Below are 56376 nucleotides of genomic sequence, written 5' to 3'. Positions count from 1 at the left end.
GCCGCCTGGAGGACGAACTTCGGCACGAACGTCACCATCGCCACTCCCCCGTTGGCGGGCAGCCGCTCCAGGACGTCGTCCGGGATGTTGCGCGGGTGGTCGCAGACCGCGCGCGAGGAGGAGTGCGAGAAGATCACCGGGGCCGCGGAGGTGTCCAGCGCGTCCCGCATGGTCGTCGCCGCGACGTGCGAGAGGTCGACCAGCATGCCCTCGCGGTTCATCTCGCGGACGACCTCGCGGCCGAAGGCCGACAGCCCGCCGACCGCGGGGACGTCCGTCGCGGAGTCCGCCCAGGCGATGTTGTCGTTGTGGGTGAGCGTCATGTAGCGCACGCCCAGCGCGTACAACGCCCGCAGCGCGCCGAGGGAGTTGTCGATGGAGTGCCCGCCCTCCGCGCCCATGAGCGAGGCGATACGGCCCTCCGACCGCGCGGCCGTCATGTCCGCCGCGGTCAGCGCGGCGCGCAGGTCGGCCGGGTGACGGTCGATCAGCTGCCGTACGCAGTCGATCTGTTCGAGGGTCATGGTGAGCGCGTCGGGCAGGTCCGAGCGGACGTACACCGACCAGTACTGCGCGCCGACCCCGCCCGCGCGCAGCCGCGCCAGGTCGGTGTGCAGGTGGGCGCTCTGGTCGGCGGCGATGTCCCGGGCGCCGAGGTCGTAGCGGACCTGCTCGCGCAGGGCCCAGGGGAGGTCGTTGTGCCCGTCGACCACGGGGAACTCCCGCAGCAGGTCCCGGGCTTCGTCGAAGGATGCCATCCGCGTCACTTCCCGAAGCCGAAGCCGCCGGACGCGCCCTCGACCTTGGCCCGCAGCCGCTTGCCCTTCTCGGTGGCCTGGTCGTTCAGCTCCTGCTGGAAGTCCCGCATGCGGGTGAGGAGTTCCGCGTCGTGGGCGGCGAGGATGCGGGCCGCGAGCAGGCCCGCGTTGCGCGCGCCGCCGACGGAGACGGTCGCGACGGGGACGCCCGCCGGCATCTGCACGATCGACATCAGCGAGTCCATGCCGTCCAGGTACTTCAGCGGGACCGGTACGCCGATGACGGGCAGCGGGGTGACCGAGGCGAGCATGCCGGGCAGATGGGCGGCGCCACCCGCCCCCGCGATGATCGTCTTGAGTCCGCGCCCCGCGGCCTGCTCGCCGTAGGCGATCATCTCGCGCGGCATGCGGTGCGCGGAGACGACGTCGACCTCGTAGGGGATCTCGAACTCGTCGAGGGCCTGCGCGGCGCCCTCCATGACGGGCCAGTCGGAGTCCGACCCCATGACGATGCCTACAACTGGGCTCATTCTGTGATCGTGCCTCTCAGGTAACCGGCTGCGTGGCGGGCGCGCTCGAGGACGTCGTCCAGGTCGTCGCCGTAGGTGTTGACGTGGCCGACCTTGCGGCCGGGCTTCACGTCCTTGCCGTACATGTGGATCTTCAGCTGGGGGTCGCGCGCCATGCAGTGCAGGTACGCGGAGTACATGTCCGGGTAGTCGCCGCCGAGGACGTTGACCATGACCGTCCACCGGGCGCGCGGGCGCGGGTCGCCCAGGGGCAGGTCGAGGACCGCGCGGACGTGGTTGGCGAACTGGGAGGTGATCGCGCCGTCCTGGCTCCAGTGGCCGGAGTTGTGCGGGCGCATGGCCAGTTCGTTGACGAGGATGCCGGGCGTCCCGTCGGGTTCGCGGATCTCGAACAGCTCGACGGCCAGATGGCCGACGACGCCGAGTTCCTTCGCGATGCGCAGGGCGAGCTCCTCGGCCCTGAGGGCCAGCTCCTCCGAGATCCCGGGCGCGGGGGCGATCACCGTGTCGCAGACGCCGCCGACCTGCTGGGACTCGACGACCGGGTAGGCGACCGCCTGGCCGTGCGGCGAGCGGACGACGTTCGCCGCCAGCTCCCGTACGAAGTCGACCTTCTCCTCCGCCAGCACGGGGACGCCGGCGCGGAAGGGTTCGGCCGCCTCCTCCGGGGAGCGGACGAACCAGACCCCCTTGCCGTCGTAGCCGCCGCGGACGGTCTTGAGGATCACCGGGAAACCGTCGCCCTCGGCGCCGGGCGCGAGCCCCTCGGCCGCGAACGCGACGACGTCGGCGACATCGCTCACGATCCGGTGCCGCGGGCACGGCACACCGATCGCGTCGAGCCTGGCGCGCATCACCCCCTTGTCCTGGGCGTGCACGAGCGCGTCGGGCCCGGGGCGGACCGGGATGCCCTCCGCCTCCAGGGCGCGCAGATGCTCGCCGGGTACGTGTTCGTGATCGAAGGTGATCACGTCGCAGCCCCGCGCGAAGTCACGCAGCGTGTCGAGGTCGCGATAGTCGCCGATGACGACATCGCCCACCACTTGCGCCGCGGAGTCCTGAGGGGTGTCACTGAGGAGCTTGAACCTGATGCCGAGCGGGATGCCCGCCTCGTGTGTCATACGAGCGAGCTGCCCCCCGCCGACCATGCCGACTACCGGGAACGTCACCCTCCAAGAGTATCGGCCGCGCGACGGGGAACGGATGCCGCTCTCCGCGGCCCCCGCGCACGCCCGGCGCGCGGGCCGCCCGGTCCGCTGCCGCGCGCCCCTCGGCCGCCTCCGGCCGCCATCCTGGGTGGCCCGTCTTTTCCGTGCCCGTGAGCATGCCCACAGGCAGGGGCGGGAGCCGCTGGTTAGCATGGGCCGGGTTGGGACAACCGAACGACGACCGACCGACAACCCATCGACGGGGGCTGGCGACACCATGGGCAGTGCTTCATCGGGGCTTCGTACGAGGCCCCGCGGCGCGGTTCGCCGCCGGTTCGAACAGCTCCTGCGCGAAGTGGCCAAGTTCGGCGCGGTCGGCGGAGCGGGTCTGCTCGTCAACCTGCTGACCTTCAACCTGGTCCGGCACGCGACCGGACTGCAGGTCGTACGGGCCAGCGTCATCGCCACCGTCGTCGCCATCGTCTTCAACTACGTCGGGTTCCGCTACTTCACGTACCGGGACCGCGACCGCGGCGGCCGCACCCGGGAGATGACCCTCTTCGTGCTGTTCAGCGCGGTCGGACTGGTCATCGAGAACGGCGTGCTGTACGTGGCGACGTACGGTTTCGGCTGGGACAGCCAGCTGCAGAGCAACGTCTTCAAGTTCGTCGGCATCGGCGTCGCGACCCTGTTCCGCTTCTGGTCGTACCGCACCTGGGTGTTCCGCACGCTGCCGGCCGAGGAGCCCGCGGCCGAGCGGCCCGAGCCCGGGGCGGTACGGCCGGCCCGTGCCGTCGCCGACCCGGCCGTGGGGCAGGCCGGTCACGACCGGGCCCCGGCCAGGGCCCGGGCCAACTGACCGGCCGGCACCCCCGGCGCGCCGCCCACGGACTTTCGGGGCGCGCTGTCGCACCCGGGCCCCGCGCTACCGGACCGTCGGCTCCTCGTCGTCCACCAGCGGGGGCCGCTTCAGCGGTGTACGGGACAGGAACAGGCCGAACACCGGCGGCTGCGCCTGCAGCATCTCCAGACGGCCGCCGTCGGCCTCCGCGAGGTCGCGGGCGACCGCGAGGCCGATGCCGGTGGAGTTGCGGCCGCTGATCGTGCGCTCGAAGATGCGGGCGCCCAGGTCGGTGGGGACCCCGGGCCCCTCGTCGGTGACCTCGACGACGGCCTGGTTGCCGGTGACCCGGGTCCGCAGGGCGACGGTGCCGCCGCCGTGCATGAGCGAGTTCTCGATCAGCGCGGCGAGCACCTGCGCGACCGCGCCCGGGGTGCCGACCGCCCGCAGGTGCCGCTTGCCGGAGCTGACGATGGCCCGGCCGGCGCTGCGGTAGGCCGGGCGCCACTCCTCCAGCTGCTGCTTGATGACCTCGTCGAGGTCGAAGGAGACGGCGGAGCCCGTACGGGGGTCGCGGGCGTTGGTCAGCAGCCGCTCGACGACGTCCGTGAGCCGCTCCACCTGGGTGAGCGCGATCGTCGCCTCCTCCTTCACGATGTCCGGGTCGTCCGTGAGGGTGATTTCCTCCAGCCGCATCGACAGGGCGGTGAGGGGCGTACGGAGCTGGTGGGAGGCGTCGGCGGCGAGGCGGCGCTCGGCGGTCAGCATCCGCGCGATGCGCTCCGCGCTGCCGTCCAGGACGTCCGCGACCCGGTCGAGCTCCGGGACGCCGTAGCGCTTGTGGCGGGGACGGGGGTCGCCGGAGCCGAGCCGCTCCGCGGTCTCCGCGAGGTCGGTGAGCGGGGACGCCAGCCGGTTGGCCTGGCGGACGGCGAGCAGCACGGCCGCGATGATCGCGAGCAGGGCGACCGCCGCGATGATCAGGAGCGTGCGGCCGACCTCGCGGGTCACGGCCGAGCGGGGCTCCTGGACGACGACCGTCTCGCCCTCCTCGCCCTTGGCCGTGGAGTGGATGACGTCGCCGCTGGGCTGGACGCCGACCTCGATGGGGGTCCGGCCGGGGACCCGGATCACCGCGTAACGGTCCTCCGCGACCTGGTTCCTGAGGATCTCCGCGTCGATGTGCTCCTCGCCGAGGATGCGGCTGTCCACGATGCTCGCGAGGCGCAGGGCCTCGGAGTCCACGCGTTCCTGGGCGCTGTTGCTGATGGTGCGGGTCTCGACGATCACGAGGGAGACGCCGAAGACGGCGATCACCACGAGGACGACGGCGAGGGTGGACTGGATGAGGCGGCGACGCACGGGGCCCTCCGGGCGGGTGGCTGTACGGGGACCAGTGTGCACTGTCGTGGTGGCGGACGGGGTTTCCCGCCCCCGCCGCCCTTACCCGTCCCGTCCCCGGGGCTCCACCCCGGACCCCCGCCAGGGGCGCTGCGCCCCCTGGACCCCAGCCGTCGCCCGAAGGGCTCGTCCTCAAACGCCGGACGGGCTGGAGATGCGCGCCCGCGCCGGCCACCAGCTCATCAGCGCCGGCCTGCACGAACAGCCCGTCCCGGCGTTCGAGGACGAGGCCGTCCAGGCCGAACGGGGGTCTGGGGGCGGAGCCCCCAGGGCCGGGGACGCGGCGCGCGTCAGCTCTTCTCGAAGCGGAAACCCACACCCCGTACCGTCGCGATGTACCGCGGATTCGCCGCGTCGTCACCGAGCTTCTTGCGGAGCCAGGAGATGTGCATGTCGAGGGTCTTGGTGGACGACCACCACGTGGTGTCCCAGACCTCGCGCATGAGCTGGTCCCGGGTGACGACCCGTCCCGCGTCCCGGACCAGCACCCGCAGCAGGTCGAACTCCTTGGCCGTGAGCTGGAGTTCCTCGTCGCCCATCCAGGCCCGGTGGGACTCGACGTCGATCCGCACCCCGTGCGTGGCGGGCGGCTGCTGCGGCTCCGCGGCACCGCGCCGGAGCAGCGCCCGGACGCGGGCGAGCAGTTCGGCGAGGCGGAACGGCTTGGTCACGTAGTCGTCGGCGCCCGCGTCGAGACCGACGACGGTGTCCACCTCGTCGGCGCGCGCGGTCAGGATGAGGATGGGGACGGTATGGCCTTCGGCACGGAGTCGGCGGGCCACTTCGAGGCCGTCCATTCCGGGCAGCCCGAGGTCCAGGACGACCAGATCGACGCCGCCCTGCATCCCGGCGTCGAGCGCGGTGGGTCCGTCCTCGCGCACTTCGACCTCGTAACCCTCCCGGCGCAGGGCACGGGCCAGCGGCTCCGAGATGGACGCGTCGTCCTCGGCGAGCAGTACACGGGTCATGGGGTGATGGTAGTCCGCCTCGGTCAGCGCCTGTGGTGTGATCGGCAACCGGAATTCTTACCTGGGAGCCGTCGAGGAGCCGCCTTCGGCTGTGGGAAGCGATCTTGGGTGAAACCTTCGAATGCACTTCCGTGGTTCCATTATTACCTGTGATCCATCTCTCAAGTCCTTTCATATGCCGCATTGACATGTCGTATGGTGACCAGACGCCTGTAGCACCGCACGGGGACCTTTGGCGCGTTACGTGACGCTGAGGGTCCTTTTGTGTGCGGGCCGGTATCTTCGCCGGCCCCGAAAGGAATGACCTGTGGCCGGGCCCGAGCGCATCGACGCGTGACGGGCGTGGATCCCGGTGGTCGCCGTCCGCCGCTTCGCCATCCGGAGCGGAATCCCCGTGGGCGTGGGGTCGGACGGGTCGGACCTCGCCGGTGCCGGCCGCCCCCCACCGGGCGCGCGACGCTCCAGCAGCGCGTCCCGACCAGCAAGGAACGACCATGGCGTCCAGCCTGACGAAGGACTCGGTCACTCCGGGCACCCCCGGTTCCGAGAAGACCTTCTTCGGCCACCCCCGCGGACTGGCCACTCTCTTCATGACCGAGATGTGGGAGCGTTTCTCCTACTACGGCATGAAGGCTCTGCTCCCGCTGTACCTGGTGGCACCGGGCGGCCTGCACATGAGCGCGGCCACAGCGACCGCGATCTACTCCGTGTACCTGTCCCTGGTGTACCTGCTCGCCCTGCCGGGCGGCTGGTTCGCCGACCGCGTGCTCGGTCCCCGCAAGACGGTCGCCGTCGCGGGCCTGATCATCATGCTGGGCCACCTCACGCTGGCCCTGCCCACCTCCGGCACCTTCTTCGCGGGCCTCGGCCTGGTGGCCGTGGGATCCGGTCTGCTCAAGGCCAACATCTCCACGATGGTCGGCCACCTCTACGACGGCCCGGACGACGCGCGCCGTGACGGCGGCTTCACGCTCTTCTACATCGGCATCAACCTGGGCGCCTTCATCGCGCCGCTGGTGATCGGCACCGTCGGTGAGAACGTGAACTGGCACCTGGGCTTCGCGATCGCCGCACTCGGCATGGCCCTGGGTCTGGCCCAGTACCTGCTGGGCGGCCGTCACCTGAGCCCGCGCTCACAGGAGGTCCCCACGCCCCTGTCGGCCGAGGAGAAAGCCGCGACGCTGCGCAAGTCGGCGTTCTGGGCGGCCGTCGCCGTCGTCTTCTACGCGATCGTCGGTTTCTCGGGCCACTACACGCTGAACTGGCTGCTGGTCCCGATCACCGTCGCCGGTCTGGTCATCCCGGTCATGGTCATCGGCCGTATCAAGCGGGACAAGTCCCTGAACCGCGCCGAGCAGTCGAAGATGTCCGCGTACATCTGGTTCTTCGTCGCCGCGGCCGTCTTCTGGATGATCTACGACCAGGGCGGCTCGACCATGTCGATCTTCGCCGAATCGTCCGCCAAGAACACCATCTTCGGCTGGGACTTCCCGGTCTCCTGGTACCAGTCGGTCAACCCGGTCATGATCATGGCGCTGGCCCCGGTCTTCGCCTGGGCCTGGCTGGCGCTGAACAAGCGCGGCAAGGAGCCGAGCACCGCCACGAAGTTCGCCTCCGGCCTGATCCTGGTCGGCGCGTCGTTCTTCCTCTTCCTGGCCCCGCTGACGATCGCCGAGGGCGGTCACAAGGCGGCCGCGATGTGGCTGGTGGCGATCTACTTCGTGCAGACCGTCGGTGAGCTGACGCTCTCCCCGGTGGGTCTGTCGGTCACCACGAAGATGGCGCCCGCGAAGTACGCCTCCCAGATGATGGGTGTCTGGTTCCTGGCGGTCACCGCCGGTGACGCCACGACCGGTCTGCTGTCCATCGCCGAGGTCGACCTCAACAAGACGGGCATCGTCGCCCTGGAGGCCACGCTCGCCGTGGTCGCCGGTGTCGCGGTCTGGATGTACCGCAAGCGGGTCAAGGAACTGATGGGCGACGTCAACTGACGCACGCTCGCCGGGGTTTCCCCGGGGCCGACGCCTTGCTCCCGGAGGGCCACCGCACCACGAACGGCGCGGTGGCCCTCCGGCGTTCCCCGGCCCGGGCGGGGGGACCGTCAGCGCGGGTGACGGCGGGGCAGGAACGTGAAGACCGCTCCGCCGAGCAGGATCACCGTTCCGGCGACCAGCCCCAGTGCCTCGAGCGCGCCGCCGCTGTCGGAGCCCGTCTCCGCGAGGCCGCCGGACGTCGACGCGGACCCGGACGACGTACCGCCGGAGGCGGCGGACCCGCCACCGCCCGACGCCCCGCCCTCCTGCCGTGTGGTGTCCAGGGTCAGGGAGACCTCCGACGTCGCCGGGGTGCAGGTCGTGGTCGTGCCGAGCGCCGCCACCGTCAGCACTCCGGGCGCCAGGGTGGAGCGACCGCTCGCGCCGGGCTTGTACGTACCCGTGAGGTCGGGGATCTCGATCGGGTCGCCGGACTTGATCGGCTGGGCGTTGGCCGGCCCCTCGACATGGACCGTGCCCTTGTCCGCTCCGCCCAGGACCACCTCCATCGACGGTTTGACCGAGTCCGCCGGGATGTCGGCCGGACTGTCCATCACGGACTTCTTGAACCGGACCGTGAGATCGAATCCGCCGCCGTTCCGCCGTGCGTCGATCTGCACGGGAGAGGTGGCGTTCTTGTCCCCGATCGGCGTCTTGCACGCGTAGGCGACGGGGACCTCCTTGCCGGTGAAGTCCGTCTGTCCTCCGCTGTCGCCGGGGCTCGCCGACGCCGATCCGGTGGGCTGCGCCGTCCCCGTGCCGGAGGGAGTGCCCGAAGGGGTCGGGGTGGGGGTCGGCGTGGGGGTCGGTGCCGGCGTCGACGAGGACGCGGTCACCTCGATCGTCGCCGCCGCCCGCACCGTCTCCGTCGGCGCGCACTTCGTGTCCGTCGAGAAGGCGTTGATGCTGTACGCGTCCGGGGTCAGCGTGACCGTGCCGGGCGCCGTCAGCTTCAGGGTGCCCTTCATGTCGGAGAGCACCATGGCCCCGCCCTTGGGTATGGCCGGATTCTCACGGGGGCCCCGCATCGCGAGGTCCGCGGTCTGGGCACCGGCCGCCTTGAGCGTGCCGCTCGGCTGGACCGAGTCGGCCGGGAGGTCGATGAGGTCGGGGTTCTTGGAGGCGGCCCGGGTGAACTTCCAGACCACTTCGACCTCGTCGCCCACGCTCGCCGCCGCGGGCGCGGTGATCTGCACCTCGGTGGTGCCCTCGACGGGGTCCAGGCCGGAGGCCGCGGGCGGCACGCACCGGGTCGCGTACGACACCCCGGCCGCCTGCGCGGGGGCCGCCGCGACACCCACCAGAAGGCCCGCGCCGGCCAGCATCAGCGCGAACCCGGCCGCGCCCGCCCGCCGGCCGGGCCGGGAGACCGTCCTCCGTCCGCCCGAGGGGGCGCCTCTCCGCCCTCCCGCGGACGCAACTCTCCATCGCGTACTCACGTGTTCCCCTTCGTCGTCGGGCTGTTCCCTTGCGGTGCGGAGAGCCGGCCGTCCGCCGTACCGCCGGGACCGTCGTCCGGCGTGAACCACGGCAGGGTCGGGGTCGTCGCGTTCCTCGGCGCGTGGCTCCCGGCCCCGGCGGGCTCCGTCGCCTCCGGCGCGGAACCCGGTGGCGCGGACGGCGTGGTGCGGGACCCGCGCGGTCCCGGCAGCCGGAGCGTGAGGCCGGGCAGTCGCAGGCCCCGGTGCCGGCGGGCCCGGCGCGCCGGACGCCGCGGCCGGACCCGGTCCACCACGGCCATTCCGATCCGGAAGACCGCCGCCGGGACGACCACGGCGAGCAGGATCCAGAAGAGCGTCACCCCCCAGGGCCTGCCCACGCCCCACGGCTGCTCGGCGAGCACCTTCCCCCCGTACCGCAGCGAGACCGTGTAGTCGCCGTGCGCCCCGGCCGCGAGTTCGACCGGGAGGGTGATCCGTGCCTTTCCGCCGGGCGCGACCGTGCCGCGCCACTGCTGGTCCTCCCACTGCGGCGCGAACACCCCGTGCGAGGTGCCGATCTGGAAGACGGGGTCCTTGACGGAGGCGGTACCGAGGTTGCCGACGGTGAAGACGAGGTGCCGGGCGGGCGGCGCGCCGAACCAGGTCAGCACTCCGCCGGAGCCGTCCAGCCGGGTGTCGGTGAGGACCGCCAGACGTCCGGCGCCGGACTCCTTCGGCAGCGGTTCGAGGGGGTGACCCGCGACCGTGAGGACGGCGTCGGCCGCCGCCTGTGCCCCCGTGACGGCGGCGACGTGCACGACGCACGGGCACGGCGCGGGCGGCTCGGTGACGGGGAGTCTCTTCTCGAAGTCCCCCTTCGCGTCGGTGGTGACGGCCCGGCCGTCCGCGTTGGCGCAGGAGTTGGTGCCGCCGATCACCCCGCGGGACGGTACGGCCCGCCCGCAGACCAGCAGCGTGAGCAGCGTCCCCGGCCGCCATCCGCTGCCGGTCACGGTGACCGAACCACCCGCCCCGGCCTCGGAGGTGGAGAGTCTCACCGCCGGGCCCCCGGCCGCGGACCCGAGGGACACGGCGGCCGTCCCCGTCACGGGGACCAGGAGCAGCGCGACCGCCACCGCCCGCACCGCCGCGCGTGCCCCGCCACCGACGAACCTCACGACACCGCCCCCGTCCGCGCCTCTTCCGTCCGCGCCTCTTCCGTACGCGCCGCCTCGAAACGCGCCGCTTGCGTACGCGCCGCCTCGGAACGCGCCGCCTCGGAACGCGCTTCCGGACGCGCCGGCGCGCACGTCCCGTCGTCCGTCGCGCGATGCCCGCGCCGCCGTGCGACGAGCAGCGCGGCCACCGCCGCGAGGCCGCATCCGGCACCCGTCACCGCGCTCCAGGGCACGAACCTCACCCGCGTCGAGGCGGTGGCCCGCACCCCTCCCGCCGCCGTCACCGTGAGCCGGACGTCGACCGCGTCCAGCACCGGAGGGTCGGGCCACGGTTCGGTGAGCGTCGTCCGGCGGCCCGGCGGGAGCTCGACGGGCAGGGTCCGCGGCGGACGGTCGAGAACCCTGCCGAGGACCCCGTCGGCCCGTACCGCGAGCCTCGGGGTGAGCACGGTGTTGCCGCGGTTGACCAGCTCGTACGAGACGCGTCCGCCCCCGAACGTGACGTGCTCGACGGTGAGCGCCGGCAGTGCCGGTCCGCCGACCCGGAGCCGTATCCGCACCACCGAGGAGCGGCCCCCGGCGCTCGCGACGATCGCCCCCGGACGGTCGCCCGGGGACGCGCCCGGTGGAACGCTCACGCTGAACGGCACGTCGGCGCGGGTGTGCGCCGGCACCCGTACGGACACCGTGCCGGCCGCCGCCCGGTGTCCCCGCCGCTCCTCGGCGAAGGCGATCCAGGCGCCGGTGCCGGCTCCCCCGCCGGTGGTGCGGACGGTGGGACCGCCGCGCCCGGTGGTCGCGGCGTCCGCGCCGCGCAGCCGGACCGTCAGCGGCCGCGCGCCCGGGTTGAGCACGGAGACGGTGTCCTGGAGAACCGTGCCGGGTGTGCCCTCCGCGTACACGTACGGCCGCCCGGTGCCCGTGCCCGCGGACGGCACGACGGACCAGCCGGCCTCCCCCGCGACGGCCGGCGGCACCGTCAGCGACAGCAGCAGGCCGACGGCACAGCACAGAACACGGGCGTGGGACATCGGCGGCTCCTGGTCGTCGGGCGGGGCGACGCGTCAGCGGCGTGCCGCCTGGTGCCTGCGCGTCAGCCACAGCGTGCCCGCGGCGCCCGCGAGCAGGACCGTGCCGCCGAGCGTGCCGAGGGCCGTCGCCGAATCGGCGGGGCCGGTCTGCGGGAGTTGCCCGCCGGAGTCGGAACCCGTCCCGCCCGACCCTCCGGACCCGCCCGATCCACCGGACCCTCCGGACCCGCCCGATCCGCCCGTCCCGGAGCCGCCGACCGCGGCCGTGACGTCGAGGGTCAGCGAGGGACCCGGGTTGTTGGTGGGCGTGCAGGTGGTCGTCGTACCGAGTGCCTTGATGGTCAGCACGCCCGCCGTGAAGGTGACCTTGCCGCTCTTGGACGGGGTGTACGTCCCGCTCAGATCGCTGATCTTGATGGGGGTGTTCGCCGGGATCGCGGCCGCGTTGGCCGGGCCGCTCACCGCGACCGTGCCGCTGTCCGCGCCGCCCACCTTGATGACCGCGCTCGGGCTCATCGCGCCCTTGCCCAGTTCGACCGGGCTGGAGGAGACGCCCTTCTGCCAGGACATGGTGAGCTTGTAGGCGCTGCCGCTGCGGACGCTCCTGATGTCGATGGGCGAGACGGCGCTCTTGTCGCCGATCGGCGTCTTGCACTGGTAGTCGACGTTCACCACGGCGGCCAGGGCGCCCGGGGCGGCCATCAGCACCGCCGAGCCGGCCAGGGCCGCGGCGAGCGCGAACGCGGCGGTTCGTTTCGGGTACGTCCGGTTCGGCACGGCCTGCCCCTCACTCCCGACAGATTTCTGACGGAACATCAGATCGGCCGTCAAGGTACGCCCGGGGCCTTGTGGAGGGAAGACAAAGCGCGCGCCGGATCTGTGGAGATCCGGCGCGCGTGCGGCAGCGTACGGGGACGTCTTATGACCGCGGGTAACTCCTGGTGGAGGTCAGGCGGGTGCCCCGAGTTCCGCCCATACGGTCTTGCCGGCGACACCCGGGGCGCGGACGACTCCCCAGTCCAGGCACAGCCGCTGCACGATGAACATGCCGTGACCGCCGGGCCGTCCGGCGCGGTGCGGGGTGCGCGGGGCCGGCTGGCCGGTGCCCCGGTCGGAGACCTCGACCCGCAGCACCTTGTTGTCGCAGCTGATCCGGAGCTCGTCCGGACCCTCGGCGTGCAGACAGGCGTTGGTGACCAGCTCCGAGACGACCAGCAGGACGTCCTCGGCGGCTGCCCGCCGGTCGGCGCCCGCGGCGGGCAGCCAGCCCCACGCGTGCAGCGCCTGACGGGCGAAGTCGCGGGCGAGCGGCACGACGCCGCTCTCGCCCTCGAAGCTCAGCCTGCGGGCCGACCGGCCGACGGACCGGACGCCCGCGTCACCCGCGGACACCGTCACGGACACACCGTCGGCGGTCGGGGCCACCGGGCCGGACACGCTCACGCCGTCTCCCGACAGCCCGGAAGCGCCGCCGTCGCCCGACTCGGGGCCGCGGTCGCCCGGCGAGTAGGGCCGGGTGGTGCTCATCAGCGCTTCACCTCACCGATCCACCAGTATCGCGATTCAAGACGTTTCAAGACTCAGTACTCAGCATGTGCTACGCACGCCAGGGGCTTCCGTACTCAGGGCATCCGGGCACTTCCGCGCCCAGGACGCCCGGGACGAACATCCGCAGCGCTTCCCTCCGGTGTCCTCACCGATTGTCGCCGACACGGTCAGGATGTCTCCTGCCCGACTGTCGCGCCGGAACACCCCCCGACCCGGCCGGGAATGTGTGACGGACGTGACGCGGCGGCGCGCCGGGGGGACCGGGGCGCGGCCGAGCGGCGCCCCGGGCACCCGCCTAGTCGGCCAGCGCCGCATCGAGCGTCTCGTGAACGGTGAAGACGGCCTCCGCCCCGGTGATCTCGAAGACCCGCGCCACCACCGGCAGCATTCCCGCCAGATGGACCCCGCCGCCCGCGGCCTCGGCCTTGAGCCGGGCGCCCAGCAGCACGTTGAGCCCGGTGGAGTCGCAGAACTCCAAACGTGAACAATCCACGACGAGCCGGGAATATCCCTTTTCCAGACAGGCGTCGAGTGGCTCACGCAACAATTCGGCCGTGTGGTGATCCAACTCACCTGCCGGCGTCACGACGGCGCTGGAGCCCTCTTCCCGCACCTCGACAAGAAGCCGGCCCGACTGTGCGCTGCCGACCGTCCCGCGGTCCATGCCGTCTCTCTCCCGAGCGTCGTGAGTCCTGGTTGCACACTCGAACACTACGCCTTCCCCACGATCTCCGACACCCGAACAACCCCCCGAAAAGGGACATTTAGGAATGAACGGCACTTGCGAGGGATACGCGGAAGCGGGTAGGGCTAGTAGGGACAGCTATTCGACACGGCCGGCTACGGAGGCGCCGCACACCGCAGTGCACGTACAGGCATCGGCGGCCATATGCCGAGAACGATGGAGGACACCATGTCACCCCGGCTCGACGCATCGCAGACCCAGAGGGCGACGTCGGCACCCTCTCCGGAACACCCGGACCACGATCCCGCCGGCCACGGCGCGGACCCCGCGGGACTGGAAGGACTTCCGGAGATCCCCCCGTACGACGAGGTGGGGCCGGTGGACGCACGGGCCCTGTCCAAGACGCTCTTCGAGCGCCTGGATTCCCTCGAAGAGGGCACCCACGAGTACTCGTACGTCCGCAACACGCTCGTCGAACTCAACCTGGCCCTGGTCAAGTTCGCCGCCTCCCGCTTCCGCTCCCGCAGCGAGCCGATGGAGGACATCATCCAGGTCGGCACGATCGGCCTGATCAAGGCGATCGACCGCTTCGAGCTGAGCCGTGGCGTCGAGTTCCCCACCTTCGCCATGCCGACCATCATCGGCGAGATCAAGCGCTTCTTCCGCGACACCTCCTGGTCCGTGCGCGTACCGCGCAGGCTGCAGGAACTCCGGCTCGACCTGGCCAAGGCGGGCGACGAACTCGCCCAGCGGCTCGACCGGTCACCCACCGTGGGCGAACTCGCCGAGCGCCTCGGCATCACCAACGACGAGGTCGTCGAGGGCATGGCCGCCTCGAACGCCTACACGGCCAGTTCGCTGGACGCCCAGCCCGAGGAGGACGACTCCGAGGGCGCGCTCGCGGACCGCATCGGCTACGAGGACCACGGTCTGGAGGGCATCGAGTACGTGGAGTCCCTCAAGCCCCTGATCGCCGGCCTCCCGCAGCGCGACCGGCAGATCCTGTCGCTGCGCTTCGTCGCCAACATGACCCAGTCCGAGATCGGCGACGAACTCGGCATCTCGCAGATGCACGTGTCGCGGCTGCTGTCACGGACCCTGGTGCGGCTGCGCAGGGGCCTGACGGTCGAGGAGTGACGGGGTACCTCCCCCACACCCGCGAGGCACCCGAGCGGTCCCGGCACTCCCCCACGCGTCCCCGGTACGCCCACGAGCGGTACCCGGACTCCCGTGCGTGGCCCCGGTGGAAAGCGGTCCGGCCCTGACGGCGCCGGGCCGCTTCTCTCCGCTTCATCCGGTTCGTTCAGCGTTCCTCTGCGTTCCTCTGCGTTCCTCTGCGTTCCTCTGACTTCTTCAGCGTTCCTCCGCGTTCTTCCGCGTGGTTCCGTCCCCCGCACGGAAGTTACCCGCGGAAACCTCGTCTCCCACTCTTTCCCCGGAGGGTCACCCCTGTCACTGTGGGCACCCCAAACTGGCCGGTAGGTCAGGACGGGGTGAGCGACCGCACGGGGGACGAGGAGGCCGAGGGATGGCTCAGGGCGATCCGGCCGGCAAGGACGACGAGACCGCCGAGGGCGGCGGTCCCCACGCGAGGACGCCCGACGCGCGCCTGACCGCACTGCTGCGCGCCGCCACCCCGACCGCGTACCCGGCGCTGCAGGAACTCCGCGCCCGGCACCGCGCGTCCGTCCTCGCCTACGCCCGCCTCTGCGCCGGCGGCGAGTCCGCCGCCCGCCAGCTCGCGGCACAGGCCTTCACCCTCGCGGCCCGGGAGACGGCCCGCGGCAGCGACCCTGCCCTCCCGTGGCGGCACCACCTCCTGCTGCTGACCTCGCGGGTGGCCGCGTCCTGGGCCGCGGACGAGCGCGCGGCCGGCCTCGACGCCGGGCTGCTCCTGGTCCTGAACACGGCGGGCCCCGACGGCCCGGTCCCCCGGATGCTCCCGGCGTTCCGGTCCCTCCCGTCCCGCGCCCAGGGCCTGATCTGGTACGGGCTGGTGGAGCGGGAGCCCGAGGAGCGGACGGCGATGCTGCTCGGCCTCACCGGCGAGGACGTGACGTACGGCACGGAGCAGGCGCTCCAGGCGCTCGGCCAGGCCGGTCTGCGGGCCCGGCTGGCCGCCTCCGACGATCCCGCCTGCGGGGACTTCCGGCGGCTGATCGAGGAGTCGCTGCGGCCGGACAACCCCCGCTTCAGTTCCGACCTCGACGCCCACATGGCGCGCTGCGCGCACTGCACGACGGCGTACGAGGAGCTGTCCGCCCTGCGCGACCACCCGCGCGCGACCCTGGCCGAGGGTCTGCTGCCCTGGGCCGGCACCGCGTACGCGCAGGCCGCCGCCGACCGGCCGGCCTCCCCCGGGCGGGCGCCGTCCGGGCCCTGGCGGCCGTCCAGGTCCTGGCCGCCGTCGCGCCGCCTGGTGCTGGCGTCGGCCGCCCTCGGGGTCGCCCTGGCGCCGCTGCTGCTCCTCCTGCCGTCCTCGGGCGGCTCACCGGCCCAGGACGCGGCGGGCGCGGCCGGCACCCCCGCCCCGCCGTCCGTGACGGTCACGGCCACGGTCCCGGCGTCCCCGTCGGCCGCTCCGTCCCCGTCCCCGTCCGGTCCGTCGGCCACCGCGACCGGCGCGTCCGCCTCCCCGACGGCGTCCGCGTCCCCGACGAGGTCCCCGCGCCCGAAGCCGTCAGCGACGCCCACCCCGCCCGCGCCGCCGGGAGCCGCGTTCGCCCAGGTGGTGAACGTCGCCTCGGGCCTGTGCCTGGACATCCGGGACGGCGACCTGGAGAAGGGCACCGACGTCGTCACGGCCCGCTGCGACTCCTCGTCCACCCAGCGCTGGCGGTTCGACGCCTCCCGCGGCGTGCTCCAGTCGTCCGCCGACAGCGACTTCTGCCTGGACAGCCGGGGCTCCGTCGACAACGGCGTCGGGATCTGGGAGTGCTCCTCGGCGGAGGGCCGGCACGCCCAGAACCTGCGGTTCACCGTGGGCGACGACGGCGTGATCCGCCCGGCCGTCGCCATCGAGACCGGGCTCACCCCGGACGGCGGCGACGGCCTGGCGCTGCTCCCGCTGAACGGGGGCGCGGAGCAGCGGTGGCGGGCCGGGGCGTCCTGACCGCGCCGGACCCGGGCGGGCCGGGGCGCGGACGGGCGGTCAGACCTCGCGTACGCCGCGCCGCCAGACGCCGGTGACCAGGGGCACGCCGGGCCGGTAGGCGAGGTGCACATGGCTGGGCGCGTCCAGGAGGACCAGGTCCGCGCGGGCGCCGACGGTGAGGCGGCCGACGTCCTCGCGGCGCAGGGCCGCGGCGCCGCCCGCGGTGGCCGACCACACGGCCTCGTCCGGGGTCATCCCCATGTCCCGCACGGCGAGCGCGACGCAGAACGGGACGGAGGAGGTGAAGGAGGAGCCCGGGTTGCAGTCGGTGGAGAGGGCGACGGTGACACCCGCGTCCAGCAGGCGGCGGGCGTCCGGCCACTCGGCGCGGGTGGAGAACTCGGCGCCGGGCAGCAGGGTCGCCACGGTGTTCCCGCTCGCGAGCGCGGTCACGTCGGCGTCGGTCAGGTGGGTGCAGTGGTCGGCGCTGGCCGCGTCCAGTTCGACGGCGAGCTGGACGCCGGGACCGTGGGTGAGCTGGTTGGCGTGCACGCGCGGGTGCAGGCCCTTCGCCTTTCCCGCGGTGAGGATCGCGCGGGCCTGGTCCCCGTCGAACGCGCCCTTCTCGCAGAAGACGTCGATCCAGCGGGCGTACGGGGCACAGGCGTCGAGCATCTCGCCGGTCACCAGGGTCACGTACGCGGCCGGGTCGTCGGCGTGGTCGGGGGAGACGATGTGCGCGCCGAGGTAGGTGACCTCGTCGGTGTGGCGGGCCGCGATGCGCAGGGCCCGTGCCTCGTCCTCGACGGTGAGTCCGTAGCCGGACTTCGTCTCGAAGGTCGTGGTGCCCTGGCGCAGTGCCTCGCCGAGGTAGCGCGTGAGGTTGCGCTCCAGGTCCTCGTCGCTCGCGGCGCGGGTCGCGGCGACGGTGGTGCGGATGCCGCCCGCCGTGTAACCGCGGCCGGACATGCGGGCGTTGAACTCCTCGGTGCGGTCACCCGCGAAGACGAGGTGGGAGTGGGAGTCCACGAAGCCGGGGACGACGGCCCGTCCCCCGGCGTCGACCCGGTGGTCGGCGGCGGGGGCCGCGGCCGAGTCGCCGGTCCACACGACGCGGTCGCCGTCGATGACGACGGCCGCGTCGCGGATCAGGCCCAGGGGGGAACCGTCCCCGAGGGCGGGGTCGTTGGTGACCAGGGCGGCGATATCGGTGATGACGGTGCTCATGGCGTCCTTGTCGGTGGTGAGCCTGTGGACGGGTCTCAGGCGCGCAGGGCGGCGACGGCGTCCGCGAGGGCCTTCGGCACGTCGGGTACGAGGGTGTGCGCGCCGTCGCGTACGACGGTCCGGCCGGCCACGACCGTGTGGCGCACGTCGGCGGCCGTCGCGGCGAACACGGCCGACTCCGCGCCGAGCCGGGGCAGCGTGCCCGCCGTGCGGACCGAGTCGAGCGCGACGGTCGTGAAGTCGGCGCGCGCGCCGACCTCCAGCAGGCCCGTGTCGTCCCAGCCCAGGGCCGCGTGACCGTCCGTGGAGGCGGCGCGCAGCAGGGCGGCGGCCGTCCAGTGGCCGCGGGTGCGGGTGCGCAGGCGTTCGTTCAGTTCCATCGCGCGGGCCTCCTCGAGGAGGTCGATGACGGCGTGGCTGTCGGAGCCCAGGGAGAGGGGCGAGCCGGCGCGCTGCAGGGCCGCGGCGGGACCGATGCCGTCGGCGAGGTCGCGTTCGGTGGTGGGGCACATGCAGGTGCCGGTCGAGGAGTCGCCGAGCAGCGCGATGTCCTCGTCGGTGAGGTGGGTGCTGTGGACGCCCGTGGTACGGGGGCCGAGCACGCCGTGGTCGGCGAGCAGCCGGGTGGGGGTGCGGCCGTGGTGCTGCAGGCAGGCGTCGTTCTCCGCGGTCTGCTCGGACAGGTGCACGTGCAGGGGGGCTCGCCGTTCCTCGGCCCAGCGGGCCACCGTCGCCAGCTGTCCGGCGGGCACGGCCCGCACGGAGTGGACGGCCGCGCCGATCCGGGCGTGGTCGCGGTCCTTGAGCAGGGCGGCGCGCTGTGCCCAGGCGTCCGCGCTGCCGTCGGAGAAGCGCAGCTGGTGGCGGTTGGGCGGCTGCCCGAAGCCCGAGGAGACGTATGCCGTCTCGAGCAGGGTGATCCTGATCCCGGCCTCCCGCGCGGCCTCGATCAGTGCCTCGCCCATGGCGTTCGGGTCGGCGTAGGGGGTGCCGCCCGGTGCGTGGTGCAGGTAGTGGAACTCGCCGACGGCCGTGACGCCCGCGAGCGCCATCTCGGCGTACACGGCGCGGGCGAGCGCGTGGTAGGTCTCCGGGGTCAGCCGGTCGGCGACGGAGTACATGGTCTCGCGCCAGGTCCAGAAGGTGCCGGAGCCGACCTGGACGGTGCCGCGCAGGGCCCGGTGGAAGGCGTGCGAGTGGGCGTTGGCGAGCCCGGGAAGGGTGAGTCCGCGCAGGATCTCGGCGCCCGGCGGCGGTGTGCCGACACCGGTGCGCAGAGCGGTGATGCGGCCGTCCGTGCCGTCGGGGGACACGGTCAGGGCGACGCCCGGCTCGACGTGGGTGTCGAGCCAGGCGTGTTCCAGCCAGTACGTCTGCGTCACCTGCAGGCCAGCCCTTCGAGTACGTCGGCGAGTGCGGTCACCCCGGCCACGCAGTCGTCCTCGGCGGCGTACTCGGCCGGGGAGTGCGAGACGCCCGTGGGGTTGCGTACGAACAGCATGGCGGTCGGGACGGTTCCGGAGAGGATTCCGGCGTCGTGTCCGGCGCCCGTCCCGAGCACGGGGACGGTGAGGCCGGTCGCCGCGGTGGTGAGGATGCGGGTGAGTTCGTCGCGCAGGGCGTGCCCGAACTCCACGACGGGGGTGAACGACTCGCGGACGACGTCGAGTTCGACGCCCTGGGCCTCGGCGTAGGCGCGGGCCGCCTTCTCGATGCCCGTGACGACGGTGTCGAGGGTCGGCTGGTCGGCGGCGCGGGAGTCCAGCCAGCCGCGCACCAGGGACGGGATGGCGTTCACGCCGTTCGGCTCGACGGAGATCTTGCCGAAGGTGGCGACGGCGCCGGCGAGCCGGGCCTCGTTCCGGGCGGCGAGCACGGTCTCGGCGTACGGGAGCATCGGGTCACGGCGGTCCACGAGCCGGGTGGTGCCCGCGTGGTTGGCCTCGCCGCGGAAGTCGAAGCGCCAGCGGCCGTGCGGCCAGATGGCGCTGGCGATGCCGATCCGGTCGCCGGACAGGTCGAGCGCCCGGCCCTGTTCGACGTGGAGTTCGACGAAGGCGCCGATGCGGGCGAGGCGTTCCGGGTCCGGTCCGATGGCGTCGGGGTCGTGTCCGGCCCGCTCCATGGCCTGCGGCAGGGTGACGCCGTCGGCGTCCGTGAGGCGGTGCGCCTGTTCGACGGTGAGCTGCCCGGCGGCCAGCCGGGAGCCGACGCAGGCGAGCCCGAACCGCGCGCCCTCCTCGTCGCCGAAGTTGACGATGGCGAGGGGTCGGGTGAACCGGGCCCGCCGGGCGCGCAGTTCGTCGAGGGCGGCGAAGGACGACACGACGCCGAGCGGTCCGTCGAAGGCGCCGCCGTCGGGTACGGAGTCCAGATGGGAGCCGGTGACCACGGCGTCGCCCTCGGCGGGGTCGCCGAGCCAGGCCCACTGGTTGCCGTTGCGGTCCAGTTCGTAGCGGAGCCCGCGGGACTCGGCCTGCGACCGGAACCACGCCCGGCAGTCGGTGTCGGCCCCGGTCCAGGCGAACCGGCGGTATCCACCGCTGTCCGCGTGGCGTCCGACGGGTCGGAGCTCCTTCCACATGGTGTGGAAGGAGTCCGGCCCGGAGCCGGCCGGAGCCGCGGGCACGGCCGGGGGCACGGCCCCCGGCCCGCCGTCGTGCTGGGTCACGCGGACTCGCCCTCCCGCATCGGGACGCGCACGCCGCGCTCGGCGGCGACGGACTCGGCGATGTCGTAGCCCGCGTCGACGTGGCGGATGACGCCCATGCCGGGGTCGTTCGTCAGCACCCGGCGGATCTTCTCGCCCGCGAGCTTCGTGCCGTCGGCGACGGTGACCTGGCCGGCGTGGATGGAGCGGCCCATGCCGACGCCGCCGCCGTGGTGGATGGAGACCCAGGAGGCCCCCGAGGCGACGTTCACCATGGCGTTGAGCAGCGGCCAGTCGGCGATCGCGTCGGACCCGTCGAGCATGGCCTCGGTCTCGCGGTACGGCGAGGCGACGGAACCGCAGTCGAGGTGGTCGCGGCCGATGGCCAGGGGCGCGGCGAGCTCGCCGGAGGCCACCATGTCGTTGAAGCGCTCGCCGGCCTTGTCGCGCTCGCCGTAGCCGAGCCAGCAGATGCGGGCGGGCAGGCCCTGGAAGTGGACGCGCTCGCCGGCCAGCTTGATCCAGCGGTGCAGGGACTCGTTCTCCGGGAAGAGGTCGAGGATCGCCTTGTCGGTCTTGTGGATGTCGGAGGCCTCGCCGGACAGGGCGGCCCAGCGGAAGGGGCCCTTGCCCTCGGAGAAGAGCGGGCGGATGTAGGCGGGGACGAAGCCGGGGAAGGCGAACGCCCGGTCGTATCCGGCGAGTTGTGCCTCGCCGCGGATCGAGTTGCCGTAGTCGAAGACCTCGGCGCCGGCGTCCATGAAGCCGACCATGGCCTCGACGTGCTTCGCCATGGACTCGCGGGCGCGGGTGGTGAAGCCCGCCGGGTCCTTGGCGGCCGCGTCGGCCTTGTCGTCGAAGTCGACGCCGACGGGGAGGTAGGCGAGCGGGTCGTGGGCCGAGGTCTGGTCGGTCACGATGTCGATGGGCGCGCCCTCGGCAAGCATGCGGGGAAGCAGCTCGGCGGCGTTGCCGAGCAGGCCGATGGAGAGCGGCTTGCGCCGGTCGCGGGCCTCGACGGCGAGCTGGAGGGCGTGCTCCAGGGAGTCGGCCCTCACGTCCAGGTAGCGGTGCTCGATGCGGCGCTCGATGGCGCGCGGGTCGACGTCGATGCAGATCGCGACGCCGTCGTTCATGGTCACGGCGAGCGGCTGGGCCCCGCCCATGCCGCCGAGGCCGGCGGTCAGGGTGATCGTCCCGGCGAGGGTGCCGCCGAACTTCTTCGCGGCGACGGCGGCGAAGGTCTCGTAGGTGCCCTGGAGGATGCCCTGCGTGCCGATGTAGATCCAGGAACCCGCCGTCATCTGGCCGTACATGGTGAGGCCGAGCGCCTCCAGGCGCCGGAACTCCTCCCAGTTGGCCCAGTCGCCGACCAGGTTGGAGTTGGCGATGAGGACACGCGGGGCCCACTCGTGGGTCTGCATGACACCGACGGGACGGCCGGACTGGACGAGCATGGTCTCGTCCTGCTTCAGGGTCCGCAGGGTGCGCACCATGGCGTCGAAGGAGCGCCAGTCGCGGGCGGCCTTGCCGGTGCCGCCGTAGACGACGAGCTTGTCGGGGTGCTCGGCGACCTCGGGGTCGAGGTTGTTCTGCAGCATCCGCAGCGCGGCTTCCTGCTGCCATCCCAGGGCACTCAGTTCCGTACCGCGCGGCGCTCGGACGGGGCGGGGTCCTGACATGGTCTGCCTCCTGTGCGGAACTGTTCCGGCTGATGCTGCAGCGAACCGTTGCAGCAGATATTCACATCCTGTCTTCTTGAATAGAGCTAGTCAATAGACGCGTGGCCCAGCGCGGGCGCGCCGCGGATGTTTGGCTGGTACGTATGGGTTCGGACAGGGACACGTCGGGGAATCGGCCGGGCGACGGGACGGGGCGGGACACGGCCGTGTCCCCGGGCGGCGACGGGACGGGCGCAGGCACCGCCGTGGTCCCGGGCGGCGGCGGACCCCCGGCGGGGGACGGCGGGCGCGGGCCGGACTCCGACCGGGTGGCGCGGCGCGACGAAGCGGTCCGGGCCGCCGTCGAACAGGGGCTGCTGGGACCCGGATCCCCCATCATCGCGCTGCTCGACGTCCACGGCATCAGGGCCTCGGCGACGGCACTGCGGGCGGCCTTCGACGCCGTGACGGCCCCCGGCACGCCGGTCCTGCACGCCTTCGCGGTGAAGGCGACCCCGCTCGTGCCCGTCCTGCGGCTGCTGCACGAGCACGGCATCGGCGCCGAGGTGGCCAGCCCCGGAGAGCTGGCCCTCGCCCGCGCGGCCGGAGTACCGCTGTCCCGCACCGTGCTCGACTCCCCGGCCAAGACGACCGCCGAACTGCGCGAGGCGCTGGCTCTGGGCATCGCCGTCAACGCGGACAACCCCCAGGAGCTGGCGCGCCTCGACGCCCTGGTCGGGACCGCCACCCCCGCCTCCCCTCTCGGAATCCGGGTGAACCCGCAGGTCGGCGGGGGGTCCATCGAGGCCCTCTCGACCGCGACGGCGACCTCGAAGTTCGGCGTCGCCCTGTGCGACGACGGCGCCCGGGAGTGGATCCTGCGGGCGTACGCCGACCGGCCCTGGCTGACCCGGCTGCACGCGCACACCGGCTCGCAGGGCATCCCGCTCTCACTGATGGCGGAGGGCGTCGCCCGGACGTACGCGCTCGCCGAGGAGATCAACCGGCACGTCGGACGCCGTCAGGTCGACACCCTCGACATCGGCGGCGGACTGCCGGTGAACTTCGCCTCCGACGCCACGGCCCCGACCTACGCGCAGTACGCGCGCCTGCTCGCCGAGGCGGTGCCGGGGCTCTTCGACGGGCGGTACGGGCTGGTCACCGAGTTCGGGCGGTCTCTGCTGGCCAAGCACGGCACCGTCGTCGCGCGGGTCGAGTACGCGAAGTCCGCCGGCGGCCGCCCCGTCGCGATCACCCACGCCGGGGTCCAGATCGCCGCCCGCACCGTGTACGCGCCCGCCTCCTGGCCGCTGCGCATCGCCGCGTACGACGCGCAGGGGCGGCCCAAGCGGGGACCCGCCGTGGTCCAGGACGTCGCGGGCCCGGCCTGCTTCGCGGGCGACCTGCTCGCCGAGGGACTCGCGCTGCCCCTGCTCGAACAGGGTGACTACGCGGCCGCGCTGGACACGGGCGCGTACTACTTCGCGCACCACTACGCGTACAACTCCCTGGCCCGCCCCGGCATCCACGGCTACGCGCCGGCCGGGGAAGGCGACCGGGACGGCGACCGGGACACCGACGGACCCCGGAACCGGGCGGTGCGCTTCGCGGTCGTACGGGAACCGCAGACCCTCGCCGAGATCGTCGCGGAGTCGGGCGGGGCGCACCCGCACGCGCTCTCCGGGCTGTAGCCCCGGCCGCCGGGCGGCGAACAGCGCGCGGGGGCCGGCCGCACGCCCTGGCGGGCTCGCGGGCGCCCCCCGGCGGGCGTTTCGAACGACCCCCGCTCCACCGGAAAATGTGGTCAGTCGACCGAGCTTAGTCACCACCGGGCATGTTCCACAGGAAAATGCCATTTCCATCACTCGCCACGCACACGTTGCGTAACTTCGTCGTCACTCGGCCGAACCCTTTGGCGGGAGGGGATAAACGGTGCCCGGAATCGACGAGTGCCTACTGGAAGCCATGCGACTGCCCGGTGCCCGGGGTGCGGCGGTGGTCGACTGGACCAGCGGGCTGGCCCTGGGCACGGTCGGGGACGCGCCGGGCGGTGACCACGAGACGACCGCGGCCGAGGCCGCCGAGCTCGCGCGGCTCGCAGCCGAGCACAAGGCGTTCGCCCCGGCCGACGGTTCCGACTGGTCCGAGCAGGAGACACCGGTCGAGGACCTGATCGTCAGCAACCGCGACAGCTACCACCTGCTGCGGTTCGTCAGGACCACCTTCGACAGCAGCGTCTTCCTGCACCTCTGGCTGGACCGGACGGACGGCAATCTGGCCCTGGCCAGGATCAGGCTGGGCGAGATGGCGGGACGGCTGGTGCTGGGATGACCACGGTCAGAACGCCGCCTCCGCTCGACCTTCCGGTGCGCGACAAGGAGACGGGCTCCGTCAACGGCGTCTCGCCGATGCTCAGTCGCCTGGCCGCCGAGCGCGCCACCGGCGTGCTGGTGCGCGAGCGCGGGGTGCTCTACCTCTGCGACGGAGACGTCGTGCACGCCGAGAGCCCCGCCACGCCCTCGCTCGACGTGCTGCTCACCGCACGCGGAGTGGTGGCGGCGGAGGCCTGGCGGGAGGCGGTCGCCGAGGCCGGCGCGCGACGCCGGGTCGGCCGGTTCCTGGTGGAACGCGGCCGGATCGCCGAGGGCGCGCTCGAACTGTGCCACCTCGGGGCGCTGTACGACGCGGCCTACTTCGTGCTGGGGCCGAGCAGCACCCCGGCCCGGTTCCGGTACGGGGCCGCGCACTGGCTCGGTCCGGTACGTCCCGTACCGGTGGCCGCCCTGGAACGCGAGACGGTGCGCCGGCGTGAGCTGCTGCACCGCGTCTGGCCCGAGGCCGCGACGGACACCGCCCCGCTGGTGCGCTCCCGGCGCTCCTGCGAGCCGTCGGTCCCGCTCCGGCAGTGGGCCGTCCTCGGCCGGGTGGACGGTCTGCGCACGGCCTCGGACATCTCGCTCGCCCTGGGACGGCCGGCCTTCCACACCCTGGTCGACGTCCGCCGGCTGGCCGCCGCCGGGGTCGTGACGGCGGCGACCCCGCCGGAACGGGCCCCGGTGCCCACTGTGCTCACCCAGTCCTCCGCCGATCCCGACGTCGCCCTGCTGCGCCGGCTGCGAGACGCGCTGGAGGCGCTGTGACCCCGGAACGACGGGAGGCCCTGTGATCCGCGCGCTGCGACAGCGTGCCGAGAGGAGACTGCTGATGGCGGCGGAACCCGAAGTCCTCGACGAACTGCACCGGTTGAGGGCCCGCGTGCCCCAACTGACCGGTGCTCTGGCGGCCAGCGTCGACGGTCTCGTGCTCGCCCACGACACACCCGGAGTGGAACCCGAGGGTGTGGCCGCGCTCACCGCGGCCGCGCTGGGGGTCGCCATGCGGATGGCGGACGCCACCGGGCAGGGCGACTTCCGCGAACTGCTGGTGCGCGGCGTCCAGGGCTATGTGGCGACGTACGCGGCGGGCAGCTCCGCCGTCCTGACCCTGCTGGCCCAGGACCGGGTCAACGTCGGCCGGCTGCATCTGGAGGGCCGGCGCTCCGGCTCCCGGATCGGCGAACTCGTGGAGGCCGCGACGGCGCGCGGCGAGCCGGTCCACCCGGCGAGGGCCCCCACGCGGACCGCTCCGCTCCCCACCCGCCCGCGTCCGACGCGCGCCGCGCCCCGTACACCGACCGCTCCTACACCCAACACCCCACGCACATCGGAAAGCTGAGAGGGAGAACCACACCATGACGAACACCGAAACCGCACTGAAAGAGGCGCTGGCGTCCATCGAGGGCGCGACCGGAGCGGCTCTCGTCGACTACACCAGCGGCATGGCGCTGGGCACGATCGGCGGCAGCAAGGGCTTCGACCTCACCGTCGCGGCGGCGGGCAACACCGACGTCGTCCGCGCCAAGCTGCGCACCATGGAGCACCTCGGCCTGAAGGGCGAGATCGAGGACATCCTGATCACGCTCTCCGACCAGTACCACCTGATCCGGCTGATGAAGGGACGTGGCGGCAACGGGCTGTTCCTCTACCTGGTGCTCGACGCGAAGCGGGCCAACCTGGCGATGGCCAGGCACCAGCTGAAGAGGATCGAGGCGGACCTCGAGGTGTAACCGGCCGGGCCGGTCACCGGTCAGCGACGTCGCGTTCCTCCGGGCGCGGCGTCGCCGGCCGCCACTCCGGTGGCCCGGCAGGCCTTGACCGACTTGCCCGCGGGGGCGCCGGAGCCCCGGCCGAGCCAGTCGACCCGTACCCAGATCAGCGCCTCCTCGGCCTGTTCGCGGCGCCCGAGCCAGCCGGCCTTCAGCCGCAGTCCCACTCCCACGCCGGCCACCAGCATGCCGCCGGCGGCGGGCACGGCGAAGGAGCTGCCCAGCGCGGCCACGAAGGCGAGCAGCAGCCACCAGCGGTGGCCGCGCCGCCAGTTGCGTATCGTCACGGCCCGGTCCTGCAGCACGTCGTGCTTGCCCGCCCGGGCCGCGGAGCGGACCAGCGCGGCATACCGCTTCCTGCGGGCGCGGGCGGCAGCGGCGGCGGCCAGGACGAACAGCGCGGCGCCGGCCAGGACGCCGATACGACGCCCGGTCAGGCCCGGCACCAGCACACCGATGCCGGCCGCGAACACTCCGCACCACCACAGCGGCGCCGCCCCGGCCCTCACGACGACGGCCACCCGAGCCAGTCCCTGCCCTCCGTGCGCCACCTTCCGCCTCCCTTTCGTCCGCCGTCCGCGTCTTCGCGCGGGCACGCTAGCGAGCGAAGGTGAGACGAGTCTGAGAAGCGCGGCCGCCCGCCTTCGGCCCCCGGGGGGGGGCCGCGCACCCCGAACCCCCGCACCGCCCGGCGCAATCGCCCTCCGTCGGAGACGCGCGGACGCGTCCGCAGACGGACCGCTCCCGGGAGGCGGGCCCGGCGCGACGGCCGCCCCGGCGCGACCACGGGACCCGTTCGACGGCTACTCGACGAACAGCCCCCGGGCCGAAGCCCGGGTGTCGAACTCCTCCAGCCGCGCCTGGGCGTCCGGCAGGTCGTCGCACATCGCCTCCAGCAGGACCCGCCCGAGCAGCATGGGGGCACAGGCCGTGTCGAAGGCGAGACCGGTGCCGACGGCGGCGGGCAGCAGCAGGTCCGACACCTTGGCCACCGGCGCGAAGGCGGAGTCCGCGACCGTGACGACCGTCAGACCCGCCTCCTTCGCGTAGCCGAGGGAGTCCACGACCTCGCGCGGGTGGCGGGGCAGCGCGAAACAGAGCAGGGCGGTCGCCCCGGCGCGCACGGCCGCGTCGACGCGGTCGTGCAGCATGGTGCCGCCCTCGTGCAGCAGCCGCACGTCGGGGTGGACCTTGGCGGCGAAGTACGCGAAGCCGTACGCCTGGGATGCCGCGGCCCGCAGCCCGAGCACCTGGAGCGGGCGGGAGGCCGCCAGCAGCCGCCCCGCCCGCTGCACCGGACGCGGGTCGGCGAGCACCGCGGCGAGGTGCTTCAGGTTCTCGATCTCCGCCTCGACGGCCTGCTGGTACTCGTTGTACGAGCCCGGGGCGGCCGACCGTTCGGCGGGGGCGACCTCCCGCAGGTGCCGGCGCAGTGCCGGGTAGCCGTCGAAGCCGAGCGCGACCGCGAAGCGCGTCACCGACGGCTGGCTGACGCCCGCGAGTTCGGCGAGTTCGACGCTCGACAGGAAGGGCACGTCGGCCGCGCGCCGCACCATGCTGTGCGCGATGCGCCGTTGGGTCGGTGTCAGCCGGTGCCCCTCGAAGAGCGCCTGAAGGCGCCCGGCCGGGCTGTCCGTCACACTCGTGTCCCTGTCCACGCTCATGATCCGCTCCCCCTCCAGATGTCCGTGAACCGGTCGAGCAGCGCGGCGGCCGCCGTCACGTCGTCGGTGAGCGGCCGGTCGGCCTGGTCGGGCCCGAGCACCGACTCGGCCAGTTCCAGCGCCCGTCCGACCGGCAGCTCCGGGTCGGGCCGCAGGTCGCGCTGGCGCAGCGCCCTTACGGCGGCGACCAGTTCACAGCCGACGACGAGACGGTAGGCACCGCACGCCCGCAGTGTCTGCCGTGCGGCGAGCGAGGCGAAACTCGCCTGTTCCTCGACGCCCCGGGAGAGTACAGCGTGCCCGAGCGAGGCGGGTGCGGAGAAGGCCCGCAGGTCACCGAGGGCCGCACCGGCGGCGTACTCCAGGATCATCACACCGGAGGACGCGGGTTCGGGGTCGGCGAGGAAGGGGCGCAGCCGGGTGTAGGCGGGTTCGTTGAGGGTGGAGAGCCGTGAGGTGGACAGGCGGGCCACCTGGGTGACGGCCAGCCTGAAGTGGTCCAGGGCGAGCGCGAGTTGGGCCTGGTAGAAGCCGCCGTGGTGATAGGCGGCCATGTCCTCGGCGGAGATCAGGGGGTTCTCGGCGGCCGCGTTGATCTCGACCCCGAGGACCTCGTCGAGCGCGTCCGCGGCGTCGTGCGCGGGCCCGTGGATCTGCGGGAGGCACCGGAAGCCGTACGGGTCCTGGATGCGTCCGAGCGGCGGGGTGGGCCGGTCGGCGGCGCCGATCAGTTCCCGCATCCGCCGGGCGACCTCGCCGGAGCCCCGGTGCGGTCGCGCGGCGTGCACGGGGGCGGCGTACGCCTCGTACGAACCGTCCACGGCCACCAGTGACAGCGCTGCGACGACCTGGGTGGCCGCGATCAGTCCGCGCAGCTCGTGCAGGGCGAGGGCGGACTGGCCGAGGGTGAGCGCGTTGCTGCTGATCAGCGCGAGGGCGTCGTTGTTGTCGAGGGGCTGCGGCTTCGGGGCGTCGGTTCCCCTCCACCGGTGCTCGCCCACGAGGGCCAGTCCGAGCTGGGCCAGCGCCGCGATGTCTCCGGTGCCGACCGATCCGAACTCGTTCACGACGGGGTACGCCCCGGTCTCCAGCGCCTCGCACAGCGCGGTGACGACGGTGGGCCGCAGCCCCGCCCCGCCCGCCAGCAACTGGTTGGCGCGGACGGCGAGCATGGCCCGTACCTGCCGGGCGGGGAGCTCCTCGCCGATCGCCCCGGCGTGGCTGCGCAGCAGCCGCAGGCCGTGCTCGGCGGCGGCCTCGGTCGGCACGTCCTCGTTCCGGTTGGCGCCGACGCCGGTGGAGCGGCCGTAGACCCTGCCGGTCGCCGCGATCTGCCGGGCGGCGTCCCAGGACGCTTCGACGCGCTTCATCGCCTCGGTGCCGGGGACCGGGCGGGCGGTGCCGTCGGCGAGCCGGACGATGTCCGCGACGCCGGTGCCGCACCCGTCCAGGACCACGAGCCCGGCCGTGACCGGTGCGTCCACGACGCCGAACGTGTCCACATTCCGAGACGACATAGAGCCCGAACTCCCCTCAATCCCGACATTGAATCTTGCCTGGCGGCCACAAGTAACCAGCGATTAACGCCGGACCGTTGACAACCTATTCAGATACAGAGAACTCTGCATGACGATATGCAGACCGGGCAAGGGACACCTCATGATCCAGTTCGACACGGTCCACAAGCGCTTCCCCAACGGCACCACCGCAGTCCACGACCTCTCTCTGGAAATGCCGGAAGGCGGCGTGACCGTCCTCGTCGGATCCTCCGGTTGCGGTAAGACCACCACCCTGAGGATGATCAACCGGATGGTCGATCCCACCTCCGGCACCATCCGCGTCGGGGGCAAGGACGTCCTGGAACGGGACGCCGCCGAACTGCGCCGCTCCATCGGCTACGTCATCCAGCAGTCCGGCCTCTTCCCGCACCGCACGGTGCTCGACAACATCGCGACCGTGCCGCTGCTGCTGGGCTGGGGCCGCCGGAAGGCCCGCGCCCGGGCGGCCGAGCTCCTGGAGACGGTCGGTCTGGCCGCCGACGCCGGCAAGCGCTACCCGCACCAGCTCTCCGGCGGCCAGCAGCAGCGCGTCGGCGTGGCCCGCGCACTCGCCGCCGACCCGCCCGTCCTGCTCATGGACGAACCCTTCGGCGCGGTCGACCCGGTGGTGCGCACCCAGCTACAGGACGAACTGCTGCGGCTGCAGAAGGAGTTGAACAAGACCATCGTCTTCGTCACGCACGACGTCGACGAGGCCGTCCGGCTCGGCGACCAGATCGCGATCTTCCGGACCGGCGGACATCTGGTGCAGTGCGCGAGCCCCGCCGAACTGCTCGCCCGCCCGGCGGACGACTTCGTCGCCGACTTCCTGGGCGCCGAGCGCGGTCTGAAGCTCCTCTCGCTGGCGAACCTCGCCGACGTGCCACAGGGCCCGGCCCCCGAGGGCGGCGCCTGGACCCTCGCCCTCGACGCGGACCGCCACCCGCTGAGCTGGCGCTCCGCCTCCGGCGACACCACCTTCCCCGTACGGCCGCTGCGCGACGGCGACTCCCTGCTCGCCGCCCTGAACGAGTCGATCGCCTCGCCGGCCGGCCTGGTGGCACGTGTCGACGCGCAGGGCGCGCTGACCGGCGTCACCTCCCGGGACGACATCCACGAGCACGCCGCCAGGGCCCACGGCACCGCGGGCGTCGCCATATGACCATCGACTGGTCCTGGCTGGGCGACCACACCGACGACCTGACCTCCCTCACCCTCTCCCATCTGCAGGCCGCGCTCTCCGCGGTCCTCCTCGGCCTGGTGATCTCCCTCCCGCTGGCGGTCCTGGCCCACCGGGTGCGCGCCCTCCGCGGGGCGCTCCTCGGCCTCTCGAACGTCCTCTTCACGATCCCCTCGATCGCGATCTTCGTCCTCCTCCTCCCGGTGAGCGGTCTGACCCGCACCACCACGGTGATCGGCCTGACGATCTACTCCCTCGTCGTCCTGCTGCGGAACACCGTCGAGGGTCTCGACTCGGTCCCCGTGAAGACGAAGGAGGCCGCGAAGGCCATGGGCACCCGCCCGCTGCGCACCCTCCTCACCGTCGAGCTCCCGCTCGCCCTGCCGGTGATCATGGCGGGGGTCCGCATCGCGACGGTGATGTCGATCTCCCTCGTCTCCGTCGCCACGTACATCGGCGACGGCGGACTCGGCCAGCTCTTCACCGACGGATTCCAGCGCAACTTCCCGACGCCGGTGATCGTCGGCGTCGTACTGACCCTGCTGCTGGCCCTGGTCGCGGACGCGCTGCTGGTCGCGGTCCAGTACGTACTCACCCCCTGGACGAGGCGGCGAGCCTGACATGTACGAACTCTTCGAGAACCTCGCCAAGTGGCTGGTCAGCGGCGACCAGTGGGCCGGCTCCGACGGCATCGCGCACCGGATCGCCGAACACCTGGAGTACTCGCTGTTCGCGACGCTCATCGCGGCCGCGATCGCACTGCCGGTCGGCCTGCTGATCGGTCACACCGGCCGGGGCGCGTTCCTCGCCATCAACCTGTCCTCCTTCGGCCGCGCGCTGCCCACCGTGGGCCTGGTCGTCCTGGTCTTCCTGATCAGCGGCCTGTCGCTGTGGTCGGTGTACGTCGCCCTGGTCGTCCTCGCGGTCCCGGCCATCGTCACCAACACCTACGCGGGCATGACCGCCGTCGACCCGGAGGTCAAGGACGCGGCCCGCGGCCAGGGCATGCGCGGCCACCAGGTCCTCTTCCAGGTGGAGATCCCGCTCGCCCTCCCCCTGATCATGACGGGCCTGCGCCTCTCCCTCATCCAGGTGGTGTCCACCGCCACCATCGCCGCGTACGTCAGCTTCGGCGGCCTGGGCCGGTACGTCTTCGACGGCCTGGCGCAGCGCGACCTCGTCCAGGTCCTCGGCGGCGCCGTCCTGGTGGCGGTCGTCGCGGTCGTCCTCGATCTCGCGCTGGCCGGACTCCAGCGCTACCTCTTCCGTCATCTCCGTACCGCCGCCGCCCACTGAGGAGCCGAAGAACCATGAACCGTAGGACTCTGCTCGGAGGCCTCTTCGCCGCGGCCTCCGTCCCCGCCCTGGCCGCCTGCGGCGGCGGCATCACCTCCCTCGACGACTCGGGCGGCGGCAGCGGCGGCGGCTCCGGATCCAGCGCCGGCGGCCTGACCATCGGCACCGCCAACTTCACCGAGAACCAGATCCTCGGCTACCTGTACGCGGGCGTGCTGTCGGCCGGGGGCATCAGGACGAAGGTCCGCCCCAACCTCGGCTCGCGCGAGATCGTCGTGCCCGCGCTGGAGGGCGGCGACATCGACCTGCTCCCCGAGTACCAGGGCAGCCTGCTCCTCTACCTGGACCAGAAGGCCACGGACACCGAGGCCGGCGCCATGCAGAACACCCTGACGACCGTGCTGCCCGCCGGTCTGGAAGTCCTGCCGTACGCGGCGGCCGAGGACCGCGACAGCTTCGCCGTCACCCGGGAGACGGCCGACAAGTACGGTCTGAAGAGCCTCGCCGACCTGCGCAGGGCCAACGGGAAGCTGGTCCTGGGCGCCGCGGCCGAGATGAAGAAGCGGGTCGTCGGCGCGGTGGGCCTCAAGGACCGGTACGGCGTGGAGTTCAAGGAGTTCAAGTCCCTCGACTCCTCGGGGCCGTTGGTCAAGGGCGCCCTGAAGAAGGGGGACATCGACGTCGCCAACGTCTTCACCACGGACGTGGACGTCATCGAGAACGGCTGGGTCGTCCTCACCGACCCGCTGAACCTCATCCCCTCCCAGCACATCGTCCCGCTCATCGCCTCCCGCAAGGCCGACGCGAAGGTGCGCAAGGCACTGGCCTCCCTCGGCAACGTGCTCACCGCCGAGGAGCTGACCGGGCTCAACCGCCTGGTGGACAAGGAGAGGAAGGACCCGGACGAGGTCGCGGACGCGTGGCTGAAATCCAAGAACCTGACGTGACCGGCCTTGCCCTCGCCCGAAGGGCTCGGGCGGGGGTCCAGGGGGCGCAGCGCCCCTGGCGGGGGGGTCCGGGGGCGGAGCCCCCGGGGATGGGACGGGTAAGGGCGGCGGGGGCGCGAACACCCCGGGGGACTACACCCGTACCGCCGACCCCCGTTCACTCATCCGAGGCGCACACAGAATCCTCTTCCTCCGCACCCGCTTCCCCTCGATCGCCGCGACCGTCAACCGCGCGGCCTCCGCGGCGATCTCCGGCAGCCCCCAGTCCACCGTGGTCAGCGGCGGAGCCAGCACCCGCGAGACGGGATGGTCGTCGAACCCGACGACGGACACGTCGCGCCCGACCACGAGCGACGCCTCCGCCGCCGCCGCGTACACCCCGTAGGCCAGCGAGTCCGAGAAGCAGAACACCGCGGTCGCGGGCCGGGGCCCGTCCAGCAGCCGCCGCGCCACCACCGTCGCCTCCCCCAACTCCTGCGGACACGGCACCAGTTCGGTTCGCAGTCCGAGCCGCTCGGCGGCCTCGCCCACATACACGTCGGCGGGCCGGTCCGGCGTGCTCGGCCGGGTCGGGGTCAGCACCGTCACCCGGCGGTGCCCGAGGCCGTGCAGATACTCGAGCACCGCGTCGATGCCGGCCCGGTTGTCGAAGATGACCTGCCCCGCCGTACGGGCCGCGCTGAGCGAGTCCCCGACGGCCACCACCGGCAGGGCGTCGGCGATCGCCGCCCACCCCTCCGCCGAGGGATCCACCGGCGACACCAGCAGCGCGTCCACCCGCTGGTCGCGCAACTGCTTGGCGAGGACCAGCTCCCGCGCGGGATCGCCGCCCGCGTCCAGGATCAGCGCGTACCGGTCGCCGGCCAGCAGTTCCCGGCCGATCGCCGCCATCAACTGCTGCTGCCACAGGTCCTGGAGGTCCCCCGCGAGGACGCCGACCATGCTGGTGCGGCCGCTGGCCAGCGCGCGGGCGATGGGATCCGCCTCGTAACCGAGTTCGGCCGCGGCCTTGCGCACCCGCTCCTCGGTCTCCTTCGAGACGTGCTTGCCGCGCAGGGCGTACGAGACGGCGGCGGTGGAGAGGCCCGTGGCCTCGGCCACCTCCCGGAGGGTGGTGCGCTTATTGGGCCTGGCCATGCCCGGCAGCCTACCGGGAGGCGTCCACGGGAGGGGCGCATGCTTGACACGACACCTTGTTAACCGTTTAAGTTAAACGCATAAGTGAAGCGGTTAACCTGACGAGAACCCGCCCCGTCCACCCCTTCTCCCCTCCCTTCCGGAGGACTCCTCCAAGGACCGCCGCGTGCCCACCGACGTCCACCAGCACCTCTGGCCACCCGCGTTCATCGAGCTGCTGCGCGCCCGCACCGCGCCCCCGCGCCTCGACGGCTGGACCCTGCATCTGACGGGCGAGCCGCCGTACGAGGTCGACCCCGCCGACCACGACCCCGCCGCCCGGGCCGCGCTCGCCCGCGCCGACGGCCTCGACCTGGCCCTGGTCTCGCTGTCCAGCCCCCTCGGCATCGAGTTCCTGCCGCCGGCCGAGGCCACGCCCCTGCTCGCCGCCTTCCACGACGGCGCGCTCGCACTCCCCGCGCCCTTCCGCGTCTGGGCCTCCCCCTGTCTGTCCGCACCGGACCCAGAGGCGGTCGAACGGGAGCTGCGCCGCGGCTGCGTGGGCCTCCAGCTCCCCGCCACCGCCCTGCTCGACGCGGCCGGCTGGGAGCGCAACGCGCCGCTCCTCGACGTCCTCACCCGCGCGGACAGACCCCTGTTCGTACATCCGGGCGCCGCGCCACCGACCCCGCACGCCCCGCCCTGGTGGCCGGCGCTGGTGCCCTACCTCCACCAGCTGCACGCGTCCTGGTTCGCCTTCCGCGCCTCCGGCCGCGCCCGCCACCCCCGGCTGCGCGTCTGCTTCGCGGCCCTCGCCGGACTGGCCCCGCTGCACGGCGAGCGGCTCGCGGCCCGCGGCGGCGGGCGGGGCGAGATCGACTTCGACGTGTTCTACGAGACCTCCTCCTACGGAACCCGCGCCGTGGACGCGCTCGTCCGCGCCGTGGGCGTCGACGTGGTCGTCAGCGGCAGCGACCGCCCCTACGCGACCCCCGTCGTCCCCGACCTCGGCGCGGACGCCGCCGTCCACGCCCTGCGCACCGCCAACCCCGACCGCATGCTGAAGGGAGCCACCCGATGACGTACCAGGCCCTGCCGGACCGCACGCTCGACAAGCGCGAACTCCAGGCCCTCGTCGACGACCTCGCCGCCCGCCCCGACCGCTGGCGCGAACAGGTCGCGTTCTCCGACGACGAGCGGCACTACGCCTCGCTGTACCGCGACGAGTACGTGGACGTCTGGCTGCTGTGCTGGACCCGGCAGAACGACACGGGCTGGCACGACCACGACATCTCCTCCGGCGCCGTCGCCGTCGTCCAGGGCGCGCTGAACGAGACCAACCCGCGGATAGGCGGCAGCCATCTGTCGGTCACCGTCGGCGCCGGCGAGTCCTTCTGCTTCGGCCCCGAGCACATCCACCGCCTCACCGGCGCCACCGACGACGCGGTCTCGCTGCACGCCTACTCGCCGCCGCTGTGGCGGCTGGGCCAGTACGACATCACCGAGGACGGCCTGATGCGCCGGATCTCCGTCTCGTACGCGGACGAACTGCGGCCGCTGGACCTTCCCGCCGCGTGAGCGCCGTACCGCCCGAACCGCCCGGCGCCGGTATTACGGGGGTGCGGCCCCGCCCCAAGAGGGGGGCTAACCCCAGTGCCACGGCGGTTCCCGCTCCCTACCGTGGACACCATGACCGGTAGGGAAGCGGGCGGCGACGCCGAACTCAAGAAGGAACTCGACGCCACTCTGCACGCGCGCAGGGAGCTGGGCGACGAGTACGAATCCGCGCTCGTCGACTCCTTCCTGGAGAAGGTCGAGCAGCGACTCGACGGGGCGGTCGACCGCAGGGTGCGGCGCCAGCTCGCCGAGCAGCAGATGGTGGTGGCGCGTGGCGCGCGCTCGCCGCAGGGGACCGATTCGTGGGGCGAACGCTTCGGCTTCGGCATCGTCTCGCTGGTCCTGGCGGTCCCGCTGTCCGCCATCGGCGGCGGGGTCGCGCACCTGCCCGGACTGCTCGTCGCCTGGGTCGGCATCGTGGGTGTGAACGCGGTGCAGGCCGCGCGGGTGTCCCCGGGCCTCTTCGGGCGCCGCCACCGGGAGAAGTCGGACTGGGAGGACTGACCGGGCGCCGGACCGCCCGGACGGGGGACACGGCCGGCGGGGGACGGGACGGAGAGGCACGGAAACGGCACGGCGCGCAGAGCAGGGCCGCGAACAGCACGGAAGGGCCCGGCACCCTGGGGTGCCGGGCCCTTCCCACGTGTTGCGCGGGGACCGCCGCACCCCCGTTGCCGGGGGGCGGGACGACGGCGGTCCCCGCGAGGGACGCGGGCCGGGTCAGGCCAGGCCTACGCGTCCTTGGCGTCCATGGAGGTCCGGGAGCCGCTCCGGTAGTCCTTGGCGCCGTTTCGGTGCCGGCCGGGGCGGGGAGCCGCTCCCGCCCTGCCGACACCCACCAATGTGCCGGACGCGTGTTAAGCGGGTGCTGCGCGGACGTGACACGCTCGTACCACTTCCGCGAAGTTCCTCACCGACAGACCGGAAGTTCCACCCCAGGAGCGGAGCTACCGGCGCTTACCACCCGGCCACCTGCGGAAAGCGCTCCGACCGGCACCCTTCCCGGCACCGGCCGCACGCTTCCCCGGCCGCTCCGGCCGACGGCTGCCCGCGGAGGCTCCCGCCGGCCGCTCCCGCCGGCGGCCTGCGGCCGCGCCGCGCCTCCCGCGGCCCTACTGCCGGGCGCCGCCCTTGGCGAGGAAGGACAGCAGGTCCTGGCGGCTGACCACGCCGGTGGGCTTGCCCTCGACCAGCACGATGGCCGCGTCGGCGGTGCCGAGCACGGACATCAGGTCGCCGACCGGCTCACCGGAGCCGACCTGCGGCAGCGGCGCCGACATGTGCTTCTCCAGCGGGTCCTGGAGCGAGGCCCGCTGGGTGAACAGGGCGTCGAGCAGCTCGCGTTCGACCACGGACCCGACGACCTCGGCGGCCATCACGTCCGGGTGACCGGCGCCGGGCTTGACGATGGGCATCTGGGAGACGCCGTACTCGCGCAGCACCTCGATGGCCTCGCCGACCGTCTCGTCCGGGTGCATGTGCACGAGTGAGGGGATGGAGCCGCCGGCCTTGTCGCTCAGGACGTCGCAGACCCGCGCGCTCGGGCCCGTGTCCTCCAGGAACCCGTAGTCCGCCATCCACTCGTCGTTGAAGATCTTGCTGAGGTAGCCGCGCCCGCTGTCGGGCAGCAGGACGACCACGACGTCGTCGGGGCCGAGCCGCTCGGCCACCCGCAGCGCGGCCACCACGGCCATGCCGCAGGACCCGCCCACGAGCAGTCCCTCCTCCTTCGCGAGCCGCCGCGTCATCTGGAAGGAGTCCTTGTCGGACACGGCGACGATCTCGTCCGCGACCGTCCGGTCGTACGCCGTGGGCCAGAAGTCCTCACCGACGCCCTCGACGAGGTACGGCCGTCCGGACCCGCCGGAGTACACGGACCCCTCGGGGTCGGCGCCCACGACCTGCACCCGGCCGTCGCTCGCGTCCTTCAGGTACCGCCCGGTGCCGGAGATCGTGCCGCCGGTCCCGACGCCGGTGACGAAATGGGTGATCCGCCCGTCCGTCTGCTCCCACAGCTCGGGGCCGGTGGAGTGATAGTGCGAGAGCGGGTTGTGCGGGTTGGAGTACTGGTCCGGCTTCCACGCGCCGGGCGTCTCACGGACGAGCCGGTCGGACACGTTGTAGTACGAGTCCGGGTGCTCCGGGTCGACGGCGGTCGGGCAGACGACGACCTCGGCGCCGTACGCCCGCAGCACGTTGATCTTGTCGGTGGAGACCTTGTCCGGGCAGACGAAAATGCACTTGTAGCCCTTCTGCTGGGCCACGATCGCCAGTCCGACCCCGGTGTTTCCGCTGGTCGGCTCCACGATCGTGCCGCCGGGCTTGAGGGCGCCGCTCTCCTCCGCGGCCTCGATCATGCGCAGGGCGATGCGGTCCTTCACGGACCCGCCCGGGTTGAAGTACTCAACCTTCGCCAGGACGGTCGCCTGGATACCCGCGGTCACGTTGTTGAGCCTCACCAGCGGGGTGTTGCCGACGAGACTGATCATCGAGTCGTGGAATTGCACCGTTGTCTCCGGAGCTGCGTTCTAAGGGATGGTCCCGTCAGCCTAAGGCCCCACGTGGGCGTTCACGTGTCGTTGAGATTGGCCGACCCGTTCCGCGGGGCAAGCAGTGGTTGTACGGCTACGAGGAGGTGGCGGCGACGCATGACGAGCTTGTCGAGGGCGAGGGTGGCGCGGCGGATCGCGGCCGGCGCGGCGTACGGCGGCGGTGGCATCGGTCTGGTGGGCGCCGCGGCGATCGGCGTCGTACTGGCCGAGGTGCAGCTGGCGAAGCGCCACGTGGGCAACGGGCACGGGCAGGCACCCCGCGCGAACGGTCTGTACGGGTACGCGTACGCGGCGCAGGACGGGCCGCCACTGAGGCTCGCGATGCTCGGTGACTCCACCGCGGCGGGGCAGGGGGTGCACCGGCCCCGCCAGACACCCGGCGCGCTGCTGGCCTCCGGGCTCGCGGCGGTCGCCGAACGCCCGGTCGAACTCGTCAACGTCGCGCTACCGGGTGCCCAGTCCGACGACCTCGACCGGCAGGTGGCGCTGGCTCTCGCGGACACCTCGCGGGTGCCGGACATCTGCGTGATCATGATCGGCGCGAACGACGTCACCCACCGGATGCCGCCGACACGGTCGGTCCGGCACCTGTCCGCGGCGGTGCGCCGGCTGCGCACCGCCGGTGCCGAGGTGGTGGTCGGCACCTGTCCCGACCTGGGCACGGTCGAGCAGGTCCAGCAGCCGCTGCGGTGGCTGGCCCGGCGCGCCTCCCGGCAGCTCGCCGCCGCGCAGACCATCGGGACGGTCGAACAGGGCGGGCGGACGGTGTCCCTGGGGGATCTGCTGGGCCCCGAGTTCGAGGCGAACCCGCGCGAGCTGTTCGGCCCGGACAACTACCACCCCTCCGCGGAGGGGTACGCGACGGCGGCGATGGCGGTGCTGCCCACGGTGTGCGCGGCGCTCGGCCTGTGGCCGGCCGACGAGGAGCGGCCGGACGTCTCGCGCCGCGAGGGGTTCCTGCCGGTGGCGCGGGCGGCCGCGGAGGCGGCGTCCGAGGCCGGTACGGAGGTCACGGCGGCGATGCCGACGGGGCCGCGGGGGCCCTGGGCCCTCCTCAAACGCCGTCGGCGACGGCGTGTCCCCGCGACGGACCCGGCACCCACGCCGACAGCGTCCCCCTGAACCGGGGCTCCGCCCCGGCCCCGGCGGGTTCCTCGGGTGCGTCGGCCCCGGTGGATTTCTCGGGTGCGGGTCGGCGGGGGCTGGTCGCGCAGTTCCCCGCGCCCCTTGAGGGCGTGCCCCGCACCCGTCGCTTCCATAGACGGCCCGCGTCTCCAGCCCGTCCGGCGTTCGAGGACGAGCCCTTCGGGCGATGGGGGGTCCAGGGGGCGCAGCCCCTTGGCCGGGGGGGTGGCGCTCCAGGCGGAGGATGGGACAGGTCCGGGGGCGTCACCCGGGTCAACCGAAAAAGCAAGCGCTTAGAAAAGTGCGGCCGGAGTCACACCTCCCGGCCGGTGACCTGACCGGTACGGACGGGTAACTTCCCAAGCAGCCCCGCCAGTCCACCCCGAGTGCCCATGGAGCCGTCATGCCCGAAGCCGTGATCGTCTCAGCCGCCCGCTCCCCGATCGGCCGCGCCGTCAAGGGCTCCCTGAAGGACCTGCGCCCCGACGACCTCACCGCGACGATCATCCAGGCCGCCCTGGCCAAGGTCCCCGAGCTGGACCCCCGGGACATCGACGACCTGATGCTCGGCTGCGGCCTCCCCGGCGGCGAGCAGGGCTACAACCTCGGCCGGATCGTCGCCGTGCAGATGGGCATGGACTATCTGCCCGGCACCACGGTCACCCGTTACTGCTCCTCATCCCTCCAGACCAGCCGCATGGCGCTGCACGCCATCAAGGCCGGCGAGGGCGACGTGTTCATCTCGGCCGGTGTCGAGACGGTCTCCCGGTTCGCCAAGGGCAGCTCGGACGGCCTTCCGGACACGACCAACCCGGTCTTCGCGGAGGCCCAGGCCCGTACCGCCGCCACCGCCGGGTCCACCGGCTCCACCTGGCACGACCCGCGCGAGGACGGCCTGGTCCCCGACCCGTACATCGCGATGGGCCAGACCGCCGAGAACCTGGCCCGGATCAAGGGCGTCACCCGCCAGGACATGGACGAGTTCGGCGTCCGCTCCCAGAACCTCGCCGAGGAAGCCATCAAGAACGGCTTCTGGGAGCGCGAGATCACCCCCGTCACGACCCCCGACGGCACGGTCGTCGCCAAGGACGACGGCCCGCGCGCCGGCGTGACCCTGGAGGGCGTGCAGGGCCTCAAGCCCGTCTTCCGCCCGGACGGACTCGTCACCGCGGGAAACTGCTGCCCCCTCAACGACGGCGCCGCCGCCCTCGTGATCATGTCCGACACGAAGGCGCGCGAGCTCGGCCTCACCCCGCTCGCCCGGATCGTGTCCACCGGCGTCACCGGCCTCTCCCCCGAGATCATGGGCCTCGGCCCGGTCGAGGCGAGCCGCCAGGCGCTCCGACGCGCCGGCCTCACCGTCGACGACATCGACCTGTTCGAGATCAACGAGGCCTTCGCCGCCCAGGTGATCCCCTCCTACCGCGACCTGGACATCCCGCTGGACAAGCTGAACGTGAACGGCGGCGCCATCGCCGTCGGCCACCCCTTCGGCATGACCGGCGCCCGCATCACCGGCACGCTCATCAACTCCCTCCAGTTCCACGACAAGCAGTTCGGCCTGGAGACGATGTGCGTCGGCGGCGGCCAGGGCATGGCGATGGTCATCGAGCGTCTCAGCTGACCCGGCCGATCCACGACGGGGCCGCGCGCCGCCCGCACGGGTGACCGCCGCAGCACCCGGCGTGACCGGACCGGCCCGGATCCCGGCCGCCACCGGGAATCCGGGCCGATTTGTGATCCAATCCCCCCCAAGATGTGACCTATCTCCCCCTGGAGAGCGATTTTCGCAGGTCAGAGTGGCTGCGCGGGCAAACCCGGGGCCCAAAGCCCTGTCCTATTCGTGACGTTACGCACTGACAGCTCGGTAGTCCGCCCTTCAAGCTGATGTAGGAAGTCGGGGGTCGACTTTGAACCGGGAGTACGTCAGTGAGCGCCATGCCGATTGCTTTGCTGCTCACCACGGCCGCGACCGCGGCCGTGGGCGTCGCCGTGCTGCGCACCCTGCTGGGTCTGCGCGGGCAGGTCGTGGAGCTGCGCAGCGAACTCGCCGAGCACCGCGCCTCAGCCGCGCGCGGTCTCGTGCCCGCCGCCCGCTCGGCCGCGGACACCGACGAGATACGCGCCGCGGTGACCGAGGCGCTCGCCGAGGAGCGGGAGCGGGAGCTCGCCGAGGCCCGCGCCTTCTGGGCCGCCCAGGAGGCACGTGACGCCTCGGACGCGCCCTCGCTGCTCGGCCTGACCGACAGCGAACTGTTCACGGCGCGCCCCTCGGACTTCGCGGGTCTGGAGTTCCTGGAGACGGTCACCGAGCCCGATCTGGACGCCGAGGAGTTCTCGCCCAAGGACTTCACCCAGGGCGGAAGCGCCGGGGACTCCCCCGAGCTGGCCGCCGCCCGCCGCCGTCACCCCTCGCACCCGGACTTCGTACCGGTCCAGTCGCCCGTCGCGAACGACCACGAACGCACGGTGGCCTGCCTGGAGGAGCTCGCCGAGTCGCGTACCGAGCTGGCGGACGTCCGCCCCGGCCCGCTCGGCACCCTCGACGTCTACGTCTTCACGGACGGGACGACACTCTGCATGACGCCGGGTCACCGCGAGACCGCGGAACGGCTGGCCACGGCCCTGCGCGCGGGCGAGACCCCGGTCCTGCTGGGCGGCTCGGGCGTCTCCGGCGCGTACGCCCTGACGTTCGCGTGCGGCGAGGAGAACGTCTACATCCTGGCGGACCGCGTCATAGCGTCGCTGTAACCGCCGCTTTCCCGCGTGCGCCCCGGGAAAAGGGGGCGCACCCGGGCGCCGGCCCCACCGAGACCGGGGCCGAGACCCGGGTCCGGGTACACGTCCGGGTCCGGGTCGCTGAAGGTCACGTCAGGTCAGACCCCGGCCCGCTTCTGTGCCTCCTCCACCAGCGCCACCGCCTCCGCGAGTTCCGCCTCGCTCGTCAGGACGAGACCCAGATCGTGCGCCGCGACCGTGATCTGGTCGGCGACGGCGAACATCCCCGCCTCGGGCATCTCCCTGGGGTCTCCGGACGGGTCCTCCACACGCTGGGCACGCAGTGCCAACTCCCTGGCCAGACCCAGTGCCTCGGCAGCCGCCCCCCGCTGCAGCCGGCTCTGCGGGGCGGCCCGCAACCGGTCGGCGAAGTGGTCCACGGCTCGGGTCAGCGACGTCGTATCAAGCACGCCGCGAGACTACGCGCCGCGACGGGACTGTTGCCAACAACCCAACCCTCAGGCACCGTGGCGTGAAGGACCGGCTTACATCCCCTTTGCGTCCGGAGGCGCCGATGTCCCAAGTGTTCTCTCAGGAGACCCACCGCAACCTGCTCGCCCGCATCCCCCACTGCACCGGTCGTGAGATCTCCGACTGGCTGCGCACCGTCGACGAAGGCCCCGCCCTCTTCCGCTTCGAGGAGAAGGTCAGCTGGCTCCGCGCCGAGCACGACCTCGCGTACGGCCACGCCAAGGCGATCATCCACGAGTACGACCTGAGGAGGGCCGCGCGCAAACTGCTCTGAGCGCGCACCACCGGCACGAGCAGGGTCCCACCGACATCCCGACAGGCATCCGCGAACGGCGAAGGGCCCGCGAACCGATGGTTCGCGGGCCCTTCGGACCTCCGCCGCCGGTCTCACCGGCGGCGCCGTCCGGGTCGCTAGTCGTTGCTGCTGAAGATGGCGACCAGCCGCAGCATCTCGACGTAGATCCACACGAGGGTCATGGTCAGGCCGAACGCGGCCAGCCAGGCTTCCTCACGCGGCGCGCCGTACGCGATGCCGTCCTCGATCTGCTTGAAGTCGAGGGTCAGGAAGAACGCGCCGATCAGGATCGCCAGGATGCCGACGATCGCGCCGAGCGGGCCCATGCTGCGCAGTCCGCCGTCCCCGGCCACACCGAAGGCGACGAGCAGCAGGTTGACCGCCATGACGACCACGAAGGCGATGGCGATGGCCATGCCGATGCGCGCGTACCGCGCGGTCACGCGGATCCAGCCCGCCTTGTAGACGAGCAGGGTCGCGCCGGCCACCGCCATGGTGCCCAGGACCGCCTGGAAGGGGGCGCCGCTCCACTGCGAGTTGTACATCTCGCTGATGACCCCGAGGAAGACGCCCTCGAAAGCGGCGTAACCGAGGATCAGCGCGGGCGAGGCCGTGCGCTTGAAGGACTGCACCATCGCCAGGACGAACGCCACGAGGGCGGAGCCGATGGCGAGGCCGTAGCTGGTGGACGACACGGGAAGCAGCGCCCACGCCAGGACGGCGCCGACGGCGACGGTGCCGAGCGTCATGGCGGAGCGCATGACGACGTCGTCCATCGTCATCCGGCCGGTGGTGACCGGGGCCTGCGGCGGGGCGCCGTACTGCTGGCCCTGCTGGGCGTAGGGGTTCTGCGCGTAGGGGTTGCCGCCCTGCGGGGCGTACGGGCCCGCCTGCGTGCCGACAGCGGGTCCCCCGGCCTGCGGCGCCGCGTTGAATCCCGCGTAGCCGTTGTCGCGGCTGAACCCCCGTCGCGAGAAGACCGGGTTGCTGCTCCTCATTTCACTCCTCCATGGCCACCCTGCGCGGCCTTGGCCTCAAGGGTAATAGGTAGGCAAAGGATTGACCCTAGTGCTTGGGGAGGATCTTTCCCTCGTCCTGCCAAGGTACGCGTGTGTGCTCTGGCCTGCGAGCACTGGTACCAAGCCGTGACAGGCCCCGGCCGGAGCCGTCCGCCCGCCCCTCGGTCCGCGGCCGCCTCACTCCAGCGGGAAGCCCGTGTACGCCTCCGCCAGGTCCGTCCTCGCCGCCCGCGAACCGGCCACCCGGCGCAGCCGGGCGAGCTGGACGCGGTCCTCGAAGGGGGACGCACCGGGAGCGCGGTGCAGCAGCGTCGTCATGTCGTACGAGAACCGCTCGGCCTGCCAGACGCGGCGCAGACAGGTCTCGGAATAGGCGTCCAGGCGCTCGGCCGAACCGGTGGCGCCGAGGTCTGTCAGGGCGCGGGCGAACGTCACGACGTCGCCGACGGCGAGGTTGAGCCCCTTGGCCCCGGTGGGCGGGACGATGTGGGCGGCGTCGCCGGCGAGGAAGAGCCGTCCGTACCGCATGGGCTCGTGGACGTAGCTGCGCATGGGGGTGACGGACTTGGAGGTGACCGGCCCGCGCTCCAGCCGCCAGCCGTCACCGGTCTCCAGGCGCCGCTCCAGCTCGTCCCAGATCTCCTCGTCGGCCCAGTCCCCGGCCTCCGTGCCCGCGGGCACCTGGAGGTAGAGCCGGGAGACGGCCGGTGAGCGCATGCTGAGCAGGGCGAAGCCGCGGTGGTGGCGGGCGTAGACCAGTTCGTCGTGGGAGGGCGCCACGTCGGCGAGTATCCCGAGCCAGCCGAAGGGGTACGTCCGCTCGTACACGCGGGAGAGCGCGGCGGGCACCGCCGTACGGGCCACGCCCCGGAACCCGTCGCAGCCGACGACGTAGTCGCAGTCGAGCGCGTCCTCGCGCCCCTCGTGGCGGAAGCGGACCCGCGGCCGGTCGCTCCACGCGTCCTCGACCGCGAGCGCCTCGGCCTCGAAGAGCAGCGGACCGCCCTCCTCCAGCTGGAGCGCGATCAGGTCCTTGCAGACCTCCGTCTGCGCGTACACCAGCACGGAGCTGCCGCCGGTGAGGGCCGGGAAGTCGATCCGGTGCCGTTCCCGTTCGAAGCGCAGTTCGATCCCGTCGTGCCGGAGCCCCTCGCGGTCCATCCGCTCGCCGGCCCCGGCGGTGCGCAGGGCGTCGACGGTCCCCTGTTCCAGGATTCCGGCGCGCTGCCGGCGCTCCACGTACGCCCGGTCGCGGCTCTCCAGCACCACGGAGTCGATCCCCGCGTTGTGCAGCAGCCGTGCCAGCAGCAGTCCGGCCGGCCCGGCTCCGATGATCCCGACGGTGGTCCGCATCCGGCACGCCCCTTCGCGCTCCCCGCGCCCGCTGGTCCGGTGGCGTCCGTGCACCCGACGCCACCCGTTCGCCTGGTGAACCTTGCTCCACCGACCCCGGACGCGAGTCTCCGGAAGGACGCGCGGGCTGTCAACGGATCGCGGCGGACTCCCCCGGCGGGGCACGCCCGGGGAGGGCGGGTCGGAAGGGATCGGGAGAGGTCGGAGGTGCCCGGAACCGGACTTGAACCGGTACGCCCGCGAGGGGCAGCGAGGTTTAAGCTCGCCGTGTCTGCATTCCACCATCCGGGCAGGCCATGGGCTCCGCGTCGAGATTCCGAGCCTATCGGGGCCCGCTCCTCGAACAGCGGTCGGGCGAACCGATGTTGTCTTATTTTATTGACGTCTGAGGGTGCATCAGCCACCGGTACGGGCCATCCGCACTTGCCAATAGCCTTTCGGGCGGCACGGGGACGCGTATGCGGAATGACGGAATTTCACCGTCCGAACGGACGCACCCGCGCGACCGCACCCGGACGGAGCTCAGGGAACGCCGTCATCCCCAGGTATGACTCCGCGGCTCGCGGTCCGACCGGAGGCTGCCCCGGGAACCGGAACAGCGGCTGACTCCACGGCACGGAACGGCCAGGAGGATGGGACGCGTCCCCAGAAACGCCGTCCTCCCGACAGGAGCACCCTCCCGTGACCACCACGCCCCTCGCCGACCGGACCACCACGGTGGCCGCCCGCGCCACGGAACTGTCGAAGGTCTACGGACAGGGCGAGACCCAGGTGGTCGCCCTCGACCGGGTCTCCGTCGACTTCCGCCAGGCCGAGTTCACCGCGATCATGGGCCCCTCGGGCTCGGGCAAGTCCACGCTGATGCACTGCGTGGCGGGCCTCGACTCCTTCTCCTCCGGCTCCGTGCGCATCGGAGAGACCGAACTGGGCTCCCTCAAGGACAAGCAGCTCACGAAGTTGCGCCGGGACAAGATCGGCTTCATCTTCCAGGCGTTCAACCTGCTGCCCACGCTGACGGCCCTGGAGAACATCACCCTCCCGATGGACATCGCCGGCCGCAAGCCGGACCGGGAGTGGCTGGACCAGGTCATCGCGATGATCGGCCTCGCCGACCGCCTCGGCCACCGCCCCTCCCAGCTCTCCGGCGGTCAGCAGCAGCGCGTAGCCGTCGCCCGGGCCCTGGCCTCCCGGCCCGACATCATCTTCGGTGACGAGCCGACCGGGAACCTGGACTCGCGTTCCGGCGCGGAGGTGCTGGGCTTCCTGCGCAACTCGGTGCGGGAGCTGGGGCAGACCGTCGTCATGGTCACCCACGACCCGGTCGCCGCCGCCTACGCCGACCGCGTGGTGTTCCTCGCCGACGGCCGCATCGTCGACGAGGTGCACGGACCCACCGCGGACTCCGTCCTCGACCGCATGAAGCAGTTCGACGCAAAGGGCCGCACCAGCTGACTCCGGCCGGCTCGCGCCCCGGACCCCGCACCGTCCCGAACAGCCTCACCCTCCTGGACTGAGAAACCCATGTTCCGTACCGCCCTGCGCAATGTGCTCGCGCACAAGGCCAGGCTCCTGATGACCGTGCTCGCCGTGATGCTCGGCGTGGCGTTCGTGTCCGGGACCCTCGTCTTCACCAACACCATCTCGGACGCCTACCAGAAGAGCTCCGCCAAGGGCTTCGGCCAGGTCGACGTCGCCGTCCGGCCGGAGGGCCGCAAGGACACCGGCGACACGATCGGCAAGGACCCGAAGCTCACCCAGGCCCTGCTGGACAAGGCGGCGAAGGTCCCCGGCGCCGGTTCCGCCATCGGCGTCGTGAACGGCTTCGCCGCCGTCGCCGGCAAGGACGGCAAACTCGTCGGCAACGGCTTCCAGTCGCAGGGCGGCAACTACTGGGGCGCCGAGGACCCCCGCTACCCGCTGACCAGCGGTCACGCGCCCCGCGGCGGGAACGAGGTCGCCCTCGACTCCCGGACCGCCGAGCGCACCGGCTACAAGGTCGGCGACACCGTCCGACTCTCGGTCGACGGCCCGGTCCTCACCCCCACCGTCTCCGGTGTCTTCACCACCGACGACGGCAATGTCGCGGCCGGCGGCAGCCTCGCCCTCTTCGACACCGCGACCGCCCAGCGGCTCTTCCACCGGGTCGGCGCGTTCGACGAGATCGACGTGAAGGCGGCGCCCGGCACCAGTCAGACGGCCCTGCGCGGCGCCCTCGACCGGGTCGTCCCGAAGGACGTCGCCTCCACCACCACGGGCCGGCAGCTCGCCGACGACCAGGCCACCCAGATCGCCTCGGCGATGAGCGGCATGAAGTCGGGCCTGCTGGTCTTCGCCGGCATCGCGCTCTTCGTCGGCACGTTCATCATCGCCAACACCTTCACCATGCTGGTCGCCCAGCGCACCAAGGAACTCGCCCTGCTGCGCGCCGTCGGCGCCTCCCGCCGCCAGGTCACCCGGTCCGTCCTCGCCGAGGCGTTCTTCGTCGGCGCGGTCGCGGCGGTGGCCGGTCTGGTCGCGGGCATCGGCATCGGCGCGGCGATGCGCTCGCTCATGGGCACCCTCGGCGCCACCGTCCCGGACGGCCCGCTGGTGATCTCGCCCGGCACCGTCGCCACGGCCCTGCTGGTCGGCGTCCTCATCACGATGCTCGCCGCCTGGCTGCCCGGCCGCCGCGCGGCGAAGATCCCGCCGGTCGCCGCGATGAGCAGCGTGCACGCCCAGGCGACCACCCGGTCCCTCGTCGTACGGAACACGCTCGGCGCCCTGTTCGCCGCCGCGGGCGTCGCGGTGGTCCTGTACGCGACGACCCTGAGCGGCTCGGACGGGCAGGCCCCCATGGGCCTGGGCGCGGTCCTGCTCATCCTCGGCGTCTTCGTCCTCACCCCCCTGCTGTCCCGCCCGCTGATCGCGGCGGCCGCGCCGGTGCTGCGGATCTTCGGGGTGTCCGGCAAGCTGGCCCGGCAGAACTCGGTCCGCAACCCGCGCCGGACCGCCGCGACCGCCTCCGCCCTGATGATCGGCCTGACGCTGATCACCGGGATGACGGTGATGGCGGGCAGCCTGCAGAAGTCGATCGACAAGATGGCCGGCTCCGCGATCCGGGCGGACTACGTCGTCTCGATGGCGAACGGCAACTCGCTCTCCCCCGACGTCGCGAAGACGCTGTCCGGGCTCGACGGCGTCACCGCCACCAGCCCGCTGCGCAACGCGCCCTCGCGGATCGACGGCGAGACCGAGTACCTGACCGGCGTCGACGGCGCGTCCATCGCCCGGCTCACCGACCTCGAGGTCGACGAGGGCGCCTTCGAGGTCGGCGGCACCCGGGTCGTCGTCGACAAGGACACCGCCGACTCCCACCACTGGAAGGCCGGTTCCGGCTTCACGGTCTCCTACGAGGACGGCAAGAAGCAGCGGCTCACGGTCGCCGGCGTGTACGAGGGCAACGTGATGATCCACGGCATCATCCTCGACAAGGCCGCCCTCGCGCCCCACCAGACCGACGCCCTGGACATGCAGGTCATGCTGAAGACGTCGAGCGGCACGTCCGAGGCCACCAAGAACAGGCTGGAGAAGGCCCTCGGCGACAACCCGGCCATCCAGGTCCAGGACAAGAAGGACATCTCGAACGGCATCGCGCAGATGTTCACCCTGATCCTGAACATGCTCTACGGCCTGCTCGCGATGGCGGTGATCGTCGCCGTCCTCGGAGTCGTCAACACCCTCGCCATGTCGGTCTTCGAGCGCTCCCAGGAGATCGGGATGCTCCGCGCGATCGGCCTCGACCGCAAGGGCATCAAGCGGATGGTCCGTCTGGAGTCCCTGGTCATCTCGCTCTTCGGCGGGGTGCTCGGCATCGGACTCGGGGTGTTCTTCGGCTGGGCGGCCGGCGAGCTCCTCGGCAGCAGGATGGCGACGTACGAACTGGTCCTGCCCTGGGCCAGGATGGCGGTCTTCCTGCTGCTCGCGGGCACGGTCGGCGTCCTGGCGGCGCTGTGGCCGGCCCGGCGGGCGGCCCGCCTGAACATGCTGACGGCGATCAAGTCCGAGTAGCCCCCGGCCCCCGCGCACCGGAAGGGCCCCGATCCACCACGGAACGGGGCCCTTTCCCAGGTCGGCACGGCGGAACCGGCCTGCGGATCTACAGGCCTACGGGCCTACGGGCCTACGGGCCTACGGGCCTACGGGCCTACGGGGTGACCGGGTTCCAGGTTCTCGCCCGCAGCGGCATCCCGGAGGCGCCGGAGGGCCCCGGTGTCCTGACCGCCAGCACCTGGTTGACACCGATGCGGTTGCGCTCGAAGGCGAGCGCGGAGGCGGCCATGTAGAGCCGCCAGACACGGGCCCGGCCGGGGCTGGTGAGCTGGACCGCCCGGGGCCACTGCGCCTCCAGGTTGGCGACCCAGCGGCGCAGCGTGAGGGCGTAGTGCTCACGGATCGACTCGACGTCACGGACCTCGAAACCGGCCCGCTCCAGCTGCGTCACGGTCGTGCCCACCGGGGCGAGCTCGCCGTCCGGGAACACGTACGCGTCGATGAACTCGTCGACCGAATAGGCCGATTCGTCGCGCTGCGGCCGCCGCCCGATCTGGTGGTTGAGCAGCCGCCCGCCCGGCGCGAGCAGCCGGTACAGCACCTCCGCGTACTCCAGGTAGCGCTCGGCACCCACGTGCTCGGCCATGCCGATGGAGGAGATCGCGTCGTACGGTCCGTCGCTGACGTCCCGGTAGTCCTGCACCCGGATCTCCACCCGGTCGGTCAGCCCCTCGTCCGCCACCCGCTTGCGGGCGTACGCGGCCTGCTCCTGCGAGAGCGTCACCCCGACCACGCTCACACCGTGCTCACGGGCGGCGTGAATGGCCATCGAGCCCCAGCCGCAACCGACGTCGAGGAGCCGCTGACCCGGCCTCAGGGCGAGCTTGGCGGAGATGAGTTCGAGCTTGTCGCGCTGCGCGCCCTCCAGGGTCCCGCCGTCCTCCCAGTACGCGCACGAGTAGACCATCGAGGGACCAAGGACGATCTCGTAGAAGTCGTTGCCGACGTCGTAGTGGTGGCTGATCGCGCGCTTGTCGCTGCGCCGGGTGTGCAGGTGCCGGCGTCTGCGCACCTCCTCGCGGGGCGGGGCGGGCGGCAGCGGGGTCCCGGCCATCCGCACCAGTCCGCGGACGGCGGCGCGGACCTCGGGGTCGCGCAGGGACTCCGCGAGGCCCCGGGCGTCCTCGCCCCGGTCCCAGATGAGCCCCGACACCAGGTCCAGGGCGGTGTAGAGGTCGCCCTCCACACCGAGGTCGCCGGAGACCCAGGCGCGGGCGAGCCCCACCTCGCCCGGTTTCCACAGCAGCCGGCGCAGGGCGCGGCGGTTGCGCACCACGAGGGCGGGGGCTCCGGGCGGCCCGGCCTCCGAACCGTCCCAGGCGCGAATGCGCACCGGCAACGGGGCACCCAGCAACTGCTCGACAAGGCTCTTCAGCCGCGGCGCGGCGTCCTGCATGGCGTACACCTCCGAGACAACACTCCCGAACGCTCCAACACCACGTAAACACCTGCCGGCCTTGTGCGCAGTCCCCCTTCCGCGTTACGGCTGAGCAAAATAGCTGTAGCCGCCACCCTTTTCCTCCCCGCCCGGCCGTCCCCAGGGGCTCCGCCCCGGACCCCCGCCAGGGGGCGCTGCGCCCCCTGGACCCCCGCCGTCGCCCGAAGGGCTCGTCCTCAAACGCCGGACGGGCTGAGGGTGCGGGCCGGCGCCGAAAGGCTGACGGCCGTGCGAGAGGGCCGACGGCGGACGACACGGTCGATGGCCGGCCCGGACCCATCCGGCACCGGCCCGCATCTCCAGCCCGTCCGGCGCTTGAGGACGAGGCCGTCCAGGCCGAACGGGGGTCTGGGGGCGGAGCCCCCAGGCAGCGCGCAGACCAATGCCCACCCTGCAAGCACACGCCCACCACCCAGCCCGTCCGGCGCCTGAGGACGAGGCCGTCCAGGCCGACACCTGCCCCCTGGCCCCTACGGCGCACGCCGAAGGGGCCCCCCGCACCACGGATGGCGGAAGGCCCCTTCGGGCTGAGCAGGCTGGACGGTGACCGGCGAAGGGTCAGGAGGCCTTGGCCCGCTCGTCGGTCTTGGCGCCCGCACCCGCGGGAGCCGCCGCGGCGGCGGCCGGTGCCGGCTTCGCGGCCTCGTAGAACTCCTCGCGCGGCGTCTCCATGGCCCCGAGCGAGACGACCTCACGCTTCAGGAACATCGCGAGCGTCCAGTCGGCGAAGACCCGGATCTTCCGGTTCCACGTCGGCATGGCGAGACCGTGGTAGCCACGGTGCATGTACCACGCCAGACGACCCTTGAGCTTGATCTTCATCTTGCCCATGACGATCATCGCGACGCCCTTGTGGAGGCCGAGGCCCGCGACAGCACCCTTGTTGGAGTGGCTGTAGTCCTTCTGCGGGAAGCCCCGCATACCGGAGATCACGTTGTCGCCGAGCATCTTGGCCTGCCGCAGCGCGTGCTGCGCGTTCGGCGGGCACCACGCATTCTCCACACCGGCCTTGCGGGCGGCGAGGTCCGGAACCTGGGCGTTGTCGCCCGCGGCCCAGATGTAGTCCGTGCCCTGCACCTGCAGCGTGGTCTGGGTGTCCACGTGGCCGCGCGGGCCGAGCGGCAGACCGAAGCGGGAGAGGACCGGGTTGGGCTTGACGCCCGCCGTCCACACGATCGTGTCGGAGTCGACCTCGAGGCCGTTCTTCAGCACGACGTGACCGTCGACGCAGGAGTCCATGGAGGTGGAGAGGTAGATCTCGACCCCGCGCGACTCCAGGTGCTCCTTGCCGTACTGGCCGAGCTTGGGGCCGACCTCGGGAAGGATCTTGTCCGCCGCGTCGACGAGGATGAAGCGCATGTCCTCACGGGACACGTTGCCGTAGTACTTCGACGCGTCGCGGGCCATGTCCTCGACCTCGCCGATGGTCTCCGCACCGGCGAAGCCACCGCCGACGAAGACGAAGGTCAGCGCCTTGCGGCGGACCTCCTCGTCGGTGGTCGAGTCGGCCTTGTCCAGCTGCTCGAGAACGTGGTTGCGCAGGCCGATGGCCTCCTCGATGCCCTTCATGCCGATGCCCTGTTCGGCGAGGCCGGGGATCGGGAAGGTGCGGGAGACCGCGCCCATCGCGATGACGAGGTAGTCGAAAGGCAGCTCGTACGCCTCACCCACGAGGGGGGCGATCGTGGCGACCTTGCGGTCCTGGTCGATGGTGGTGACCCGACCGGTCAGAACCTCCGCCTTGGGCAGCACGCGTCGCAGTGGGACGACGACATGCCGCGGGGAGATGCTGCCGGCGGCGGCTTCGGGGAGGAAGGGCTGGTAGGTCATGTACGACCGGGGGTCGACGACCGTGACGGTCGCCTCTCCGTAGCGCATCTTCTTGAGAATGCGCCGAGCTGCGTACAGGCCTACGTACCCACCGCCTACTACGAGGATCCTGGGACGCTCCGTGGTGCTCATGCCATCGAGTATCCACCCGCCCCCCGGGGGTCGCTCGTGCGCCCCTTCACAAGCTTGGGTGGGCCCTCTGCTACACTGCGCGGCTCACGTGACCCATGTCATGTCGCCGCGAGGGAACCGGCGTTCGGTGCTGAGCGTTGTCAAGAGCCCGTGAGCTGCCACTCCGAGCGTTCGGGTGCACCGAACCACTGCCCGACTTCACCTGCCGGAAACACTCCCGGAACGCTCCGTTGAGCATCGCCCCGAGACCGGCGAGCACCCCCGCGGCACCCGAGTGGCCCAGTCGTCGCCCATCAGGGCCGAATTCCTTGTGAAGAACTTCACGAAGTTTTCCGACGGCGTGTCGCAGAGAGGGCCCGAATGGCCCCTTGCGCCCGCTCATACGCCTTCCGACCTGCTCAGGAGAGGCTACCAGTGGGTAGCGAACGGGTTCGGGGCCCCCGCCCGGGGTTCAGGCGATGGACCAGGCGATCCCGTCGAGGATGTCGTGCTCGCTGACGACGACCTCCGCCGCGCCGGTCCGGTCCATGATCGCGAGCAGGACGAGGGCACCGGCGGCGATGACGTCGACCCGTCCGGGGTGCATCGAGGGGATCGCGGCCCGTTCGGCGTGGGTCGAGCGCAGGAGCCGCTCGGTGATCTCACGGACCTTCTCCCGCGGGATGCGGGAGTGGTGGATGGCCTCGGAGTCGTACGCGGCCAGGTCCAGTGCGATGGAGGCGACCGTGGTGACCGAACCGGCGAGCCCGACCAGGGTGCGGGCCTCCTCCAGCGGGACCGTTCGCGCCGCGAGGTCCAGCGCGGCGTCGATGTCGGCGCGGATCGCGTCGGCCTCCGCGGGTGCCGGGGGGTCGCTCACCACACCGGCGTGCACCAGATGGCGCTCGGTCAATCGCACGCAGCCGATGTCCACGGAGCGGGCGGCCCGTACGTGGTCGTCGCCGACGACGAACTCGGTGGAGCCGCCGCCGATGTCCACCACCAGGTACGGCTTGGCGAGATCGTCCCGCCCGGTGAGTTCCTTCGTCGCTCCCGTGAAGGAGAACTCGGCCTCCTGGTCGCCGGTGATCACCTCGGGCTCGACGCCCAGGATGTCGAGGACACCCCGGACGAACTCGTCCCTGTTCTCGGCGTCGCGGGAGGCGGAGGTCGCGACGAAGCGGAGCCGCTCCGCGCCGTGCTCCTTGATGATCGCGGCGTAGTCGCGGCAGGCCGCGAAGGTGCGCTCCAGGGCCTCGGGGGCGAGGCGGCCGGTGCGGTCCACACCCTGGCCGAGGCGGACGATCGTCATGCGGCGGTCCAGATCGACGAGTTCGCCCGTCGCCGGGTTCGCGTCGGCGACGAGGAGTCGGATGGAGTTCGTACCGCAGTCGATGGCGGCGACCCTGGTCATGAGCTGTGGTCTCCTGTGGTGGTTCCGGGTTCCGGCGTGCAGCCGTCCCAGCCTATTTCGCCCCCGCCGCCCTCGGCCGTCCCGTCCCCGGGGCGGAGCCCCGGACCCGGCCGAGGGGCTGCGCCCCCGGGGACGGGAAGGTCACTCGCCGGCCGGGGACTCCCCGGGACCGCCGGACGCGGCCCGCGAGGGAACGACACACGCACCCTTGCGCCACCACTCCGGCAGCATCGCGAGCGCCTCGTCCCCCAGCGGGTTCACACCGGGGCCCGCGGCCAGGGAGTGCGCCACCAGGACGTGCAGGCACTTCACCCGATCGGGCATGCCTCCCGCGCTCGGGAACCCGGCGAGCACCTCGATGGCGTCGCGGCGCGCGATGTAGTCCTCGTGCGCGGCCCGGTACGCGGCGGCCAGTTCGGGGTCGGTGGCGAGACGCTCCGTCATCTCCTTCATGACGCCGTTGGCCTCCAGCGTGCCGATCGCGGAGGCCGCGCGCGGGCACGTCAGGTAGTACGTCGTCGGGAACGGGGTCCCGTCGGGAAGCCGGGGCGCCGTCTCCACCACGTCCGGCTCGCCGCAGGGGCAGCGGTGCGCGATGGCGCGCAGGCCGCGCGGCGGGCGGCCGAGCTGCTGCTTGAAGGCCTCGACGTCCGCGTCGGTCGGCTCGGTCCGCGGGGTGGGCGGCGGGGGCGTTTCCATGCCTGTGCTCAAGTCACTTTCTCTGTCGTTCTCTGTCGTTCACCGGTCCGTGTCGTGTCACCGGTCCGGGCCGGCTCAGCGGCGGCCCGGGGCGGGTCACCGGCCGTTCCGGCTCACCGGTCCGCGCCCGCTCACCGGTCGGAGCGGTCGGACTTGTCGACGCCGTCCCAGACATTGGCGTACCAGGGGCGGGCGGCCGTCCCCCGGTCCGTCCGCGACTGTTTCACCGCGTCCGGGTCGATCACGACGTACCCGGTCTCGCCCGGCATCACGTAGTGCAGCCGTTCCCGGATCCGCTGCTCGGCGTACGCGTCGTCCTGCCAGCGCGCCTTCAGGTCACGCAGCTGTTCCACACGGGCGCGGGCCTGTTCCTGCTGCCGCTGCAGCTCGGCGATCTCGGCGCGCTGGGACACGTACTGCCTTATCGGGTACGCGAGGGCCACGATCAGGGAGCAGACCACGAGCGCCAGCAGCGCGGCCCGGCCGGTCAGCCGCGAGCGCCGGGCCTGACGCCTGGTCTGGGAGCGGTAGACCCGGGCCGCCGTCTGCTCGCCGAGCAGCCGCAGCCGGGTCGCGGTGGAGAACCGGTCCCGGTCCTTCACGGCCATGTCCCGCCTCCCCTTCACACGTGCGTACGTCCCCGCACACGGTACGGGACCGGGTACGGGGACGTACGTGCGACTGGCTAAGCCTTAACCCTGCCGGGGTCAGCCCTTGAAGCGCGGGAAGGCGGAGCGGCCCGCGTACACCGCGGCGTCGTCGAGGATCTCCTCGATGCGCAGCAGCTGGTTGTACTTGGCGACGCGGTCCGAGCGGGCCGGGGCGCCGGTCTTGATCTGGCCGCAGTTCACCGCGACCGCGAGGTCGGCGATGGTGACGTCCTCGGTCTCACCGGAGCGGTGGGACATCATGCACTTGAAGCCGTTGCGCTGGGCCATCTCGACGGCGTCCAGGGTCTCGGTCAGCGAGCCGATCTGGTTCACCTTGACGAGCAGGGCGTTCGCGGAGCCCTCCTCGATGCCGCGGGCGAGGCGCTCGGGGTTGGTGACGAAGAGGTCGTCGCCGACGATCTGGACCTTGTCGCCCAGCTTCTGGGTGATGACGTTCCAGCCGGCCCAGTCGTCCTCGTACAGCGGGTCCTCGATGGAGACGAGCGGGTACGCGGAGACGAGCTCCTCGTAGTACTCCGTCATCTCGGCGGCCGAGCGGGACTTGCCCTCGAACTCGTACTTGCCGTCCTTGTAGAACTCGGACGCGGCGACGTCGAGCGCGAGCGCGATCTGCTCACCGGGGACGTATCCGGCCTGCTTGATGGCCTCGAGGATGAGGTCGAGCGCGGCGCGGTTCGACTCCAGGTTCGGGGCGAAGCCGCCCTCGTCGCCCAGGCCGGTGGACAGACCCTTGGACTTCAGGACGGACTTGAGGGTGTGGTACACCTCGGCGCCCCAGCGCAGGGCTTCGGAGAAGGACTCCGCGCCGATCGGGGCGATCATGAACTCCTGGATGTCCACGTTCGAGTCGGC

Annotated in this window: 51 protein-coding genes and 1 tRNA gene (2 of these 52 only partly in view); 22 read left to right on the top strand and 30 right to left on the bottom strand. The window is 72.4% G+C overall.

Annotated elements, in window-relative coordinates; all coding sequences use genetic code 11:
• The 3 genes in view from OG776_RS25005 to OG776_RS24995 are tightly spaced (at most 5 nt apart) and all read right to left on the bottom strand, a layout consistent with a single transcriptional unit that may run on beyond the window.
• Positions 1 to 758, bottom strand: the 5' portion of a protein-coding gene (locus tag OG776_RS25005; protein WP_148008734.1) for a dipeptidase. It extends 421 nt beyond the left edge of the window; 758 of the gene's 1179 nt are visible here — the first part of the coding sequence; it begins with the start codon at positions 756 to 758; the stop codon falls past the left edge of the window.
• A gap of 5 nt (positions 759 to 763) precedes the next feature.
• Positions 764 to 1288, bottom strand: a complete 525-nt coding sequence (purE, locus tag OG776_RS25000; protein WP_148008735.1) for a 5-(carboxyamino)imidazole ribonucleotide mutase — start codon at positions 1286 to 1288, stop codon at positions 764 to 766.
• Complete coding sequence (locus OG776_RS24995) at positions 1285 to 2436, bottom strand: 5-(carboxyamino)imidazole ribonucleotide synthase (RefSeq protein ID WP_410093179.1); 1152 nt, start codon at positions 2434 to 2436, stop codon at positions 1285 to 1287. The genes purE and OG776_RS24995 overlap by 4 nt, the downstream gene beginning before the upstream one ends.
• Positions 2437 to 2713: 277 nt before the next feature.
• Between OG776_RS24995 and OG776_RS24990 the strand changes: the two genes are divergently transcribed.
• Complete coding sequence (locus OG776_RS24990; protein WP_148008736.1) at positions 2714 to 3295, top strand: GtrA family protein; 582 nt, start codon at positions 2714 to 2716, stop codon at positions 3293 to 3295.
• A 66-nt stretch (positions 3296 to 3361) separates the two neighbouring features.
• Here OG776_RS24990 and OG776_RS24985 read toward each other — a convergent pair whose 3' ends face one another.
• The gene (locus OG776_RS24985; protein WP_148008737.1) at positions 3362 to 4639 is read right to left on the bottom strand and encodes an ATP-binding protein; all 1278 of its coding nucleotides are present in this window, start codon (positions 4637 to 4639) and stop codon (positions 3362 to 3364) included.
• 329 nt (positions 4640 to 4968) lie between these two features.
• Complete coding sequence (locus OG776_RS24980; RefSeq protein ID WP_018566970.1) at positions 4969 to 5646, bottom strand: response regulator transcription factor; 678 nt, start codon at positions 5644 to 5646, stop codon at positions 4969 to 4971.
• 494 nt (positions 5647 to 6140) lie between these two features.
• On the opposite strand from OG776_RS24980, the gene OG776_RS24975 reads away from it, so the two are divergent.
• Positions 6141 to 7637, top strand: a complete 1497-nt coding sequence (locus OG776_RS24975) for an oligopeptide:H+ symporter (protein ID WP_148008738.1) — start codon at positions 6141 to 6143, stop codon at positions 7635 to 7637.
• Positions 7638 to 7747: 110 nt separating this feature from the next.
• Here the strand turns inward: OG776_RS24975 and OG776_RS24970 are convergent, their stop codons facing one another.
• The 6 genes from OG776_RS24970 to OG776_RS24945 form a co-directional block, all read right to left on the bottom strand.
• On the bottom strand, positions 7748 to 9004 hold the full coding sequence (locus tag OG776_RS24970) for a hypothetical protein (RefSeq protein ID WP_329323756.1): 1257 nt from the start codon (positions 9002 to 9004) through the stop codon (positions 7748 to 7750).
• 110 nt (positions 9005 to 9114) lie between these two features.
• Entirely contained in the window at positions 9115 to 10278 is a 1164-nt protein-coding gene (locus tag OG776_RS24965; RefSeq protein ID WP_187285575.1) for a hypothetical protein, read from the bottom strand.
• Positions 10275 to 11309, bottom strand: coding sequence for a COG1470 family protein (locus tag OG776_RS24960; protein WP_187285576.1), 1035 nt, complete (start codon positions 11307 to 11309; stop codon positions 10275 to 10277). Before OG776_RS24960 ends, OG776_RS24965 begins: the two co-directional genes overlap by 4 nt.
• Positions 11310 to 11342: 33 nt before the next feature.
• On the bottom strand, positions 11343 to 12125 hold the full coding sequence (locus OG776_RS24955) for an LPXTG cell wall anchor domain-containing protein (protein WP_329322553.1): 783 nt from the start codon (positions 12123 to 12125) through the stop codon (positions 11343 to 11345).
• Between the two features lie 132 nt (positions 12126 to 12257).
• A complete protein-coding gene (locus tag OG776_RS24950) occupies positions 12258 to 12836 on the bottom strand; it encodes an ATP-binding protein (RefSeq protein ID WP_148008739.1) in 579 nt (192 codons plus the stop codon).
• A gap of 316 nt (positions 12837 to 13152) precedes the next feature.
• The gene (locus OG776_RS24945) at positions 13153 to 13521 is read right to left on the bottom strand and encodes an STAS domain-containing protein (RefSeq protein ID WP_148008740.1); all 369 of its coding nucleotides are present in this window, start codon (positions 13519 to 13521) and stop codon (positions 13153 to 13155) included.
• A gap of 237 nt (positions 13522 to 13758) precedes the next feature.
• Here OG776_RS24945 and OG776_RS24940 point away from each other — a divergent pair, with 237 nt between their 5' ends.
• Together OG776_RS24940 and OG776_RS24935 are read left to right on the top strand one after the other, a co-directional pair.
• Positions 13759 to 14679, top strand: coding sequence for an RNA polymerase sigma factor SigF (locus tag OG776_RS24940; RefSeq protein WP_187285577.1), 921 nt, complete (start codon positions 13759 to 13761; stop codon positions 14677 to 14679).
• A 391-nt stretch (positions 14680 to 15070) separates the two neighbouring features.
• Positions 15071 to 16654: an RICIN domain-containing protein gene (locus OG776_RS24935; RefSeq protein WP_329322552.1), complete on the top strand. Its 1584-nt coding sequence runs from the start codon at positions 15071 to 15073 to the stop codon at positions 16652 to 16654.
• Between the two features lie 39 nt (positions 16655 to 16693).
• Here OG776_RS24935 and hutI read toward each other — a convergent pair whose 3' ends face one another.
• From hutI to hutU, 4 genes are all read right to left on the bottom strand, one after another.
• Positions 16694 to 17863: an imidazolonepropionase gene (hutI, locus tag OG776_RS24930; protein WP_148008742.1), complete on the bottom strand. Its 1170-nt coding sequence runs from the start codon at positions 17861 to 17863 to the stop codon at positions 16694 to 16696.
• 35 nt (positions 17864 to 17898) lie between these two features.
• Positions 17899 to 19245 (bottom strand): formimidoylglutamate deiminase, encoded by a 1347-nt coding sequence (locus OG776_RS24925; RefSeq protein WP_261994486.1) that lies wholly within the window; start codon positions 19243 to 19245, stop codon positions 17899 to 17901.
• Entirely contained in the window at positions 19242 to 20447 is a 1206-nt protein-coding gene (locus OG776_RS24920; RefSeq protein ID WP_148009431.1) for an allantoate amidohydrolase, read from the bottom strand. The genes OG776_RS24925 and OG776_RS24920 overlap by 4 nt, the downstream gene beginning before the upstream one ends.
• 83 nt (positions 20448 to 20530) lie before the next feature.
• A complete protein-coding gene (gene hutU, locus OG776_RS24915; protein ID WP_148008744.1) occupies positions 20531 to 22195 on the bottom strand; it encodes a urocanate hydratase in 1665 nt (554 codons plus the stop codon).
• Positions 22196 to 22338: 143 nt separating this feature from the next.
• On the opposite strand from hutU, the gene OG776_RS24910 reads away from it, so the two are divergent.
• The 5 genes from OG776_RS24910 to OG776_RS24890 all read left to right on the top strand — a co-directional run bounded on the left by OG776_RS24910 (position 22339) and on the right by OG776_RS24890 (position 26279).
• A complete protein-coding gene (locus OG776_RS24910) occupies positions 22339 to 23865 on the top strand; it encodes a diaminopimelate decarboxylase (protein WP_148008745.1) in 1527 nt (508 codons plus the stop codon).
• Between the two features lie 241 nt (positions 23866 to 24106).
• On the top strand, positions 24107 to 24505 hold the full coding sequence (locus OG776_RS24905) for a hypothetical protein (protein ID WP_148008746.1): 399 nt from the start codon (positions 24107 to 24109) through the stop codon (positions 24503 to 24505).
• Positions 24502 to 25314: a transcriptional regulator gene (locus OG776_RS24900; protein WP_148008747.1), complete on the top strand. Its 813-nt coding sequence runs from the start codon at positions 24502 to 24504 to the stop codon at positions 25312 to 25314. The genes OG776_RS24905 and OG776_RS24900 overlap by 4 nt, the downstream gene beginning before the upstream one ends.
• A gap of 64 nt (positions 25315 to 25378) precedes the next feature.
• Positions 25379 to 25888 (top strand): roadblock/LC7 domain-containing protein, encoded by a 510-nt coding sequence (locus OG776_RS24895; protein WP_148008748.1) that lies wholly within the window; start codon positions 25379 to 25381, stop codon positions 25886 to 25888.
• Positions 25889 to 25904: 16 nt separating this feature from the next.
• A complete protein-coding gene (locus OG776_RS24890; protein WP_148008749.1) occupies positions 25905 to 26279 on the top strand; it encodes a hypothetical protein in 375 nt (124 codons plus the stop codon).
• A gap of 20 nt (positions 26280 to 26299) precedes the next feature.
• On the opposite strand, the gene OG776_RS24885 is transcribed toward OG776_RS24890, so the two are convergent.
• The 3 genes from OG776_RS24885 to OG776_RS24875 form a co-directional block, all read right to left on the bottom strand.
• Complete coding sequence (locus OG776_RS24885) at positions 26300 to 26869, bottom strand: hypothetical protein (RefSeq protein ID WP_148008750.1); 570 nt, start codon at positions 26867 to 26869, stop codon at positions 26300 to 26302.
• Positions 26870 to 27121: 252 nt separating this feature from the next.
• Positions 27122 to 27982, bottom strand: coding sequence for a MurR/RpiR family transcriptional regulator (locus OG776_RS24880; protein WP_329322551.1), 861 nt, complete (start codon positions 27980 to 27982; stop codon positions 27122 to 27124).
• On the bottom strand, positions 27979 to 29499 hold the full coding sequence (locus OG776_RS24875) for an aromatic amino acid ammonia-lyase (protein WP_148008752.1): 1521 nt from the start codon (positions 29497 to 29499) through the stop codon (positions 27979 to 27981). Before OG776_RS24875 ends, OG776_RS24880 begins: the two co-directional genes overlap by 4 nt.
• Before the next feature lie 142 nt (positions 29500 to 29641).
• Here OG776_RS24875 and OG776_RS24870 point away from each other — a divergent pair, with 142 nt between their 5' ends.
• Genes OG776_RS24870 through OG776_RS24855 form a run of 4 tightly spaced genes read left to right on the top strand, consistent with a single transcriptional unit; the run spans position 29642 to position 32943 of the window.
• Positions 29642 to 30682 carry an ABC transporter ATP-binding protein gene (locus OG776_RS24870; RefSeq protein WP_148009432.1) on the top strand — a complete coding sequence of 347 codons (1041 nt, stop codon included), beginning with the start codon at positions 29642 to 29644 and terminating at the stop codon, positions 30680 to 30682.
• Positions 30679 to 31320: an ABC transporter permease gene (locus tag OG776_RS24865; protein ID WP_148008753.1), complete on the top strand. Its 642-nt coding sequence runs from the start codon at positions 30679 to 30681 to the stop codon at positions 31318 to 31320. The genes OG776_RS24870 and OG776_RS24865 overlap by 4 nt, the downstream gene beginning before the upstream one ends.
• Position 31321: 1 nt before the next feature.
• Entirely contained in the window at positions 31322 to 31996 is a 675-nt protein-coding gene (locus OG776_RS24860) for an ABC transporter permease (RefSeq protein ID WP_148008754.1), read from the top strand.
• A gap of 14 nt (positions 31997 to 32010) precedes the next feature.
• A complete protein-coding gene (locus OG776_RS24855) occupies positions 32011 to 32943 on the top strand; it encodes an ABC transporter substrate-binding protein (protein ID WP_148008755.1) in 933 nt (310 codons plus the stop codon).
• A gap of 132 nt (positions 32944 to 33075) precedes the next feature.
• Here OG776_RS24855 and OG776_RS24850 read toward each other — a convergent pair whose 3' ends face one another.
• Positions 33076 to 34080 carry a LacI family DNA-binding transcriptional regulator gene (locus tag OG776_RS24850; protein ID WP_148008756.1) on the bottom strand — a complete coding sequence of 335 codons (1005 nt, stop codon included), beginning with the start codon at positions 34078 to 34080 and terminating at the stop codon, positions 33076 to 33078.
• Between the two features lie 166 nt (positions 34081 to 34246).
• On the opposite strand from OG776_RS24850, the gene OG776_RS24845 reads away from it, so the two are divergent.
• The 3 genes from OG776_RS24845 (at position 34247) to OG776_RS24835 (ending at position 36180) form a co-directional block, all read left to right on the top strand.
• Positions 34247 to 35140 (top strand): amidohydrolase, encoded by an 894-nt coding sequence (locus OG776_RS24845; protein ID WP_148008757.1) that lies wholly within the window; start codon positions 34247 to 34249, stop codon positions 35138 to 35140.
• Positions 35137 to 35637: a cysteine dioxygenase gene (locus OG776_RS24840; RefSeq protein ID WP_148008758.1), complete on the top strand. Its 501-nt coding sequence runs from the start codon at positions 35137 to 35139 to the stop codon at positions 35635 to 35637. The genes OG776_RS24845 and OG776_RS24840 overlap by 4 nt, the downstream gene beginning before the upstream one ends.
• Before the next feature lie 111 nt (positions 35638 to 35748).
• Positions 35749 to 36180 (top strand): hypothetical protein, encoded by a 432-nt coding sequence (locus OG776_RS24835; protein ID WP_148008759.1) that lies wholly within the window; start codon positions 35749 to 35751, stop codon positions 36178 to 36180.
• A gap of 608 nt (positions 36181 to 36788) precedes the next feature.
• On the opposite strand, the gene OG776_RS24830 is transcribed toward OG776_RS24835, so the two are convergent.
• Positions 36789 to 38183, bottom strand: coding sequence for a cystathionine beta-synthase (locus OG776_RS24830; protein WP_148008760.1), 1395 nt, complete (start codon positions 38181 to 38183; stop codon positions 36789 to 36791).
• 141 nt (positions 38184 to 38324) lie between these two features.
• Here OG776_RS24830 and OG776_RS24825 point away from each other — a divergent pair, with 141 nt between their 5' ends.
• The 3 genes from OG776_RS24825 (at position 38325) to OG776_RS24815 (ending at position 42104) form a co-directional block, all read left to right on the top strand.
• Positions 38325 to 39350 carry an SGNH/GDSL hydrolase family protein gene (locus OG776_RS24825; protein ID WP_187285578.1) on the top strand — a complete coding sequence of 342 codons (1026 nt, stop codon included), beginning with the start codon at positions 38325 to 38327 and terminating at the stop codon, positions 39348 to 39350.
• Between the two features lie 406 nt (positions 39351 to 39756).
• Positions 39757 to 40977: an acetyl-CoA C-acetyltransferase gene (locus OG776_RS24820; RefSeq protein ID WP_148008761.1), complete on the top strand. Its 1221-nt coding sequence runs from the start codon at positions 39757 to 39759 to the stop codon at positions 40975 to 40977.
• Positions 40978 to 41291: 314 nt separating this feature from the next.
• A complete protein-coding gene (locus OG776_RS24815; RefSeq protein WP_148008762.1) occupies positions 41292 to 42104 on the top strand; it encodes a hypothetical protein in 813 nt (270 codons plus the stop codon).
• A 125-nt stretch (positions 42105 to 42229) separates the two neighbouring features.
• On the opposite strand, the gene OG776_RS24810 is transcribed toward OG776_RS24815, so the two are convergent.
• Positions 42230 to 42541: a hypothetical protein gene (locus OG776_RS24810; RefSeq protein WP_187285579.1), complete on the bottom strand. Its 312-nt coding sequence runs from the start codon at positions 42539 to 42541 to the stop codon at positions 42230 to 42232.
• A gap of 104 nt (positions 42542 to 42645) precedes the next feature.
• Here OG776_RS24810 and OG776_RS24805 point away from each other — a divergent pair, with 104 nt between their 5' ends.
• The gene (locus OG776_RS24805; protein WP_148008763.1) at positions 42646 to 42876 is read left to right on the top strand and encodes a DUF4287 domain-containing protein; all 231 of its coding nucleotides are present in this window, start codon (positions 42646 to 42648) and stop codon (positions 42874 to 42876) included.
• 137 nt (positions 42877 to 43013) lie between these two features.
• Here OG776_RS24805 and OG776_RS24800 read toward each other — a convergent pair whose 3' ends face one another.
• The 3 genes from OG776_RS24800 to OG776_RS24790 all read right to left on the bottom strand — a co-directional run bounded on the left by OG776_RS24800 (position 43014) and on the right by OG776_RS24790 (position 45560).
• Entirely contained in the window at positions 43014 to 43895 is an 882-nt protein-coding gene (locus OG776_RS24800; RefSeq protein WP_148008764.1) for a Bax inhibitor-1/YccA family protein, read from the bottom strand.
• Positions 43896 to 44093: 198 nt separating this feature from the next.
• Entirely contained in the window at positions 44094 to 45269 is a 1176-nt protein-coding gene (locus OG776_RS24795) for a 4-hydroxybenzoate 3-monooxygenase (RefSeq protein ID WP_329326517.1), read from the bottom strand.
• A gap of 208 nt (positions 45270 to 45477) precedes the next feature.
• Positions 45478 to 45560: transfer RNA gene (locus OG776_RS24790), tRNA-Leu, on the bottom strand.
• Positions 45561 to 45950: 390 nt separating this feature from the next.
• On the opposite strand from OG776_RS24790, the gene OG776_RS24785 reads away from it, so the two are divergent.
• Together OG776_RS24785 and OG776_RS24780 are read left to right on the top strand one after the other, a co-directional pair.
• Complete coding sequence (locus OG776_RS24785; RefSeq protein ID WP_148008766.1) at positions 45951 to 46721, top strand: ABC transporter ATP-binding protein; 771 nt, start codon at positions 45951 to 45953, stop codon at positions 46719 to 46721.
• A 69-nt stretch (positions 46722 to 46790) separates the two neighbouring features.
• The gene (locus tag OG776_RS24780; protein WP_148008767.1) at positions 46791 to 49319 is read left to right on the top strand and encodes an ABC transporter permease; all 2529 of its coding nucleotides are present in this window, start codon (positions 46791 to 46793) and stop codon (positions 49317 to 49319) included.
• A gap of 136 nt (positions 49320 to 49455) precedes the next feature.
• On the opposite strand, the gene OG776_RS24775 is transcribed toward OG776_RS24780, so the two are convergent.
• The 6 genes from OG776_RS24775 to eno all read right to left on the bottom strand — a co-directional run.
• A complete protein-coding gene (locus OG776_RS24775) occupies positions 49456 to 50757 on the bottom strand; it encodes an SAM-dependent methyltransferase (RefSeq protein ID WP_148008768.1) in 1302 nt (433 codons plus the stop codon).
• A 600-nt stretch (positions 50758 to 51357) separates the two neighbouring features.
• The gene (locus OG776_RS24770) at positions 51358 to 52761 is read right to left on the bottom strand and encodes an NAD(P)/FAD-dependent oxidoreductase (RefSeq protein WP_148008770.1); all 1404 of its coding nucleotides are present in this window, start codon (positions 52759 to 52761) and stop codon (positions 51358 to 51360) included.
• Positions 52762 to 53212: 451 nt separating this feature from the next.
• The gene (locus tag OG776_RS24765) at positions 53213 to 54154 is read right to left on the bottom strand and encodes a Ppx/GppA phosphatase family protein (RefSeq protein ID WP_148008771.1); all 942 of its coding nucleotides are present in this window, start codon (positions 54152 to 54154) and stop codon (positions 53213 to 53215) included.
• 141 nt (positions 54155 to 54295) lie between these two features.
• A complete protein-coding gene (locus tag OG776_RS24760; RefSeq protein WP_329322549.1) occupies positions 54296 to 54853 on the bottom strand; it encodes a DUF501 domain-containing protein in 558 nt (185 codons plus the stop codon).
• 131 nt (positions 54854 to 54984) lie between these two features.
• On the bottom strand, positions 54985 to 55461 hold the full coding sequence (locus OG776_RS24755) for an FtsB family cell division protein (RefSeq protein WP_329322548.1): 477 nt from the start codon (positions 55459 to 55461) through the stop codon (positions 54985 to 54987).
• Positions 55462 to 55560: 99 nt separating this feature from the next.
• Positions 55561 to 56376, bottom strand: partial view of a phosphopyruvate hydratase gene (gene eno / locus OG776_RS24750; protein ID WP_148008774.1) — the 3' portion only. Its footprint extends 471 nt past the window's final position; 816 of the gene's 1287 nt are visible here — the last part of the coding sequence; its start codon lies beyond the right edge, outside the window — the gene reads right to left on this strand; it ends in the stop codon at positions 55561 to 55563.

It is taken from the genome of Streptomyces sp. NBC_01689 (assembly GCF_036250675.1).
Taxonomy (GTDB): Bacteria; Actinomycetota; Actinomycetes; order Streptomycetales; family Streptomycetaceae; genus Streptomyces.
Note: the sequence above shows the minus strand (reverse complement) of the source record. Positions and strands in the feature narration are given on the sequence as shown.

Bases quoted from the DNA above. Each gene is read 5' to 3' on its own strand.
- OG776_RS24980 (WP_018566970.1), bottom strand. From the start codon at position 5,646: ATGACCCGTGTACTGCTCGCCGAGGACGACGCGTCCATCTCGGAGCCG.
- OG776_RS24870 (WP_148009432.1), top strand. From the start codon at position 29,642: ATGATCCAGTTCGACACGGTCCACAAGCGCTTCCCCAACGGCACCACC.
- OG776_RS24910 (WP_148008745.1), top strand. From the start codon at position 22,339: ATGGGTTCGGACAGGGACACGTCGGGGAATCGGCCGGGCGACGGGACG.
- OG776_RS24880 (WP_329322551.1), bottom strand. From the start codon at position 27,982: ATGAGCGTGGACAGGGACACGAGTGTGACGGACAGCCCGGCCGGGCGC.
- OG776_RS24850 (WP_148008756.1), bottom strand. From the start codon at position 34,080: ATGGCCAGGCCCAATAAGCGCACCACCCTCCGGGAGGTGGCCGAGGCC.
- OG776_RS24835 (WP_148008759.1), top strand. From the start codon at position 35,749: ATGACCGGTAGGGAAGCGGGCGGCGACGCCGAACTCAAGAAGGAACTC.
- OG776_RS24935 (WP_329322552.1), top strand. From the start codon at position 15,071: ATGGCTCAGGGCGATCCGGCCGGCAAGGACGACGAGACCGCCGAGGGC.
- OG776_RS24865 (WP_148008753.1), top strand. From the start codon at position 30,679: ATGACCATCGACTGGTCCTGGCTGGGCGACCACACCGACGACCTGACC.
- OG776_RS24840 (WP_148008758.1), top strand. From the start codon at position 35,137: ATGACGTACCAGGCCCTGCCGGACCGCACGCTCGACAAGCGCGAACTC.
- OG776_RS24995 (WP_410093179.1), bottom strand. From the start codon at position 2,436: ATGGTCGGCGGGGGGCAGCTCGCTCGTATGACACACGAGGCGGGCATC.
- OG776_RS24760 (WP_329322549.1), bottom strand. From the start codon at position 54,853: ATGGAAACGCCCCCGCCGCCCACCCCGCGGACCGAGCCGACCGACGCG.
- OG776_RS24820 (WP_148008761.1), top strand. From the start codon at position 39,757: ATGCCCGAAGCCGTGATCGTCTCAGCCGCCCGCTCCCCGATCGGCCGC.
- purE (WP_148008735.1), bottom strand. From the start codon at position 1,288: ATGAGCCCAGTTGTAGGCATCGTCATGGGGTCGGACTCCGACTGGCCC.
- OG776_RS24875 (WP_148008752.1), bottom strand. From the start codon at position 29,499: ATGTCGTCTCGGAATGTGGACACGTTCGGCGTCGTGGACGCACCGGTC.
- OG776_RS24775 (WP_148008768.1), bottom strand. From the start codon at position 50,757: ATGCAGGACGCCGCGCCGCGGCTGAAGAGCCTTGTCGAGCAGTTGCTG.
- OG776_RS24795 (WP_329326517.1), bottom strand. From the start codon at position 45,269: ATGCGGACCACCGTCGGGATCATCGGAGCCGGGCCGGCCGGACTGCTG.
- OG776_RS24895 (WP_148008748.1), top strand. From the start codon at position 25,379: ATGGCGGCGGAACCCGAAGTCCTCGACGAACTGCACCGGTTGAGGGCC.
- OG776_RS24945 (WP_148008740.1), bottom strand. From the start codon at position 13,521: ATGGACCGCGGGACGGTCGGCAGCGCACAGTCGGGCCGGCTTCTTGTC.
- OG776_RS24780 (WP_148008767.1), top strand. From the start codon at position 46,791: ATGTTCCGTACCGCCCTGCGCAATGTGCTCGCGCACAAGGCCAGGCTC.
- OG776_RS24860 (WP_148008754.1), top strand. From the start codon at position 31,322: ATGTACGAACTCTTCGAGAACCTCGCCAAGTGGCTGGTCAGCGGCGAC.
- OG776_RS24920 (WP_148009431.1), bottom strand. From the start codon at position 20,447: ATGTGGAAGGAGCTCCGACCCGTCGGACGCCACGCGGACAGCGGTGGA.
- OG776_RS24975 (WP_148008738.1), top strand. From the start codon at position 6,141: ATGGCGTCCAGCCTGACGAAGGACTCGGTCACTCCGGGCACCCCCGGT.
- OG776_RS24770 (WP_148008770.1), bottom strand. From the start codon at position 52,761: ATGAGCACCACGGAGCGTCCCAGGATCCTCGTAGTAGGCGGTGGGTAC.
- OG776_RS24825 (WP_187285578.1), top strand. From the start codon at position 38,325: ATGACGAGCTTGTCGAGGGCGAGGGTGGCGCGGCGGATCGCGGCCGGC.
- OG776_RS24960 (WP_187285576.1), bottom strand. From the start codon at position 11,309: ATGTCCCACGCCCGTGTTCTGTGCTGTGCCGTCGGCCTGCTGCTGTCG.
- OG776_RS24940 (WP_187285577.1), top strand. From the start codon at position 13,759: ATGGAGGACACCATGTCACCCCGGCTCGACGCATCGCAGACCCAGAGG.
- OG776_RS24800 (WP_148008764.1), bottom strand. From the start codon at position 43,895: ATGAGGAGCAGCAACCCGGTCTTCTCGCGACGGGGGTTCAGCCGCGAC.
- OG776_RS24815 (WP_148008762.1), top strand. From the start codon at position 41,292: ATGCCGATTGCTTTGCTGCTCACCACGGCCGCGACCGCGGCCGTGGGC.
- OG776_RS24955 (WP_329322553.1), bottom strand. From the start codon at position 12,125: ATGTTCCGTCAGAAATCTGTCGGGAGTGAGGGGCAGGCCGTGCCGAAC.
- OG776_RS24970 (WP_329323756.1), bottom strand. From the start codon at position 9,004: ATGCTGGCCGGCGCGGGCCTTCTGGTGGGTGTCGCGGCGGCCCCCGCG.
- OG776_RS24950 (WP_148008739.1), bottom strand. From the start codon at position 12,836: ATGAGCACCACCCGGCCCTACTCGCCGGGCGACCGCGGCCCCGAGTCG.
- hutI (WP_148008742.1), bottom strand. From the start codon at position 17,863: ATGAGCACCGTCATCACCGATATCGCCGCCCTGGTCACCAACGACCCC.
- OG776_RS24805 (WP_148008763.1), top strand. From the start codon at position 42,646: ATGTCCCAAGTGTTCTCTCAGGAGACCCACCGCAACCTGCTCGCCCGC.
- OG776_RS24990 (WP_148008736.1), top strand. From the start codon at position 2,714: ATGGGCAGTGCTTCATCGGGGCTTCGTACGAGGCCCCGCGGCGCGGTT.
- OG776_RS24890 (WP_148008749.1), top strand. From the start codon at position 25,905: ATGACGAACACCGAAACCGCACTGAAAGAGGCGCTGGCGTCCATCGAG.
- OG776_RS24855 (WP_148008755.1), top strand. From the start codon at position 32,011: ATGAACCGTAGGACTCTGCTCGGAGGCCTCTTCGCCGCGGCCTCCGTC.
- OG776_RS24755 (WP_329322548.1), bottom strand. From the start codon at position 55,461: ATGGCCGTGAAGGACCGGGACCGGTTCTCCACCGCGACCCGGCTGCGG.
- OG776_RS24900 (WP_148008747.1), top strand. From the start codon at position 24,502: ATGACCACGGTCAGAACGCCGCCTCCGCTCGACCTTCCGGTGCGCGAC.
- hutU (WP_148008744.1), bottom strand. From the start codon at position 22,195: ATGTCAGGACCCCGCCCCGTCCGAGCGCCGCGCGGTACGGAACTGAGT.
- OG776_RS24765 (WP_148008771.1), bottom strand. From the start codon at position 54,154: ATGACCAGGGTCGCCGCCATCGACTGCGGTACGAACTCCATCCGACTC.